This window comes from Paraburkholderia sp. RL17-368-BIF-A, assembly GCF_046054045.1.
In the GTDB taxonomy this organism is placed as follows: Bacteria; Pseudomonadota; Gammaproteobacteria; order Burkholderiales; family Burkholderiaceae; genus Paraburkholderia; species Paraburkholderia graminis.
The window spans coordinates 173,015-230,685 of sequence record NZ_JARESN010000009.1; the positions used below are offsets into that span (position 1 = coordinate 173,015).

The 57,671-nt window shown below is 64.5% G+C and carries 46 protein-coding genes (2 of these 46 running past the window's edge); 35 read left to right on the forward strand and 11 right to left on the reverse strand.

Annotation, left to right across the window (positions count from 1 at the left end; all coding sequences use genetic code 11):
- On the reverse strand, positions 1-589 hold the 5' portion of the coding sequence (locus P0D87_RS17725) for a LysR substrate-binding domain-containing protein (RefSeq protein ID WP_006049804.1). The gene continues 377 nt to the left of window position 1, outside the view; 589 of the gene's 966 nt are visible here — the first part of the coding sequence; the start codon lies at positions 587-589; its stop codon lies beyond the left edge, outside the window.
- Positions 590-1,001: 412 nt separating this feature from the next.
- Here P0D87_RS17725 and P0D87_RS17730 point away from each other — a divergent pair, with 412 nt between their 5' ends.
- The 4 genes from P0D87_RS17730 (at position 1,002) to P0D87_RS17745 (ending at position 5,280) form a co-directional block, all read left to right on the forward strand.
- The gene (locus tag P0D87_RS17730; RefSeq protein WP_029970240.1) at positions 1,002-1,439 is read left to right on the forward strand and encodes a PaaI family thioesterase; all 438 of its coding nucleotides are present in this window, start codon (positions 1,002-1,004) and stop codon (positions 1,437-1,439) included.
- Positions 1,440-1,694: 255 nt separating this feature from the next.
- On the forward strand, positions 1,695-3,152 hold the full coding sequence (locus tag P0D87_RS17735; protein ID WP_053860163.1) for a UbiD family decarboxylase: 1,458 nt from the start codon (positions 1,695-1,697) through the stop codon (positions 3,150-3,152).
- A gap of 22 nt (positions 3,153-3,174) precedes the next feature.
- On the forward strand, positions 3,175-3,783 hold the full coding sequence (locus P0D87_RS17740; RefSeq protein WP_053860164.1) for an SRPBCC family protein: 609 nt from the start codon (positions 3,175-3,177) through the stop codon (positions 3,781-3,783).
- 81 nt (positions 3,784-3,864) lie between these two features.
- Positions 3,865-5,280, forward strand: a complete 1,416-nt coding sequence (locus tag P0D87_RS17745; RefSeq protein ID WP_053860165.1) for an MFS transporter — start codon at positions 3,865-3,867, stop codon at positions 5,278-5,280.
- A 27-nt stretch (positions 5,281-5,307) separates the two neighbouring features.
- Here the strand turns inward: P0D87_RS17745 and P0D87_RS17750 are convergent, their stop codons facing one another.
- Positions 5,308-6,180, reverse strand: coding sequence for a MetQ/NlpA family ABC transporter substrate-binding protein (locus tag P0D87_RS17750; RefSeq protein ID WP_053860166.1), 873 nt, complete (start codon positions 6,178-6,180; stop codon positions 5,308-5,310).
- Positions 6,181-6,490: 310 nt separating this feature from the next.
- Between P0D87_RS17750 and P0D87_RS17755 the strand changes: the two genes are divergently transcribed.
- Positions 6,491-7,681, forward strand: a complete 1,191-nt coding sequence (locus tag P0D87_RS17755) for a porin (RefSeq protein ID WP_053860167.1) — start codon at positions 6,491-6,493, stop codon at positions 7,679-7,681.
- Positions 7,682-7,764: 83 nt separating this feature from the next.
- On the opposite strand, the gene P0D87_RS17760 is transcribed toward P0D87_RS17755, so the two are convergent.
- Entirely contained in the window at positions 7,765-8,829 is a 1,065-nt protein-coding gene (locus P0D87_RS17760; RefSeq protein WP_408636975.1) for an LLM class flavin-dependent oxidoreductase, read from the reverse strand.
- Between the two features lie 209 nt (positions 8,830-9,038).
- On the opposite strand from P0D87_RS17760, the gene P0D87_RS17765 reads away from it, so the two are divergent.
- From P0D87_RS17765 to P0D87_RS17795, 7 genes are all read left to right on the forward strand, one after another.
- Entirely contained in the window at positions 9,039-10,064 is a 1,026-nt protein-coding gene (locus P0D87_RS17765) for a succinylglutamate desuccinylase/aspartoacylase family protein (protein ID WP_053860168.1), read from the forward strand.
- Between the two features lie 187 nt (positions 10,065-10,251).
- Positions 10,252-10,803, forward strand: coding sequence for a GNAT family N-acetyltransferase (locus P0D87_RS17770; RefSeq protein WP_053860833.1), 552 nt, complete (start codon positions 10,252-10,254; stop codon positions 10,801-10,803).
- Between the two features lie 32 nt (positions 10,804-10,835).
- Positions 10,836-11,777: an ABC transporter substrate-binding protein gene (locus tag P0D87_RS17775; RefSeq protein WP_053860834.1), complete on the forward strand. Its 942-nt coding sequence runs from the start codon at positions 10,836-10,838 to the stop codon at positions 11,775-11,777.
- A gap of 60 nt (positions 11,778-11,837) precedes the next feature.
- Positions 11,838-13,160 (forward strand): LLM class flavin-dependent oxidoreductase, encoded by a 1,323-nt coding sequence (locus P0D87_RS17780; protein WP_053860169.1) that lies wholly within the window; start codon positions 11,838-11,840, stop codon positions 13,158-13,160.
- Between the two features lie 40 nt (positions 13,161-13,200).
- Positions 13,201-15,018: an amino acid ABC transporter permease/ATP-binding protein gene (locus tag P0D87_RS17785; protein ID WP_082367154.1), complete on the forward strand. Its 1,818-nt coding sequence runs from the start codon at positions 13,201-13,203 to the stop codon at positions 15,016-15,018.
- A 72-nt stretch (positions 15,019-15,090) separates the two neighbouring features.
- Complete coding sequence (locus tag P0D87_RS17790; RefSeq protein ID WP_408636984.1) at positions 15,091-15,972, forward strand: ABC transporter substrate-binding protein; 882 nt, start codon at positions 15,091-15,093, stop codon at positions 15,970-15,972.
- A gap of 85 nt (positions 15,973-16,057) precedes the next feature.
- A complete protein-coding gene (locus P0D87_RS17795) occupies positions 16,058-17,641 on the forward strand; it encodes an ABC transporter substrate-binding protein (RefSeq protein WP_053860836.1) in 1,584 nt (527 codons plus the stop codon).
- A gap of 72 nt (positions 17,642-17,713) precedes the next feature.
- Here P0D87_RS17795 and P0D87_RS17800 read toward each other — a convergent pair whose 3' ends face one another.
- Both P0D87_RS17800 and P0D87_RS17805 read right to left on the reverse strand, forming a co-directional pair.
- Positions 17,714-19,069, reverse strand: coding sequence for an LLM class flavin-dependent oxidoreductase (locus P0D87_RS17800; RefSeq protein WP_053860837.1), 1,356 nt, complete (start codon positions 19,067-19,069; stop codon positions 17,714-17,716).
- Between the two features lie 116 nt (positions 19,070-19,185).
- Positions 19,186-19,770, reverse strand: coding sequence for a uracil-DNA glycosylase family protein (locus tag P0D87_RS17805; protein ID WP_006049787.1), 585 nt, complete (start codon positions 19,768-19,770; stop codon positions 19,186-19,188).
- A gap of 368 nt (positions 19,771-20,138) precedes the next feature.
- On the opposite strand from P0D87_RS17805, the gene P0D87_RS17810 reads away from it, so the two are divergent.
- The 4 genes from P0D87_RS17810 (at position 20,139) to P0D87_RS17825 (ending at position 24,558) form a co-directional block, all read left to right on the forward strand.
- Positions 20,139-21,023, forward strand: a complete 885-nt coding sequence (locus tag P0D87_RS17810) for an oxidoreductase (RefSeq protein WP_006049786.1) — start codon at positions 20,139-20,141, stop codon at positions 21,021-21,023.
- Between the two features lie 60 nt (positions 21,024-21,083).
- A complete protein-coding gene (locus tag P0D87_RS17815) occupies positions 21,084-22,253 on the forward strand; it encodes an MFS transporter (RefSeq protein ID WP_029970258.1) in 1,170 nt (389 codons plus the stop codon).
- 348 nt (positions 22,254-22,601) lie between these two features.
- Positions 22,602-23,060 carry a DUF3331 domain-containing protein gene (locus P0D87_RS17820; protein WP_053860171.1) on the forward strand — a complete coding sequence of 153 codons (459 nt, stop codon included), beginning with the start codon at positions 22,602-22,604 and terminating at the stop codon, positions 23,058-23,060.
- Between the two features lie 61 nt (positions 23,061-23,121).
- Positions 23,122-24,558, forward strand: coding sequence for an amidase family protein (locus P0D87_RS17825; RefSeq protein ID WP_053860172.1), 1,437 nt, complete (start codon positions 23,122-23,124; stop codon positions 24,556-24,558).
- A 68-nt stretch (positions 24,559-24,626) separates the two neighbouring features.
- Here P0D87_RS17825 and P0D87_RS17830 read toward each other — a convergent pair whose 3' ends face one another.
- The 5 genes from P0D87_RS17830 to P0D87_RS17850 form a co-directional block, all read right to left on the reverse strand.
- The gene (locus P0D87_RS17830; protein ID WP_082367158.1) at positions 24,627-25,613 is read right to left on the reverse strand and encodes an anti-sigma factor family protein; all 987 of its coding nucleotides are present in this window, start codon (positions 25,611-25,613) and stop codon (positions 24,627-24,629) included.
- A 24-nt stretch (positions 25,614-25,637) separates the two neighbouring features.
- Entirely contained in the window at positions 25,638-26,168 is a 531-nt protein-coding gene (locus P0D87_RS17835; RefSeq protein ID WP_006049781.1) for an RNA polymerase sigma factor, read from the reverse strand.
- Between the two features lie 350 nt (positions 26,169-26,518).
- Positions 26,519-27,988 (reverse strand): serine/threonine-protein kinase, encoded by a 1,470-nt coding sequence (locus P0D87_RS17840; protein ID WP_053860175.1) that lies wholly within the window; start codon positions 27,986-27,988, stop codon positions 26,519-26,521.
- Positions 27,985-28,905, reverse strand: coding sequence for a Tll0287-like and HAMP domain-containing protein (locus P0D87_RS17845; protein WP_053860176.1), 921 nt, complete (start codon positions 28,903-28,905; stop codon positions 27,985-27,987). The genes P0D87_RS17840 and P0D87_RS17845 overlap by 4 nt, the downstream gene beginning before the upstream one ends.
- Positions 28,902-29,846, reverse strand: coding sequence for a hypothetical protein (locus P0D87_RS17850; RefSeq protein WP_053860177.1), 945 nt, complete (start codon positions 29,844-29,846; stop codon positions 28,902-28,904). Before P0D87_RS17850 ends, P0D87_RS17845 begins: the two co-directional genes overlap by 4 nt.
- 399 nt (positions 29,847-30,245) lie before the next feature.
- Between P0D87_RS17850 and tssB the strand changes: the two genes are divergently transcribed.
- From tssB to P0D87_RS17945, 19 genes are all read left to right on the forward strand, one after another.
- Positions 30,246-30,767 carry a type VI secretion system contractile sheath small subunit gene (gene tssB / locus P0D87_RS17855; protein WP_006049777.1) on the forward strand — a complete coding sequence of 174 codons (522 nt, stop codon included), beginning with the start codon at positions 30,246-30,248 and terminating at the stop codon, positions 30,765-30,767.
- Positions 30,768-30,775: 8 nt separating this feature from the next.
- On the forward strand, positions 30,776-32,269 hold the full coding sequence (gene tssC, locus P0D87_RS17860; protein WP_408636976.1) for a type VI secretion system contractile sheath large subunit: 1,494 nt from the start codon (positions 30,776-30,778) through the stop codon (positions 32,267-32,269).
- A gap of 110 nt (positions 32,270-32,379) precedes the next feature.
- On the forward strand, positions 32,380-32,883 hold the full coding sequence (locus P0D87_RS17865; protein ID WP_006049774.1) for an Hcp family type VI secretion system effector: 504 nt from the start codon (positions 32,380-32,382) through the stop codon (positions 32,881-32,883).
- Positions 32,884-32,937: 54 nt separating this feature from the next.
- Complete coding sequence (tssE, locus tag P0D87_RS17870; protein WP_029970268.1) at positions 32,938-33,441, forward strand: type VI secretion system baseplate subunit TssE; 504 nt, start codon at positions 32,938-32,940, stop codon at positions 33,439-33,441.
- Between the two features lie 5 nt (positions 33,442-33,446).
- Positions 33,447-35,372 carry a type VI secretion system baseplate subunit TssF gene (gene tssF / locus P0D87_RS17875; protein ID WP_053860178.1) on the forward strand — a complete coding sequence of 642 codons (1,926 nt, stop codon included), beginning with the start codon at positions 33,447-33,449 and terminating at the stop codon, positions 35,370-35,372.
- Entirely contained in the window at positions 35,336-36,367 is a 1,032-nt protein-coding gene (tssG, locus tag P0D87_RS17880; protein WP_053860179.1) for a type VI secretion system baseplate subunit TssG, read from the forward strand. Before tssF ends, tssG begins: the two co-directional genes overlap by 37 nt.
- A 91-nt stretch (positions 36,368-36,458) precedes the next feature.
- Positions 36,459-39,245, forward strand: a complete 2,787-nt coding sequence (tssH, locus tag P0D87_RS17885) for a type VI secretion system ATPase TssH (RefSeq protein ID WP_053860180.1) — start codon at positions 36,459-36,461, stop codon at positions 39,243-39,245.
- 3 nt (positions 39,246-39,248) lie between these two features.
- Complete coding sequence (locus P0D87_RS17890) at positions 39,249-40,259, forward strand: TcdA/TcdB catalytic glycosyltransferase domain-containing protein (protein WP_171800024.1); 1,011 nt, start codon at positions 39,249-39,251, stop codon at positions 40,257-40,259.
- A gap of 144 nt (positions 40,260-40,403) precedes the next feature.
- Positions 40,404-41,084, forward strand: a complete 681-nt coding sequence (locus P0D87_RS17895) for a hypothetical protein (protein WP_006049768.1) — start codon at positions 40,404-40,406, stop codon at positions 41,082-41,084.
- Between the two features lie 82 nt (positions 41,085-41,166).
- On the forward strand, positions 41,167-43,056 hold the full coding sequence (gene tssI / locus P0D87_RS17900) for a type VI secretion system tip protein TssI/VgrG (protein WP_053860182.1): 1,890 nt from the start codon (positions 41,167-41,169) through the stop codon (positions 43,054-43,056).
- Positions 43,053-43,601, forward strand: a complete 549-nt coding sequence (locus P0D87_RS17905; RefSeq protein WP_029970274.1) for a DUF6931 family protein — start codon at positions 43,053-43,055, stop codon at positions 43,599-43,601. The genes tssI and P0D87_RS17905 overlap by 4 nt, the downstream gene beginning before the upstream one ends.
- A complete protein-coding gene (gene tagH, locus P0D87_RS17910; RefSeq protein ID WP_053860183.1) occupies positions 43,598-45,253 on the forward strand; it encodes a type VI secretion system-associated FHA domain protein TagH in 1,656 nt (551 codons plus the stop codon). The genes P0D87_RS17905 and tagH overlap by 4 nt, the downstream gene beginning before the upstream one ends.
- 74 nt (positions 45,254-45,327) lie before the next feature.
- Complete coding sequence (gene tssK / locus P0D87_RS17915; RefSeq protein WP_029970276.1) at positions 45,328-46,668, forward strand: type VI secretion system baseplate subunit TssK; 1,341 nt, start codon at positions 45,328-45,330, stop codon at positions 46,666-46,668.
- The gene (icmH, locus tag P0D87_RS17920; RefSeq protein WP_053860839.1) at positions 46,665-48,005 is read left to right on the forward strand and encodes a type IVB secretion system protein IcmH/DotU; all 1,341 of its coding nucleotides are present in this window, start codon (positions 46,665-46,667) and stop codon (positions 48,003-48,005) included. The genes tssK and icmH overlap by 4 nt, the downstream gene beginning before the upstream one ends.
- Before the next feature lie 4 nt (positions 48,006-48,009).
- Positions 48,010-51,585, forward strand: a complete 3,576-nt coding sequence (gene tssM, locus P0D87_RS17925) for a type VI secretion system membrane subunit TssM (protein WP_053860184.1) — start codon at positions 48,010-48,012, stop codon at positions 51,583-51,585.
- A complete protein-coding gene (gene tagF, locus P0D87_RS17930) occupies positions 51,582-53,084 on the forward strand; it encodes a type VI secretion system-associated protein TagF (RefSeq protein WP_053860185.1) in 1,503 nt (500 codons plus the stop codon). Before tssM ends, tagF begins: the two co-directional genes overlap by 4 nt.
- Entirely contained in the window at positions 53,081-53,797 is a 717-nt protein-coding gene (locus P0D87_RS17935) for a PP2C family protein-serine/threonine phosphatase (protein WP_053860186.1), read from the forward strand. Before tagF ends, P0D87_RS17935 begins: the two co-directional genes overlap by 4 nt.
- A gap of 10 nt (positions 53,798-53,807) precedes the next feature.
- Positions 53,808-56,681, forward strand: coding sequence for a serine/threonine-protein kinase (locus tag P0D87_RS17940; protein WP_053860187.1), 2,874 nt, complete (start codon positions 53,808-53,810; stop codon positions 56,679-56,681).
- Positions 56,678-57,109: a hypothetical protein gene (locus P0D87_RS17945; protein WP_310076327.1), complete on the forward strand. Its 432-nt coding sequence runs from the start codon at positions 56,678-56,680 to the stop codon at positions 57,107-57,109. Before P0D87_RS17940 ends, P0D87_RS17945 begins: the two co-directional genes overlap by 4 nt.
- Positions 57,110-57,193: 84 nt before the next feature.
- Here the strand turns inward: P0D87_RS17945 and tssA are convergent, their stop codons facing one another.
- Positions 57,194-57,671 carry the final stretch of a type VI secretion system protein TssA gene (tssA, locus tag P0D87_RS17950; protein ID WP_053860188.1) on the reverse strand. It continues 605 nt past the right edge of the window, so only the last 478 of its 1,083 coding nucleotides appear in the window; its start codon lies off the right edge, out of view; it ends in the stop codon at positions 57,194-57,196.

A 57,671-nucleotide genomic window follows, 5' to 3' on the forward strand; every position in this document is an offset into this window, starting at 1 on the left:
AGTACGTGCGAATCTGCCGCATGCGTGCGAGCACTTCCGCGACCGATCCGAACTTGCCGGCTTCTTCGAGCACCGCGGGCGAGCACACGGGAAAAAATTCCTCGCCATGCAGACGGTCGGAGCGCGCCGACGCCCAGCGCCCGGAGCCGTAACGGATCGCGACGTCGTAGCTGTTGCGATCGAACTCGTTGAACGTCGAACTGGTTGCGACGTGCACGGTGATGTCCGGATGAGCACGCTGGAATTCGGGCAGCGCGGGGATCAGGCATTTGACTGCGTAGGTGGGCAGGCACGTCACCGTGAGCACGGTGCTGGGTTTTTTCTTGCGCGCGTGCGCCGTGGCGATGGACAGCAGATTGATCGCCTCATGCACCGAATCGAGATACTCGCGTGCCGCCGGCGTGAGTGTGAGCACGTTTCGGCGCCGCACGAAAAGCTTGACTTCGAGCCGGTCTTCGAGCGTCTTGATCTGGTGGCTGATGGCCGTCTGCGTCAACTCGAGTTCCTGTGCCGCGCGGGTGAAGCTCAAATGCCGCGAGGCAGCTTCGAATGCGAGCAGGCTCTGAAGCGAAGGGATATAGGGTCTCATCTGTTGTCAGCGCAATGCAGGAACGCCTGGGTAGTGGATCTTAGCGGGTTTCATCGGCGCGCGAGGCGCCTCGCACGGGCGCGGGAATACGTGTCGGCGGCCCTGCGGAAAGCCGCCCTGCGGAGAGCCGCCCCGCGGAAGGCCGCCCCGCGGAAAGCCGCACCGATGCCTGGATGATCGGCTGGTTACGGACCCCGAGGAAATGAAACTTTTTCATGCAGGCATGAGAAAAGTTAGTTTGCGCGCGTGGAAAGCGCTCATGCACTCTTGGTCCGGTCGAGCGAAGCGTCGTCTATCGGCGCACATTAATCAATCGTTACAAACCCGGAACGTCAATGTGCCGGGCCGCGCGCGAAGAACCGAAACGTTGGGCAGTCAGGCCCGTTCACGCGCGGATAGGGAGAGAACAACAGTGGATATCGATGTGCTGGAAAATCCGTTTCTTGCCAGCCTCGGCTTGTCGCGCACGGCCTGGCGCGATGGCTATGCGGAGTTTCGCCTGAACTTGCAGCCCGAATTGCTGAACCGGCAACGCGTGCTGCAAGGCGGCGTGGTGGCGACGCTGCTCGATGCGGCCTGCGGTTATGCGGGGCTTTATAGCGCCGATCCGCTTCGGCCGATACACGCGGTGACGCTGTCGCTGACGCTCAACTTCCTCGATAAGGGAGTGGGCGAGACCTTGATCGGCAAGGGCTTTCTCGAGCGCAAGGGGCGGTCGGTTTATTTCGCGCGCGGCGAGGCGTGGATCGATTCGAAGACGCTGATCGCCACCGCGCAGGGCACCTTCAAATATGCGGGCGGTTACGGCAGGCGCGAGCCGTCGAGCGCCCCGCCTGGCGAACTCGACTGAACTTAACTTTACTTAACTGACCTGCGGCGGGCCGCAGCGCCGCGGTCACTTCGTCACGATCGCATTCGCACGATCGCATTCGCGACCATCGCATGAATCCTTCTCATCCCTGTCATGAAGGATGGTCGTTTGCGTGTGCCGCCGCATTGCCTCATTGTGGCGATCAACAAGTGAAGCGGCGCCACGTGACGACGGCGTTCGCAATCCCGCATACGAATACGAATACAAATTGCCAAACTATCGGAGACACACGACGTGACAGACAGCTCGACTTCCCATCCGCTCGATCTGCGGGCATGGCTCGACGAGGCGCGCGCGCTCGGCGAACTGACCGACGTTTCGGGCGCGCACTGGAATCTGGAACTCGGCGCGATCAGCGAGTTGAACGTGAAGAAGGAGCGGCCCGCCGCGCTGCTTTTCGACGATATCCCCGACTATCCGCAAGGACATCGCGTGCTGACATGCAGCACCGCGAGCCCGGCGCGATTGTCGTCGATCCTGCGCGTCGGACATCAGCCGACGCACCGCGCGCTGGTCGAGACATTGCGCGGCAAGCCGAAGCAATGGCAGGCGCATGCGCACGAATACGACCCGGTCACAGCGGCGAGCGGCCCCGTATTCGACAACGTGCAGACCGGCGGCGACGTCGATCTCTTTTCGTTTCCCGCGCCGCTGTGGCATGAGAAAGACGGCGGCCGTTATATCGGCACCGGCTGCATGGTGGTGACGAAAGATCTCGACTCGGAGTGGATCAATGTCGGCACGTACCGCGTGATGATTCACGACCGCAACCATGTGGGCCTCGACATGATTCCAGGCAAGCACGGCGCGATCCAGTACGACAAGCACATGAAGGCGGGCAAGCCGTTTCCGGTGGCGATCGTAATCGGCTGCGATCCGCTCGGCTACCTGATTTCAGGCATCGAAGTGCCGTTCGGCATGTGCGAGTACAACTATATCGGCGCGATCCTGAAGAAGCCGGTCTCGGTGGTGAAAGGGCAGTTGACGGATCTGCCGTTCCCGAGCGCATCGGAGATCGTGATCGAAGGCTATGCGCATCCGGGCGACGTCAGGATCGAAGGGCCGTTCGGCGAATTCCACGGCTATTACCCCGGCAAGGCGGAGACCGCGCCGGTGGTGACCATCGAGCGCATCTACTATCGCAACAACCCGATCATCATGGGCAGCCCGCCCGCGAAGCCGCCGAACGACTACTCGTATTCGAAGGCCGTGATGCGCTCGGCGTTGCTCGTCGATGCGCTTCAGGCGGCCGGCGTGCCCGATGTCGCCGGCGTGTGGGCGCATGAGATCGGCGGCGCGCGCATGTTCAACGTGGTGTCGATCCGTCAGCGCTATGCGGGACACGCGCGGCAGGCGGGACACATTCTCAGCCAGTGCGGCGTGGGCGCATACATGTCGCGCTATTCGATCGTGGTCGACGAGGACATCGATCCGGCGAATCTTCAGGAGGTGATGTGGGCAGTCGCGACGCGTACCGATCCGGACATCGATATCGACATCGTCAAACGCGGCATGGGGTCGAAGAACGATCCGATGTCGATTGCGAATCCGTACAAGGCGCCGTTCAACTCGAAGGCGATTATCGACGCGTGCCGTCCGTTCGATTTTCTCGCGGAGTTTCCGCAGGTTGCCGAGGCGAGCAAGGAACTGCAGGACAAGACGCGCGCGAAATGGGAACACATTCTCGGCTGACGGACGACAAGGAGAGTTGCACATGGAACTGACAGGCGAACAGATTTTGCCGCTGCCGCGCGAACGCGTATGGGCCGCATTGAACGACCCCGAAATCCTCAAGGCTTCGGTGCCCGGCTGCGAGTCGTTCGAACGCGTCGACGACAACCAGTTTCAGATGGTGATGGCTGCAAGCGTCGGCCCGATCAAGGCGCGCTTCAAAGGCAAGATGGTGCTGACTGATTTACAACCGCCGCAGTCGTATTCGATGACGTTCGAAGGATCGGGCGGCGCGGCGGGCTTCGGCAAGGGCGGCGCGCACGTCGATCTGCTTGCCGACAACGGCGGCACGCGGCTCGTGTACCGCTCGCATGCGCAGGTTGGGGGGCGTCTCGCGCAAGTGGGCGCGAGACTGATCGACGGCGTCGCGCGAAAAATGGCCGAGGACTTTTTTGGGCGCTTCACGGCGGCTGTGATTGGGCCGCAGCAGACGGCGGAAGATGAAGCACGCCCGGCGACCGCTTCTGCCGACCCTCACCCAGGCACGCTCGCCACTTCGCAGACAGCGGCAGGCACGAGCGCAAGAAACTGGACGTGGGCACTGGGCGTGGTGGTCGTCCTTGCGCTCGTCGCGGTGTACGCATTGCATTGATAACAACGACGGGATGCGTGAACGACGTATCGGGCGCCGCAGCCCGAACGCCGCTCGGGTCACCCGCAACAGGAGACGACGATGCAGGATGGCAATACGCTACAGGGCGCAGTCACACGCGACGACACGCAGACGGCGGCCGTCGAAGCGGCTGTCGACGCTGCAAGCGCGGCGCTGATTCGCCGGATAGAGAGCGTGCCGTTTTCGCGCTGGCATACGAAGGCGCGGATCATCGTCGGCAGCGCGACGTTCTTCGATGCGTTCGACGCGCTCTCGATCGCCTTCGTGCTTCCGGTGCTGATCGGTCTGTGGCATATCGAGCCGCTCGAGATCGGCGTGCTGATCGGCGCGAGCTACATCGGTCAATTCATCGGCGCGCTGACGTTCGGCTGGTACGCGGAACGGCGCGGCCGAATTCGCAGCGTGACGATCGCCATTGCGATCATGTCCGTGATGAGCATGGGCTGTGCGCTAAGCGGCAGTTTCGCGGTGCTGCTGGTGTGCAGATTCATTCAGGGAATCGGCGTGGGCGGTGAAATGCCGGTCGCGGCGACGTACATCAGCGAGTTGTCCAACGCTCACGGCCGCGGCAAATATTTTCTGCTATACGAACTGATTTTCCCGGTCGGTTTGATGGCGACCGGACAGATCGGCGCATGGCTCGTGCCGCTCATCGGCTGGAAGATCATGTTCTGGATCGGCGCGGTGCCTGGGCTTCTGATCGCGCTGCTGATCGCGCGCTTGCCCGAATCGCCGCGCTGGCTGATTTCCAAAGGACGATTCGACGAAGCGGAAGCCGTGATCCGCGACATGGAAGCGAGCACGGATCGCCGCATCGAACCCGGCCGGCGCCAGCAGCCGAACAAAGGCGTGATGAATGCGCGCGCGGGCTGGCGCGAACTGCTTTCGCCGTTCTATCGCGGCCGCACGCTCGTCGTGTGGGTGCTGTGGGCGACCGCGTTTTTCATCGCGAACAGTTTGAACAACTGGCTGCCGACCTTGTATCGCTCGGTTTATCACCTGCCGCTGCAAACCGCGCTGCGAGCCGCGTCGATGACCAACGTCGCACAAGTCGCGCTGCTGCTGATCTGCGCGTATGTGATCGATCGCGTTGGCCGCCGCAACTGGACGGTGTCCGCTTTCTGTCTGGCGGCGATTCTGTTCGCATGCCTCGGGCTCTTTGCCGCGCACGACGTATGGAGCGCAATGGTGCTCGGCACGCTGAGTTATGGACTGATCGGTTCGATCGCGGCGGTGCTGTACCTGTACACGCCCGAGGTTTATCCCACCAGAATGCGCGCGACGAGCACCGGGCTCGCCACTTCCTGGCTGCGTCTTGCGTCCGCGGTCGGACCGTCGCTTGCGGGACTGCTGCTGCATAAGCGGGGCATCGGCTCGGTGTTTGTGATGTTCGCCGTGGTGGCGGTGGTCGGCGCGATTTGCGCACTCAGAATGACAGAGACGCGCGAACGAAGCCTCGAGGAAATCGCGCCGTGACAAGGCTGCGGGTTGCGATAAGCGCGCTCACTCATTAGCGAAATACGCTGGCAACCTGAAGCCGTCATAGAAGCGGTTGCCGCGAATCGCCTGCTGAAACTCCACCGACCGATACGCGTCGACGATGTCCTGCGTCGCGCGCGCATTGCGGTTGCCGGCCTTCACGACGACCTGGTTGATATACGGCGGCGTCATCTCTTCCAGCGCGAGCGCATCGGCCAGTTTGTGGCCGCTGAAAATAGCGAAATTGCCCTGAATCGCGGCGTAATCCACATCGTCGAGCGCGCGCGGCGCTTGCGCCGATTCCAGCGGAACAATCTTGATGCCGGCCGGATTGGCGATCACGTCGCGCTCGGTGACGTCGACGGGATTCGGGTTCGGCTTGATCCTGATCCAGCCGATGCGCTGCAGAATCTTCAGCGCGCGTTCGAGATTCACCGGATCGTTCGGCACCGCGACGCGCGCGCCGGGTTTCACTTCAGCCAGCGTTCGGTGCTTCTTCGAATAGAGACCCATCGGCGGCGTCGGCACCTGCACCACGCCGACGAGGTCGGTCCCGTTGCGCTCGTTATACGACTTCAGATAGACCTCGTGCTGCATCACGTCGGCGACAATCTCGCCGCGATATACGGCCTGATTTGCTTCGAGCCCTGTACTGAACTCGACGTACTTGATCGCATAGCCTTTCTTGCGCAGTTGCGGTTCGACACCCGCTTTGAATTCGTCCGCGTAAGGACCAGGCACGAAGCCGACGCGCAATTCCTGCGCGGTGTTCTTGCCATCGGCGGCATGCGCGCTAATGGACGTTAGCGCGGTGAGAGCGCTGAGCGTGGTGGCGAGCAGCAGCGCGCCGGCTGCGCGTTTTTTGAAGGGTGACGGGATAGTGATTGTTCGGAACATGACGATGAAAGTAGTGGCGATCGCACCGGCAACCGTGCAGCGTTGCTAGAGAACTTTGAATTCGAAGCAGTAGATCACGCGCCGTTTCGAACGCCAAACAACTAATTCTGCTTATCAATTGCCAGTTCTCGCTCGCAATGCAAGCCGCGATAAGCGTGCCGGGAAATTGCAATTTAAAGTCTCGCTGAATTTCAAATGCACGGAGCAATCCGTAGCAAACCCGACTTCGATGTTTGTCTCCCGCATTTCGCGATCCTAAGATTGGACCCCTTTCAGCCGATGATGTTAACCACGACAACAAGGGGTAAAGATGAAACGAGTCGCTCTCACCAGCGCCGCCGGTCTGCTTGCAATCACTCCACTCGCCGCTCACGCGGAAAGCTCGGTCACGTTGTACGGGCTCGTGGATGCGGGCATCACCTACACGAACAATCAGAAGGGCGCGAGCAACTTCCAGCAGACGAGCGGCAAGCTCAGCGGCAGCCGATGGGGCCTCAAAGGCAACGAGGATCTGGGCGACGGCTGGAAGGCCGTGTTCACGATCGAGGGCGGCTTCCGTCCCAACGACGGTACGCTGGCTCAGGGCGGCCGCGAGTTCGGACGGCAGGCGTTTGTCGGCGTCCAGAAAACCGGCATCGGCACATTGACGCTTGGACGCCAGTACGAGCCGCTCGCCGATCTCGCTGCGCAATACACGGGCTCCGGTTTCTGGTCGCCGTCGACCCACATCGGCGATAACGACAATCTGAACCAGACTTTCCGCGTCAATAACGCCGTCAAGTTCCGCAGCGACACGATTGCCGGATTCACGGTGGACGGGCTGTATGCGTTCAGCAATCAGGCCAGCGGCGGCAGCGGAACAGGCTTCGGCAACAACCGCGCATGGGGCATCTCGGCGAACTACGTCAATGGACCGTTGTCGATCGGCGGCGGCTACGTAGTGCTGAATCACCCGGATACGACGTCGAATACGAGCGGTGCGGTCGGCGGCGCGTCGACCACGAGCGGCGACGATTACAGCGGCGCGTTCTTCTACGGATTGAACGGCGGCGTGGTGCGCCAGCAGATAGCCGTGGCGGGCACCAACTACGCATTCGGCCGCGCGACGGTCGGCTTTGCATGGAGTCACACGCAGCTCGACTACAACGACGGCTCGTCGCGCAAGTTCAACAACTACGATCTGAATGCACGCTACCTGTTCACGCCTGCGCTGACGCTGATCGGCGTCTACACCTATACCGATGGCCGCGCGACGAATCTGCCGGGAACCAGTGGCGCAAATCTGAAGCCGCGCTGGCATCAGTTCACGCTCGGTGTCGACTATGCATTGTCGAAGCGCACCGACGTGTACCTGTCCGGCGTGTATCAGCTTGCCGTCGGCGATGCATCGACGCGGGTCGGCTCGGGCTACCGCACCATCGCGGCGATTGCCGATGCCGGCACGGCTTCGTCGACGAACCGTCAGGTCGCCGTGCTTTCAGGCTTGCGCGTGAAGTTCTGACCGGAGGCCGCGACGGCATGGCGCATGCATGCCGTCGTGGCTTATACGCGATACGTGATACGTGATTGAGTTGCTGAGTCGTTTCAGCCGCGCGCCGCTTCGGCGGCTTCGCGCGTGTTGCCGTGCTGAAGCCCGCGCGCCAGCAAACGAACCGACGCGATGCGTTGCGCCGCGTCCGTCACCGGATTATCGATGATGAATTCATCCACGCCATAGCGGTCCTGCAGTTCACTGAGCGCATCGTGCACCGCGTCGGACGTGCCATGCACGATGTGGTTCTCGCGTTCGTCGATGCGATGAGCGCCGCCGCCTGCCTGACGAACGAACTCTTCGGCCTGCGCGATGCTGCCCACCGTGACCGGCTGCTGGTCGCCGACCTGTACGCGAAAACGCCGCGTGTCCGATGCGAGCCGCGCTGCTTCGTCGGCGCTTTCTGCTGCTATGACGGAGAGAGCCAGCAATGCCTTGCGTCCGTTCGATGCCGCGCGATAGCGCTCCAACGCGCGCTCGATCTCGTCCGGCGCGCCGTTGATGTGAGCCGCGTACACGAAGTCCCAGCCAAGCCGCGCCGCGAGCGCCGCGCTCTCGACGCTTGCTCCGAGCAGAAAAGGGCGCGCAGGCGAAGGCGGCAGCGGCGTGGCTCGCAGCACGGAACCGAACTGCTCGTCGCCGTCGGCAGCATCGTGTTCGCGATTCGCGGCGAGAGCATCGGCGAGATAGCGGTCCAGTTCCAATGCGAGCGCGGCGAAATCGGGCTTGTGCGCAGGGTCGCGCGCCGATTGCAGCGCGCGCGTGGAAAGCGGCAAACCGCCAGGCGCCTTGCCGATGCCGAGATCGACGCGACCGGGCGCGAGCGAGGCCAGCAGATTGAAATTTTCGGCGACCTTGTAGGGACTGTAATGCTGCAGCATCACGCCGCCCGAACCGACACGTATGCGATTGGTGCGTGCAAGGATATAAGCGATCAGGATTTCCGGCGAAGGGCAGGCGAGCTGACTCGTGTTGTGATGTTCGGCGAACCAATAGCGCCGGTATCCCCATGACTCCGCATGGCGCGCCAGTTCGACCGTGCGCCTGAGCGCCTCGGTCGGCGTTTCGCCTCGTGCGATCGGGCTCTTGTCCAGCAGGCTTAAAGCGTAGGCGGTCATGTGAGGTTCTGGAAGTACGGCATATATCGACCGTGCGCGGCGCGACGAGCCGATCATTAGTACGGCGATGGTATTTCTCCGTGAACGGCGCGGTCAAACAATCTAGAAGAATAAGTAAAGGCAAAAAGATTTGTTCGATGCGAAGACGCCGGCCGATGTTTAATGAGGCCAACGCCTCGAATTGCCGGCACTTTCCTGAGAACTGTCATATGCACCTGAATCCAATCGTCAGCGAGGTCGACTTCGACCTGGCCGGCCGGCACACCGGTTATCTGCGTCTGCCGCACTCCGTGCATCGTTCCGCATACGGCTGGCTGCCGTTCCCCGTCGTGTCGATACGAAACGGCAGCGGGCCTGTCGTGCTCGTGATGGCCGGCAATCACGGCGACGAATACGAAGGACAAATTCTCGCCGCGCAACTCGCGCGCGAGATCGATCCGGCCCATCTAACGGGACAAATCATCGTGTTGCCGGCCGCGAATGCGCCCGCGGTCGAGCAGGGTCTACGGACTTCGCCGATAGACGACGGCAATCTCAATCGCGCGTTTCCCGGCGACCCGCGAGGCTCGCCCACGCAGATCGTCGCGCATTACATCGAGCATGAATTGCTGGCGCGTGCCGACTATCTGATCGATCTGCATTCGGGCGGCAGTTCACTGCTCTATCACGGCGGCAACATGCTCGCGATCGAGCCGCGCGACGAGGCCGGGAAAGCGCGGCTAATCGACTTGCTGAATGCCTTCGGTTTGCCGAACGCATTCATTCATCGCGAGAACCCCGTGCATGCGGCAGCGGCGGCGCGGCGTCAAGGCGCGGTGTCCATCACGACCGAACTCGGCGGTGCGGGCACGGTCAGCTCCGCGCTGATTCGCGAAGCGGGCCAGGGGCTGCTGCATTTCCTCGGGCACGTCGGTTTGCTGCATGGCCCGCTCGTCCCCGAATCGCCGCCTGCAAGCGTGCGTTTCAGACGCGTCGCCGGTGCGCGGCACTACGTTTATGCCTACGACAGCGGCGTTTACGAGCCGCTTGTCGAACTCGGCGACCGGGTAAGTCAGGGGCAACCCGCTGCGCGAATCCATTTCCCCGATACGCCGTGGCGCGAGCCGGTGATTCGCCATTTCGACAGCGACGGAGAAGTCGTTTGCAAGCGCGTGCCCGCGTTGGTCCGAAGAGGCGATTGTCTGTTTCACCTTGCAGAGGACGATCCAACGTTCTTTACGCAGCTCGCGCGCTGACGATGTTCTATTGACGGATACGCTGCGCGAATAACGCAATGCGATGCGCGAGCAATCGAACGGACAACAAAAAACGTTCGCCGCAGCGGCACCATATTCATATACCAATTGCTTGTTTAGCCGTCGAACGACTGCGCGCTATCGTGTGAATTCCACAAGACGAGCCGGCGCGTTCCGGTCGATCATCATGAGCTTTAGCGTTGTCGATACCAGTCCGCTCGATCCGCTTGCCCAACCTCTGCTAAGCGCATTGCAGCGCGAATATACGACGCGTTACGCATCGTTTCACAAGGACAACGGCGAGTCGGCCGCGCAGGAAATCGCGCGTTATCCGGCCGAGGCGTTCGCTCCGCCGGAGGGCGCATTCATTCTGCTGCTGCGGGACGGCGCGGCGATCGGCGGCGGCGCGTTCAAGCGCTACGACGCGCGCACCGCGGAACTCAAACGTGTCTGGACACGCGACGATGTGCGCCGTCAGGGCCTCGCGCGCCGCGTCGTGCAGGAACTAGAACAGCGTGCGCTCGCCCAGGGTTATACGCGCGTTTATCTGACCACCGGGTTTCGGCAGCCCGAAGCCTGGGCGTTGTATGCGAATAGCGGCTACGCCAGCCTGTTCGATACGTCGTTGCCTCCCGAGGTGCATGTTCATCTGCGCTACGGGAAGGACCTGCTCGATCCGGGCCGCATCGATACCCTCGAAGACCTTCGCGCGAAACAAACCGATCTCGCGATCCGCTAAGCCCACCTGACATTCCAACGGAACACATGACGATGAGATTGCGCGCGCATCTTGCAACGCTTCTATTGGCGAGCATGGCCGGCATGACGGCCGGCAGTGCCCCGGCGCTCGCGGCGGCGCCGGGTTTCGATTTGAGCCCGGCGCAACAGAACCGCCTTCGCGGCGCGGAGGACCCGGCCGCCATCAAGGCCATACCTTCGAACTTCGCTTTTGTCGCGAAGAATGCGTTGACGGTGGGCATCGTCGTGGGTCATCCGCCGATCAGCACCTATGCGAGCGACGCGAGAACGGTAGTCGGATTCGACCCGGACCTCGCGCAACTGATTGCGGACAGTCTCGGCAAGCATCTGAATGTCGTGATTCTCGCGTGGCCGGACTGGCCGCTGGCCCTTGCGTCCGGCAAGGTCGACGCGGTGATTTCCAACGTCACGGTGACGGAAGAGCGCAAGGCGAAGTTCGACTTCTCGACCTACCGGCAGGATCAGATCGGCTTCTATGTGAGGACCGATAGTCCGATCAGGCAGATCGCCGAGCCGAAAGATATCGCCGGCCTGCGGATCATCACCGACGCCGGGACCAATCAGGAAAAGATCCTGCTCGAGTGGGACCGGCAGAACGTTGCGCGTGGGCTCAAGCCGGTTTCCGTGCAGTACTACGACGACGATGCGGTGAGGTCCGTGGCGTTGCAGTCGGGGCGCGCGGACGCGATCTTGAGCGTGAATGCCGCGCTTGCCTACGATGCCGCGAGACAAGGCAAGACGCGCCAGGTCGGCACCTTGAGCGGCGGCTGGCCGCGCACGGCGGAGGTCGCGGTGACGTCGCGCAAGGGCAGCGGTCTTGCCGAGCCGCTCACCATCGCGCTGAACAACCTGATCCAGAACGGACAGTATCGCTCGGTGCTCGCGCGCTGGCATCTCGAGTCCGAAGCGATCGCGAAGGCGGCGACCAATCCGCCGGGCTTGCCGAAGTCGTGACGCGGCGGTCGAAAACGCATCACCGGCTTCGATCTTTCCTTCTGTCTGGCGAACGACATCATGAGCAAGAAGCACATCCCATTCGGCATCATGCTGCAAGGTGCCGGCAGCCACATGAACGCGTGGAAGCATCCGGCGGGACCGGCGGATGCCAGCGTCAATCTGGACTTCATGATCCGCACGGCGCAAAAAGCGGAAGCGAACGGCATTGCGTTCGCGTTCGTCGCGGACGGTCTCTACATCAACGAGAAATCGATCCCGCACTTTTTGAATCGCTTCGAGCCCATTTCGATCCTGTCGGCACTCGCCACGGTCACGTCGAAAATCGGTCTCGCGGGTACGGTCTCGACGTCGTATAGCGATCCGTTCACGGTCGCACGGCAGTTCGCGTCGCTGGATCTGATCAGCGGCGGCCGCGCCGGCTGGAACGTCGTCACGACGCCGCTCGAAGGCACCGCGAAGAACTACGGCGGATCGCATCCCGAGCATGCGTTGCGCTACGAAATCGCGGACGAATACCTGAGCGTGACGCAAGGGCTGTGGGATAGTTGGGACGACGATGCATTCGTGCGCGACCGCGAGCGCGGCGTGTTTTTCGATCGCGACAAGTTGCATCCGCTCAATCACGAGGGGAAATTTTTTCAGGTAGCGGGGCCGCTCAATATCCAGCGCTCGCCGCAAGGTCAGCCGGTGATCTTCCAGGCCGGCTCGTCGGATGCGGGCATTGCATTGGCCGGTAAATATGCGGATGCCGTATTCACGCATTCGGTCTCGGTTGAGGAGACGCGGCTTTTCGCGCAGCGCGTGAAGGACAGCGCCGAGGCGCATGGGCGCAGCCGCGACGACGTGAAGATATTCCCCGGTATCGGCCCGATTGTCGGCGCCACGCATGAAGAAGCGGAAGCGAAGTACCGCGCGATTCGCGATCTGCTCAATATCGACGAAGCGCTCGCGTATCTCGGCCGCTTTTTCGATCATCACGACTTTACGCAGTACCCGCTCGATGCCCCGTTCCCCGAACTCGGCGATCTTGGCCGCAACAGCTTCCGCTCGACGACGGACCGCATCAAGGCCAATGCCCGCAGCAACGGACAAACCTTGCGCGAAGTCGCGCTCGAAGTCGCGACGCCGAAGACGCATTTTCTCGGAACGGCCGAACACGTGGTCGATGAATTGATCCGCTGGACAGATGCGGGCGCCGCCGACGGATTCATTCTTGGCTTCGCGGTGCAGGCGCAAGGCCTCGACGATTTCGTCCGCTACGTGATTCCCGAACTGCAGCGGCGCGGCCGTTACGAAACGACGCTCAGCGGCGCAACGCTGCGTGACCACTTAGGTTTGCCGCGCAAGGAAAGCCGCTACGCGCTGACCGAGACTGCATGAACACACGCGAACGGACACCACAACGGACCGAGTACGAACGATGAACGAAGCCGCTAAAGTCGCCGTCCAGGCGCCAGGTTCCGCGCAAGCAGAATCGCAACGGGACCGCAACCGCTATCACGTCGTGCCCGCGAAGCGTCGCGCGCGCACTGCCGGTGCTGCCCTCGCCGCTATCGTGATCGCGCTTGTGCTCGACTCCGTGCTTGGCAATCCGCGCTGGGGCTGGGGCGTATTTGCCGAATGGTTTCTGTCGGAACCGGTGCTCTCGGGGCTTGGGCGAACACTGCTGCTGACGGCGCTCGGTGCGTCGATCGGCTTCGCGCTCGGCATGCTTATCGCGCTCGCAAGGGTCTCGCGTTCTCCGCTTCTGGCAGGCAGCGCCTGGGTGTTCGTGTGGTTGTTCCGCTCGATCCCGCTTATCGTTCTGCTGCTGATCCTGAACAACCTCGGCTATCTATACGAGACGATCAGCGTCGGCATTCCCTTTACCGGCATTGCATTCGGTAACTGGCCGACTACTGAAGTCGTCAGTCCTTTCTGCGCGGCCGTTCTCGGCCTGACGCTTCATCACGCCGCTTTTTCGGCGGAAGTGATTCGCGGCGGCATTCTGTCCGTCGATCAGGGGCAGCTCGAAGCGGCCGCCGCGCTCGGACTGCCGCGGCTTCGCCAGGCGCGGCGCATCGTGCTGCCGCAGGCCATGCGGGCCATCGTGCCGACCGCGTTCAACGATCTCATCTCGCTCGCGAAAGGATCGGCGATGGTTTATGTGCTCGCCATGCCCGAGCTGTTTTACACGGTGCAGATCATCTATCGGCGCAATCTCGAGGTCATTCCGCTGCTGATGGTGGCAACCGTCTGGTATCTGCTCATTCTCTCGGTGCTCTCCGCGATTCAGGTGTACGTGGAGCGCTATTTCTCGCGCGGCGCGACACGCAGCAGAACGTCGTCGCCATTCGAAGAGGCCATCAAAAAGCTTGCTGCATTCGTGCTGCGCCGGCGCGAAACTGCATTTGCCGGCGAGTCGCGGCTTGCCGCCGCCATCGCGCCGAGCGAGTCGAAAATCCCCGGCGCAGCGAATCCGTGGATCGATCAGCGCACAGGCGGCGAGATCGTCATCCAGAAGGTCTCGAAGAGCTTTGGCGCACTCGAGGTGCTCGACAACGTCTCGCTCACCATGCGTCCCGGCAGCGTCACGGTGATCCTCGGTCAATCCGGCTCCGGCAAGTCGACGTTGCTGCGCACGATCAATCATCTTGAACGCGTCGACGACGGTCTGATCGATATCGACGGCGAACTGATCGGCTATCGCCGCGACGGCATGACGCTCTACGAACTGAAGGAGCGCGACGTGCTGCGGCGTCGCGGCGACGTCGGCATGGTGTTTCAGAACTTCAATCTGTTCCCGCATCTGAGCGTGCTGGACAACATTGTCGAGGCTCCTGTCGCGCTTGGCCGCTTGCCGCGCAAGGAAGCGGAGCAGCTCGCGCGGGATCTGCTTGCGCGTGTCGGACTCGCGGACAAGGCGCACGCGTGGCCGCGGCAATTATCGGGCGGACAGCAGCAACGCGTCGCGATTGCGCGCGCGTTGGCGTTGAGGCCAAAGGTTCTGTTGTTCGACGAGCCGACATCCGCTCTCGATCCCGAACTGGTGAATGAAGTGCTCGACGTCATCAAGGAACTGGCGCGCTCCGGCACCACGATGGTCATCGTCACGCACGAGATTGGCTTTGCGCGCGAAGTGGCCGACACCATCGTGTTCATGGATCGCGGCCGGATTATCGAAGCCGGTCCGCCGGCGAGCGTGCTGAATCAACCGCAACATTCCCGCACGCGCGAATTCCTGTCGCGTGTGCTCTGACCACTCCTTCTTCGCAACACGATGATCAACAGGCGCAGATTCGTCATGACGGGCATCGCGGCGGCGTTGGCGATGATCGGCCGCGCACATGGCGCGCAGACCGGCATCGACCTCAGTCCGCAACAGCCCGGACGCATACGTACCGGCAAAAACGAGCAGGCGATTGCGGCAATCGCGAATCGCTACCGCTTCGTGAAGGAAGGGCTTTTCACAGTCGCCATCTCGCCGCATGGTCCGCCGACCGCGACTTATGCGACGGATGCGCGGACCGTCGTCGGTTCGGATGCGGACTACGCGCAACTGATCGCCGACGCGTTGGGACTCAAGCTCGACATCGTGCCGATCACGTGGGCCGACTGGCCCCTGGGTTTGACGTCGGGTAAATACGACGCGGTAATCTCGAACGTCGGCGTGACGGAGCAGCGCAAGGAGAAGTTCGACTTCACCACTTACCGTCGGGGCTTGCACGGCTTCTATGTGCGAACCGCCAGCCCGATACGTCACATCGCGGAGCCGAAAGACATTGCGGGCCTGCGTGTGATTACCGGCTCGGGGACGATTCAGGAAAAGATCATCCTCGAATGGAACCGGCAGAACATCGCGAAAGGACTGAAAGCCGTCGAGCTCCAGTATTTCGACGACGATGCGGCAAGCCGCGTTGCGCTGCTCTCCGGCCGGGCGGACGTCGAGTTCAATCCCAATGCTCCGCTTGCCTACGACGCCGCGCGAAGCGGCGCGATTCGCCAGGTGGGAACCGTGAATGCGGGCTGGCCCGCGAGAGCGGACGTGGCGATTGCAACGCGCAAGGGCAGCGGACTGGTCGACGGACTGACGCTCGCCACCAATGGCGTGATCGCCGACGGCACGTACGCGCGCGCGCTCGCGCGCTGGGGAATTCTGGCCGAAGCGCTGAACCGTTCCGAAAGCAACCCGCCGGGCCTGCCAAAATTCTGATCCAACTCCAATGACCTTCCGTTCCGTTTTTCCCGGCGCGTCGCTGCGGCACGCCCTGTTTCGTGGTTCGCGCCTTGGCGTGTCGATGGTGCTAACCGGCGCGCTGCTGATGAACGGCGCTTCTGTCCACGCCGCGCCCGCCGGCACACTCGTGTTCTGCTCCGAAGGCAGCCCCGCCGGCTTCGATCCGGGCCAGCATACGACCAGCACCGATTTCGACGCGAGCACCAATACCGTCTACAACGGACTCGTGCAGTTCCGCCGCGGCACGCTCGATCTCGAACCCGCGCTGGCGACGAGCTGGGACATTTCAGCGGATCAGCGCACGTACACGTTTCATCTGCGCGGCGGCGTGAAGTTTCATACGACCGCATGGTTTCGACCGACGCGCGACTTCAACGCCGACGACGTGCTGTTCACGTTTAACCGGATGCTGCATGCCGACGATCCGTTCCGCAAAGCATATCCAAGCAGCTTTCCGTATTTCAGCGACTTGGGCTTCGACAGGAACATCGAGAGCATAGAGAAGGTCGATGCTCTGACCGTGCGCTTTCGGCTCAAGGAGCCGGACGTGATTTTCGTGCGCAATCTCGCGATGAGCTTCGCGTCGATTTTGTCGGCGGAATATGCGGAGAAGCTGAGCGCCGCGCATCGCGAGGCGGACATCAATCAGTTGCCGGTCGGAACGGGGCCGTTCGTGTTCCGCTCGTACCAGAAGGACGCGCTGATCCGTTACGACGCCAATCCCGTCTACTGGCGCCCGGACGACGTCAAGCTCGCGCATCTGATCTTTGCGATCACGCCTGATCCGGCGGTACGCATGCAGAAGCTGGCAAGCGGCGAATGTCAGGTGTCCGTGTTTCCACGTCCCGCCGATCTCGAAGTTGTGAAGCGAAACGCCGCGCTTACCGCAGTTTCAGGCGTCGGCTTCAATGTGGGCTTCGTCGCCTACAACACGCAACATGCGCCGCTCAATCGCGTGGAAGTGCGCCGCGCACTCGATATGGCCATCGACAAACCCGCGATCATTCAATCGGTCTTCTCGGGCAATGCAACCATCGCGTCGAATCCGATGCCGCCCGCGCAATGGTCGTACAACAAGCAGTTGAAGGACGCACCTTACGATCCCGCAAAAGCCAAAGCGCTGCTTGCGCAGGCGGGCTTTCCGAACGGCTTCGAGATTTCGCTATGGGCGATGCCGGTGCAGCGTCCCTACAATCCGAATGCGCAATTGATGGCGCAACTGATCCAGCAGGACTGGGCGAAGATCGGCGTGCGCGCGAAGATCGTGAGCTACGAGTGGGGCGAATATAACCGCCGCGCGAAGCAGGGCGGCGAACACGACGCGATGCTCTACGGCTGGTCAGGCGACAACGGCGATCCCGACAACTGGCTCGGCACGTTGCTCGGGTGCGATGCGGTGCACGGCAGTAACGTGTCCAAGTGGTGCGATCCGGCGTTCAACGCGTTGATCGACAAGGCGCGCGCAGCCGCGAACGTCGACGAGCGCACGGCGCTTTATCAGCAGGCGCAGGTCATCTTCAAGCAGCAGGTGCCTTATACGCCGATTGCGCATTCCATCGTCTCTCTGCCTGTGTCGAAGCGTGTGAAGGGGATGGTGTTTTCGCCGCTCGGCAGTCATCGCTTCGAAGGCGTGTGGTTGGAGTGATCGCGTATACGTCGAGGCGACGTGCGGGGCGATGGGGCGATGGCATCGCATCGCCCCGGCGGTCGGCTCGAACTACGCCGTTGCGGCCGCGTCACGCCGCAACAGATGGCGGCTGAACGGACGCGGGAGCGCAAAGTGGTCGCGCAGCGTACGTCCTTCGTAATCGGTGCGGAAAATGCCGCGTTGCTGCAGCAGCGGAACCACGCCGTCGGTGAAGTCTTGAAGCCCGCCCGGCAGAACATCCGGCATCAGATTGAAGCCGTCGGCGGCGCCGCCTTTGAACCAGTGCTCGATGTCGTCGGCGATCTGTTCCGGCGTGCCGACGACGACACGATGCCCGCCGCCGCCCGCCAGTGCGCGAATCAATTGACGCGCCGTGTAGCCATGCGTGCGCGCCTGCGCGAGCGTGGCGTGGAAGAACGTGTGATTACCATTGCCGCCGCCGGGCAATGCGAGATCGTCGGGCAGGCGTTCGTCGAGTTTCAGGCGCTCGACGCCAATGCCCAGTATGCCGGCCAGTCGCGTGAGGCTATAGGTCCACGGAATCAGATCGATCAGTTCATCGCGACGGCGCAAAGCCTCGGCTTCGGTTGCGCCGATGATCGTCGTGAGCCCCGGCAGCACGCGAATCGCATCGCTGCCGCGGCCCCATGCTGCCGCTCGCGATTTCAGTTCGTGCGCGTAGGCGGCGGCTTCGTCGAATGATTGCGATGCGGAGAACACGGCTTCGGCGTGGCGGGCCGCGAGTTCGCGACCGTCGGCCGAGCCGCCGGCCTGGATCAGCACGGGATGACCCTGTTCGCTGCGCGGCAGATTGAACGGCCCGTCGACACTGAAGTATTTGCCGCGATGCTCGATGCGGTGCACCTTCGCCGTATCGATGAAGCGGCCGCTCGCCTTGTCGCCGATAAAGGCGTCGTCTTCCCAGCTATCCCACAGCGCCTTCACGACCTCGGTGAATTCGGCCGCGCGCTCGTAGCGTTGCGCGTGATCGGGCACCTCGTCGCGCCCAAAGTTGCGCGCCGAGCCGAGATCGGCGGTCGTCACGATGTTCCAGCCGGCGCGGCCTGCGCTGAGCTGATCGAGCGTGGCGAAGCGGCGCGCGATGTTGTACGGCTCGTTATAACTCGTCGACGCCGTGCCGATGATGCCGATATGCGTGGTGGTCGCGGCAATGGCGGCGAGCAACACGGTCGGCTCGAGTGCGGTGATCGGGCGGAAGTCGATCTGATCGGCAATCGATGCGTTGTCCGCGAGAAACACCGCATCGAACTTCGCGGCCTCGGCGATCTGCGCGACGCGAACGTAGTGAGCGACATCGACGAACGCGCGCGGATCGGCATCGCGCGTGCGCCATGCGGAAGGGACAAAGCCGGAGTGAAGGATGTTGACGTTCAGATGAAGCTGGCGAGGCGGATCGGTTCTCATGGTCGTGTCGAATGCGGGAGAAGTCAGCAACGAACGTGCTGACCGATTCGATCATTGTCGATGAGCGCGGCGGTCGCGACCACGAAGGAATTGTGGCATCGATATGTATGAGGGGACTAAGCGGGCGACGTCAGCGCCGTTGACACGCGCGCTCGCAACGCGGGCAAAACATCGGCTTCGAACCAGGGATTGCGCTTGAACCATGCGATGTTGCGCGGCGACGGATGCGGCAGCGGCATGACGCGCGGCCCGTATTCCTGCCACCGGGTGAGCGTGTCCGTCAAGGTTGGCCCCCGTGCGTCACCGAGTCCGAATTGTTGCGCGTATTGTCCGACCAGCAGTGTGAGCCTGACCGCACCGAGGTGTTGGAGCAACTCCTGGTGCCACCGGGGCGCGCACTCTGGCCGTGGCGGCAAATCACCGCTGCGGCCGCGGCCTGGATAGCAGAACCCCACGGGAACGATGGCAAATTTGGAATCGTCGTAGAAGGTAGCGTCGTCGACGCCAAGCCATGCGCGCAGGCGCGTGCCGCTCGCATCGCTCCAGGGGATCCCCGACGCATGCACCCGTGCACCGGGCGCCTGACCCACGATCAGAATGCGCGCCTGTGCCGACGCGGCCAGTACCGGCCGCGGTGCATGGGGCAGCTTCGACGCGCAAAGCGTGCAACTGCGAATGTCGCTTAGCAGCTTATCGAGCATGATGATTCCGTAGTTGTTTGCCGGGGGCACGGCGCTGTCGGAACGAACCGACTGGTTCGACGCGGCCGCATAGTCTTATGCCCCCGAAGAGACTGCGCCGTGGGTGGTAACGGCCGGATAGCTTAGCATCTGCTCGCAATCGACTACTGCGATTCCGCCGACGAAGCCTGTCGAACCCGCACCGCTTCACGCCTCGCCCAGGCCGCGATACATTCCGATACCTCGCCGACACACGTGGGATACATAGCGCGCTTCTAATCGCTGCATGGCGCCGGGCGCGAGCGTTGTCAGCTCGCCTGAAGGACATTGAACACGTGTCGTCAGAGTCCCGTCGATAGATCAATTGCAAACGATAAGGAAGCTCGCAAATGACTGGCGACAAAGTGTGGTTTATCACCGGCTGTTCCGCGGGGCTGGGGCGCGAGCTTGCCGAAGCCGTGCTCGCGAGCGGTCATCGGCTCACCGCTACGGCGCGGGACACGGCACGGCTGCGGGCTCTGGCCGACAGATACGGGGATCGCGTTCGCGTGATCGCGCTGGACGTGACCGACCCGGTCGCGGCGCGGGACGCGGTCAGTCTCGCCGTCGAGCAGTTCGGCCGTCTGGACGTGCTTGTGAACAACGCGGGCTACGCCGACCTGGCTTCAATCGAAGACGCGACCGATCAGGCGCTGCGCGAACAGATGGACGTCAACTTCTTCGGTGTTTGCAATCTCAGCCGCGCAGCGTTGCCGGTGATGCGCAAGCAGCGCGCCGGTCACATCATGCAGATTTCGTCTGTCGGCGGACGCGTCGGCGGACCGGGGCTCGCGGCCTATCAGGCGGCGAAGTGGGCGGTAGGCGGCTTCTCGGAAGTGCTCGCCAAAGAGGTCCGCGACTTCGGCATCAAGGTCACGGTGATCGAGCCAGGGTCGATGCGAACGAACTGGGCCGGTTCGTCGATGACCATTCCCGAGATCAGCGAAGCCTACCTGCCGGTCATCGGTCCGGTGGCGGAGCGCCTGCGCCGCAGTGACGGCAATCAGCCGGGCGACCCGGCGCGCATTGCCCAGGTGCTGCTCAATATCGCCGAAGTGCCGGCGCCGCCGTTGCGCCTGCTGGTCGGCAGCGACGCGGTAGCGGTAGCCGCCGATGCCGCGAGGTTTCGCGCCCAGGAGGACGCCGAATGGCGCGCGGTCAGCGAATCCGTTGCATACCCGCCTGCTGACACTGCACACGTCGCGCAAGCCACGCAAGCCGGCGGCGCGGATTGATACGGCCGCGATCCGCGAGACCGCTCACCGTCGTCGTTCATCTCCGATACTGATTTCGCCATGCGCCCATTCAGCGCCTTCTTCGTGCTCATCGGCACCTTGCTCACGGCGAGCGGGTACGGGGCGACGTTTTTCCTGTCGATGCATTTCCGGTCTCTCGGGGGCAACGATCTGGATACCGGACTCGCGCTGGCGGAAGCCACGGTTGGCACACTGGTAGGCGTGCTCGTGGTGGGCCGGTTCGCCCGGCGTATCGGCAGCGCGCGCACCACCGCGCTAGCGGCCCTGTGCATTGGCCTCGGCGTGATCGGCTTTGCTGCGGTCGACCGGATGAGCGCACCTGGCATTCTCCCCGGCTTTCTCGTGGGCTTCGGCTGGGGAGCGTTCTGTCTCGCCGCGCCCATGTCGTTGACGGAACGCACGAGCGACGCCGATCGCGGATTCTGGTTCATGCGCTTCGGTACGATCCAGATGGCGGGCATTGGCGGCTGTCCCGCCGTGGCCGCAATGGCGATCCGTTCGTGGCACTGGCCGCTCACCAGCGTGTTCTACGTGGTCGGCGGCTTATGCGCGGTCGCCGCGCTGATGCTCGAAGCGTTCGGGCGGGTATCGCCGCACCGGGACGAAGCGCCGGTGCAGCAGGACTGGCTGCGCGAGTCGGGTGCTGTCTGGCGAACGCGCGCCGCGTATCCGATCGTGATGATTTCGCTGTGCGCGTGCGTCTTTTCGGGGTCGATGACGTTTCAGATGTCCATCATTCGCGGCACGCATGCGCAAGCCGGCACGTTCTTCAGCCTCTATGCGGTGACGGTCGTCGTTGCGCGATGGCTGCTCACGCGCGTCGTAGTCAGGCTATATCACGGAGTCGCGACCAGGCTTCTGCTGGCGATCATGGTGCTCGGCACCGCGGCCATGTTCGTCGTGCCGTACCAGCCGGCTTTTCATTCGATAAGCGCAGTACTGCTGGGCATCGGCTACGGGCTCGTCTATCCGACCATCCAGGCGCAGGCCGTGAACGACTGCGCGGCGACGCACCGGCAGCCCGCGCTCACATGGTTCGTCGTGGCGTACTTCATCGGCACGTTCGGTTTCCCGGCGGTGGCAAGCTGGGTGCTCGTTCATATAGGCACGCCCGCGTTGATCGCATTGATGGCGGCCTGCGGTGTCGGCGCGCTTGTCCTCGCGGTCATGCGGGACAGGCACGCGATTGCGCCGTTGTCCAATGCGTGACGGAGCTCGGCTTGCTCGTGGTGCGCCGCGACTTCTGCTGTAGCTCATTGGTATGCCGCATGAAGTGGCCGTCGCTGACGATGGCCGCAAGCGTTCGATGGGCCGGATACATTTCGATACGTCGCCGAAACACCGCCGATACATTGCGCAGTTCTAATTGAAACACCCCTGATTCGCAGCGGCGCAACGGCGCAACGGCGCAGCGAAAGGCGTCGCAGTCGCTGCGGCGAAGCAGGTGCGCGGCGTCACGTCGATGAGTAGCAAACCGACGCTGCGCGAGCAAGGCGGCGTTAAGCGCGAGCTTTTGCTCTTCCCACTACGAACATACCGGCTTCTGGAGATCAGTCGATGAGAGTGCTATCCGACGACGACATCGTGGTTCGCACATTGCTGAATGTCCTCGATCCTTCCGCGGAACAACTGGACGCCTGCGCGCGGAAGAAGCCTTTGCCGCTCAAGCGGTGCCGCATAGGCACGCGTTCGCCGATGGCCGACGCATCCCACCATCGCGCGAGCCGGCCGGCCCGGATTGCGGTAGTGGAATGGTTGTCGCCGGCGACCATCAGCGTATCGTGGAGCGACTCGTGCACCGGGCGCTACGCCGAGCAGATATGGTGCAGCGGACTCGCGCGGGTCAGTTCGGTATGCGCGCTGACAGGCCGCGCAGTCAGACGCGGCGACCGGATATTCCGCCCGCGTATCCGGCAGATGCGGGTGCCCGGCAATCGCGATCAGGTGATCCTCGCGGAGGCGATCGGACAGCGCACCGATCTGCCAATAGAAGGCGCTGCCGGCTGGCCGTTTTGAACCGCTACACGTGCGACTGGATGCATGCCTGCATACGGTTGGCATCGACACTGGAGGCTACATGAGTGAACTATGGCAATTGTCCGCAACTGAACTGGCGAGGCGTGTGAGAACGCGTGAAGTGTCCGCTCGCGAAGCGGCGCAGTCCGCGCTGGCGCGTCTGGATGCGGTCAATCCGCTCATCAACGCGGTCGTGGCGCACCGGTCCGACTGGGTGCTGGAGCAGGCAGACAGCGTCGACCGCGCGATTGCTCGCGGTGAAGATCCGGGGCCGCTGGCGGGCGTGCCTGTCACGACCAAGATCAATACCGACCACGCGGGTTTCGCCACCACCAACGGCACGCGTTTGCAGGAAAACCTGGTGGCCGAGGTGAATAGTCCCGCTGTCGATAATCTGCAAAAGGCCGGCGCCGTGCTGCTCGGCCGCAGCAATTCGCCGACTTTCGCTCTGCGCTGGTTCACCTCCAACCAGATTCATGGACGCACGCTCAATCCGCGCGACCCATCGCTCACGCCGGGCGGGTCGTCGGGCGGCGGAGCAGCGGCAGTCACCGCGGGTATCGGGCAGATTGCGCTCGGCACGGATATCGGCGGCTCGATACGCTATCCGGCCTACGCATGCGGCATCCACGGACTCAGGCCGACGTTCGGACGCGTGCCCGCGTTCAACGCGTCGTCGCCCGAACGCCCGATCGGTGCGCAATTGATGTCGGTCACGGGTCCGATGGCGCGCACGGTGGCGGATCTTCGCCTCGGCCTCGTTGCACTGGCCGCGCCCGACTTGCGCGATCCCTGGTATCTGCCGATGCCGCTCGAAGGACGCGCGGTGCCGTTGCGTGCCGCGCTTTGCCTGCGTCCGGGCGGCCTGCAGATCGTCAAGGAAGTCGAGCACGCGTTGCTGGACGCGGCCCAACGCCTTCGCGACGCAGGCTGGCGCGTCGACGAGATCGACGACACACCGTCGATGCGCGAAGCCGCGCAATTGCAGGAACGTCTGTGGCTCGGCGACGGTTTCGAGGCGCTGGCCGACTCGGTGGCGCGCGACGGCGACCCCGGCGCGCAAGCGGTGGTGAACGCGGCTCGCCTGAAAGTGAAAGACCTGCCGGCCGACGTGATCAGCCGTTCGCTGGTGCGCCGCACGACCTTGCTACGTGAATGGCGGCTGTTTCTCGATCAGTATGCGGTCGTGCTGATGCCGGTGTCGGCGGAGCTTCCGTTCCCGGACGATCTCGATCAGCAAGGCGCGGCGGGCTTCGACCGCGTATGGGAAGCGCAACTCACAATGCGTGCGCTGCCTGCGATGGGTCTGCCGGGTCTTGCCGTCACGACGCAACTGGTGAACGGCGTGCCGGTGGGTGTGCAGATCGTGGCCGCGCATTACCGCGAGGACTTGTGTCTGCTCGCGGGTGAAGCGATCGAAGCACGCGGCACACCGCTCTCTCCGGTTATGCCGGTCACTCCGCTTACGTCGCTTACGCCGCTTACGCCGCGCGTCTGAGCCGGCATCGCAGGGCTTGCATGAAGCGCACAGGCGGCGGTTGCCGGCTGTGCGAGCGTATGCGTCGGTTAGCTTACCGGTGCCTGATACGCTGCCAGCGCCTGACCGAGAATCTCGCCGGCCCTGCTTTGTGCAATGTGCCGGCCGATTGCCGCGAGGTCGGTGTCGCCGGAGGTGGCGATCAACGCGTAGCTCTGCTTCGCCTGTCTCCAGGTCACCACCTGCATCGTGTTGACGTCCTGCTGCGCGAGCGCGGCATCCGGCTTGTCATCTGTCATCACGCATAGCGAAACCGGCAAGCCTTTCTCCGGCAGGTAGACGATCTGCACCAACGGCTTGTCGTTAAAGCGCAGCCGTTGCACGCGCTTGAACGTCAGTCCGAGCGAACGCAGGTCCGGCACGTGGATCGACAGTCCGTCGTCGCGGCGAATGTCTTCGACGATGTGCGCAAGGCCGGTAATCGGCAAGTCGGACGCAACGGTTTCCCGCGTATAGAGCCGTTGATAATTGACCGCTGCGATGATCCACGGCGATACGCCTGCCGGCATAGCCTGCTGTGAAAGCGTTTGCCCCACACCGCCGGGCGCGCTGCTTCCCGCGAGGCGCAGCACGACGGCGCCACAGAACGCACCGGTCACGAATGCGAGCGCGGCCAACGGAACCGCGGCGCGAATGCGTGCGCGCACCGGCCGGGCCCACTGAATACCTGTGTCGGAGCCTGAAGCCCCGGACGGCCCGCGCATACGCAAGGACCACGGGCTGCGGCCGCTCGCGCGCGAAGCCCACGCCGCGGCACGATCGTTCCTGCCCACGGCTCTCATGCCAGGAGCCGGCGTTTGCGCTTCTATCAACTGCGCAACGTTGCGCGTGAGGCTTTCCGGAACCGGTGGCAGTTGCTGATGCTGGAACGCCCGCCGATACGGCAACGCCGACGCCCTGAGCAATGCGACGCGTTCGGCGACATCGGCCGAGACGACGATTGTGCGTTCGACTTCCTTGCGCTCGCGCGGCTGCAAATTGCCGTCGACGTACGCCATGAGCAGGATGTCGTCCATAGTCAAGCCCCCTGGTCTCTGCTATTACTCATTACTCGCGCGAGCCACGCTTTTTTGTTTTTCGCTGAACAGGGCCCCGATGGTTTGACGGGCCCGCGAGAGGCGGCTCATGACGGTCCCGATAGGGACTCCCAGGGTTTGAGCCGCTTCCTGATAGCTGAGGCCCTCGACCGCTACCAGCAGCATCACCACGCGTTGCGCGTCGGGTAGCCGCTGCACGGCTTCGACAATCTGTCCGTCCATCGCGTGTTGTTCAGGCGTGCGCGCGGCGGGGTCGGCGACTGTTTCGAGAAATTCGTCGTCCCAATCCATGCCCGAGCGACTGCGCACGCTGCGCGCACGCAACTCGTTTATCCATGTGGACTGCACGATCGAAAACATCCAGCTAAGCGGCGCGGTGTCCGGCTGAAGCTGATGCGCGCGTTCGAGCGCCCGCACGCAGGCGCGCTGCACGAGGTCTTCGGCGTCGTGCCGGTCGCCCGAAATGCGCAGCGCGAATGTCCACAGGCGTGGAAGCATCGACGGAAGCAGGGCGGACAGATCTGCCGCGGTCATCGAATCGGTCCATCGCCGGATACCATGCGGCCGCCGTCCGCCGGCGCAGGCGTACGCGCGGTATGTTCAAGCAGGTACGCGACCTTCGTTCGCACCGCGGGTCGCGGCCGCGCCGTACTGCGTTTCGATTCGTGCGTGCCGCATGCGGCCGGCTGCGATGTCTGGTCTGTTTCCATGGAACGATGCGGATGCGCTGGCTAGTCGACATCACATAAACACGCGTAGCGGGTGATCTATTCCATCGCGGCAAGCGATGCAGGATGACAAGGACTGAACACGCGTGCTCTAGCCGTTTGCGCGCGAACGTGATTTCGAACGCCAATGCCAATGCCAATGCCCACGCCGCCCGTTCACGGCCCGCAAGCGTCAGCAAGCCGCTCGCTCAGCGCACGAAGAAACGCGGTTCTGTCGACGGTGGCGGGAAGTGCATCGGCGAGCCGGTTGTGAAAGGTCGCGGTGTCGACGCCCAGCGCAGCCCGCTGCGCGACGATGCGGGCGACGGGCCCAATATGCGTTGCAAGCTGCCGTGCGGCTGCTTCGATATGCGCGGCATCGGGCACGCGTGCATGAGCCGAAGTGCCGCGTGCCGCAGGTTGAATACTCTCGCTCACCGGCCGCGAAGACGCGCTTCCCTGCCCGGCAGTATGCCGTTGCAACAGCGTGTCGAATTGATGACGTGTCGCTTCGTCGGGAAGATGACGCGCGAGTTGTGCCGCCAGCATGCGCGGGTTCGTTGCGTGTGCCGCCGCCCGCCGCACGAGCAGCGACGCAACCGGCCCAACGTGGTGCGCGAGCCGCTCTTCGAGCTGCGCCAGCAATTCCGGAGGCCAGACGACAGAATCGGCGGATACCGCGTGAGCCGTAGCGGTGGCGGCCCCTGGTGAAAGCGGTGGTGCAAGCGCCTCGCGATTCACCGGCCTCGCGACCACCGTCTCGTCCGGATCGCGTTCTGCCGCGAGCGTATCCAGCAGGCTCAGCAACTCCGCGCGCCAGCTTTGCGCGGACAGGTAGCGTGCCTCGGGCTCCTTTGCAAGCGCCTTGCGCACCATCGCATCGAGCGAGGCGGGAAGGCCAGGCGTTTCGCTCGACGGCGCCGGCGGCATGCCGTTCAACACCTGTTGCATGACAGCCGCCGATGAGCCGGCGAACGGGCACTTGCCGGTCAGCATCTCGTACAGCACGACGCCCGCGGAAAACAGATCGCTGCGTGCGTCGATCGGTGCGCCCGTGTACTGCTCGGGCGACATATACGCAGGCGTGCCGATCATCATGCCTATCTGCGTCAGACGGCACGTGTCCAGTTGCGCGATGCCGAAGTCGGCGATCTTGCATTCGCCACGCGGCGCAATCAGCAGATTGGCGGGCTTGATGTCGCGATGGATCACGCCAGCCTCGTGCGCATACGCCAGCGCGTCCAGCAACTGCGCGAACCACGCGAGCGTGCGCACGAGCGGCAATCTCGTGCCATGCAGGGCCTCTTTCGCGAGCCGTGCGGCGAGCGTTTCTCCGCGCACATATTCGAGTGCGATAAACGGGACGCCGTCGGCCTCGCCATAGTCGAACACACCGACGATATGCGGGTGCACGAGCCGCCCGGCCGCGCGCGCCTCGTTGATAAAGCGCGCGGGCAGTTCCGCGTCGGCTGCGCTGCTCCCTTGCTGCGAGTCGCGCAGCAACTCGGGGTTGATCGTCTTGAGTGCGACTTGCCGCTGGATATGCGGGTCGGTGGCGAGATAAACGGTGCCCATCGCGCCGCGGCCAAGCACGCCATCGACCAGATAACGGCCGATCTGCCGCGGCGCTCCGCTCGTCGCGGTCATGGTTGCAAGCCGTGCGGCACGGTTGCGGCCGCACCGGTCTCGTCGAGTATCTCGAAGGCCGTCACGAGACTGGTGCGCATTCTTCCGAACGACACCGCGAGCGAAGCGATCTCGTCGCTACCGCGTGTGGGTAAGTCCACTTCGCCGAGTTTGCCGAGGCTGACTTCGTCGGCGGCACGCGAGAGAGCCTGCAGGCGCCGCGTGACGAGCACATGCACCATCACGTTCAGGACCACCAGCACGACCGCGAACACGACGCTCAGGGCGGTCATGAAGCTGCGCCACAGCGCCCGGCCGCGCGCGATCGATTCCGACATCGGCACCGACACGAACTCTGCGCCGATCACGTCGTTCATGGCCCAGCCAAAACCGTTCGCCGGCCCGTACTTGTCGAGCATGGTGCGCGGCGCCGCCGACGGCGTGCTGTGACACTGCATGCAGGCGGCGTCCGTGATCCGGCTGGGACGCGCCAGAAACAGCAGATGTTCGCCGCCGGGAGTGCGCCGCTCGCCAGTCACCTCTTTCAGCGCGGGCTTGTCGTGCAGATGCGCAATCACTTCGGTTTCCCAATCGGTTGGGCGATCGCGTAGGTTGGTCGGATTGAGCATCGTCGAACGATACGAGAAGTTCGGGAACGCGCCCTGCAACGTATTCAGCATTTCAATCGCGGAGAACGCGGGCACGGACTCGGGCACGAACGAGTATTGAATCTGTGTCGAGAGTAACGGCGTGATGTGCTGAGCCGTGTAATTCTGCATCGCCTCGGCGGCGCTCATCAGCACATTGGCGTCGTGCCGGGTTTCGTCGAGCGACTGCTGCTGCAGCACATGATTTGCGACGATGCCCGCCGCGCTCAGTCCAATCGCGAAGATTGCGATGAACACGAGATTGAACTTGATGGCGAGTGACAGCTTCATGGTCGAGCCCGTGCGGATGAGTAGGACGAGTAGGCAGAAACGGGAGCGGCTGTGCCGGCCCGCCACGCAGGTCGCGGATGTGGCTGCAGGAGCGGCCGCCAGTCCGGCAGATCGTGCAGGTGTTGGCGGATGTCGCGGCGGAACGCCGGATCTGACAGGCGTGCGCCGAAGCGTTGAGTAAAGCGCGTGGCCGGGTCTGTTCGCACCGCAAGCGCGCTGCCGAGCCAGTCGGACACGTCCGCGTAGGTCACGGGGCGCGAGCCGGCTGCCGATGGGCTCGCCGGGCGCGGCGCGGCCGACGCGCCCGGCTCGGGTCGCAGCGGCAGCGGGCGCAGCGCGTCGCGGAACGCGAGCGGCATCGCGGCCACGAATGCGGGGTCAAGGCGTGCCGAAACGATAACGCGTGCGTTGGCTTTCGAAAGCTGCGCGAACTGATGAGTTGATATCGCCGTCCGCGCGGGCTCGCCATGCGGCTTGCCGAGCGTGACCAGTTGTGCGGACCCGCTTTCGCAGAACACAGCGTTCGCGTCGTCGCCGGCATAAGCCGGCGTGGACGCGGCAATCACGAGCGCGCTGCGTTCGGCCGGCGTGACACGCATACGCTCAGTCTCAACGACAGGCACCGCGCAATTGGCCGCGGCGCAAACATGCTGCACCTTCAGCCAGCCGCGTAGCAGCGCGACATGGCCATCGCGCGCGAGCAACACCCGAGTGTCACTTCCCATCGCAAGCACATTGCCCGTTTCGTCCTGCATCTGAACGATGCCATTGGAATCGGGCGGAGTTTCGACGATATCGTCTGGCGCGAGCCGTTGGCCTGAGCCGGCCCGATACACAGTGCTTTCGTGGATCGTCGTCACCGGTGCGCCGGTTTGCACGATCGTCCAGCCGGCGTGCGCATACGGTGCGAGCGCGAGCAGGCAGAGGGGTAAGAGCCGCATCGGTGCAATCGCAATTGGGCGCAAGCGTGTGGGATCTTCGGATGATGTCATTGCGTGCCGTGTACTGAAGCCACTGTTCGATAACCACTGTTGCTGACTGAACAGCCGGCTGCCCCGATTTATTCCGGCACGTCACGACGAATGTCGCGGCGTCGCGCGCTCGCGTGGGTTCCCGCGAATTTTCAAAGCAATCATTCGAGCGACGGAATATTCACGCCGGCCCAGATGTTCTGGTTGCGGAATGCGGTTGCGTCGATGGACGAAAGCTCTAGCAGATCGATTCACAAATCACGGAATAGATCGCGAGTCTGCGCTGTTGTGTGAGCGTGGACGACGGCCGGGCACCAGCACCCGGCTCATTCGAATCCCGAACCTGAATGCATCCAGAGGAACGAGCGTATGGCAACGAGACAGAGCAGTCAGAAATTCATTGCGCGAAATCGTGCGCCGCGCGTACAGATCGAATATGACGTCGAGCTGTACGGTGCGCAGAAGAAAGTGCAGATACCGTTTGTGATGGGCGTGATGTCGGACCTCTCCGGCGCGAACAGCGGCGATCTTCCGCCGATAGAAGAGCGCAAGGCATTGGAGGTGGATGTCGATAACTTCGACAACCGCATGCAGTCGATGAAGCCGCGAGTGAACTTCAACGTTCCGAATACGCTGACTGGCGAAGGCAATCTCGAAGTGGACATGACGTTCGAAAGCATGGACGACTTTTCGCCCGCGGCAGTCGCGCGCAAGGTCGATGCGCTCGCCAAGCTGCTGCAGGCACGCACGCAACTGGCGAACCTGGGCACTTATCTCGACGGCAAGGCCGGCGCGGAAAAACTGATTGCCGAGGCGCTCAAGGACCCGGCGCTGCTGCAATCGCTAAGCGCCGCTCCGAAGCCCGTTGACACCGAACCCGGACAGGAGTGAGCGCGATCATGGAAAGTCAGAAGCAGTTGGACACAGCCGCGCAAGGCACCCTGAGCGAAACCAGCGACTTCGCCGCGCTGCTCAACAAGGAGTTTCGCCCGAAGAACGAACGCGCGAGAGAGGAAGTCGAGGCGGCAGTGCGCACGCTCGCCGAGCAGGTGCTGCAGGATTCGAACATCGTCTCCGACGACGTCACGCAAACCATCAATGCGTATGTTGCGGAGATCGACCGCAAGCTCAGCGAGCAGTTGAACCGCATCATGCATCACGAGGAATTCCAGAAGCTGGAAGGCGCGTGGCGTGGCCTGCATCATCTGGTCACGAACTCGGAGACCGATCCGATGCTCAAGATCCGCGTGCTGAATGTGTCGAAGAAGGAGTTGGGCAAGAACCTCAAGCGCTTTAAAGGCGTTGCATGGGATCAGAGCCCCGTGTTCAAGCGCGTTTACGAAGAAGAGTATGGTCAGCTTGGCGGCGAACCGTACGGCTGCCTGATCGGTGATTACTACTTCGATCACAGTCCGCAGGATATCGAGCTGTTGCGCGGCATCTCACAGGTGGCCGCCGCGGCCCACGCACCGTTTATCTCCGCCGCCGGTTCCACCTTGCTCGGCATGGAGAACTGGAGTGAGCTCGCCAACCCGCGCGATCTGTCGATGATCTTCACGACGCCGGACTACGCTGGCTGGCGCTCGCTGCGCGAAATGGACGACGCGCGCTACCTGGCGCTGACGATGCCCCGCACGCTTGCGCGGCTGCCTTACGGCGCAAAGACCGACCCTGTCGACGAGTTCGATTTCGAAGAAGACACGGAAGGCACCGATTCGTCGAAATACACATGGCAGAACGCGGCCTATTCGATGGCGGTGAATATCAACCGCTCATTCAAGCTATATGGCTGGTGCACGCGCATTCGTGGCGTGGAGTCGGGCGGTGCGGTCGAGAATCTGCCGGTTCACACTTTCCCGAGCGACGACGGCGGCGTGGATATGAAGTGCCCGACTGAAATTGCGATCACCGACAGGCGCTCGGCCGAACTCGACAAGATGGGGCTGATGCCGCTCGTGCATCGCAAGAACTCGGATGTCGCCGCGTTCATCGGCGCACAGTCGGTGGCGAAGCCGGAAGAGTACGACGATCCGTCGGCGACCGCGAATTCCAATCTCTCGGCGCGGCTGCCGTACATGTTCGCGTGCTGCCGCTTTGCGCACTACCTGAAGTGCATCGTGCGCGACAAGATCGGTTCGTTCAGCACGCGTGAGCAGATGGAGAGCTGGTTGTCGAACTGGGTGATGAATTACGTCGACGGCGACCCGGTGAATTCGAGCGAAGAAACCAAAGCACGCAAGCCGCTCGCCGCCGCGCAGGTCGTGGTGGAGGAAGTGGAGGGTAATCCCGGCTACTACACGTCGAAGTTCTTCCTCAAGCCGCATTATCAGTTGGAAGGCCTGACCGTGTCGCTGCGGCTCGTGTCCCGCCTGCCGTCCGCGCTCGCAGCGTAGGCGTCCCGCACCACGTCACCATGCAGAAAACCCGTCCGCGGCGCAAACGCCACGGGCTCCACGTTCGCCGCACCGGCGAGCACACTCATTAGCAACGGGAAGAGGTCAATATGGCATTCGATATGCACCTGAAATTCGGCGCTGGTTCGGTCACGATCCAGGGCGCGTCCAACCATTCGAAGCACAAGAACGAGGTGCCGATCATCGCGTGGTCCTGGGGCGTCAGCAACACCGGCAACCTTCACACTGGCGCGGGCTACGCGTCCGGCGGCAAGGCGAACATTCAGGACATCACCATCACCAAATACGTCGACAGCTGTTCGAACGCGATTCTCAACGCCTGCTGCACGGGCGCGCGCCTCGACACTGCCTATCTGTACGTGACCAATGCGACCGGTCAGCAAACGGACTTCCTGACAATCGAATTGAGCGAAGGCGTGCTGATTACGTCGGTGGCGACCGGCGGCAGCGGCGGCGATGAGCGTCTGACCGAAAACATCACGCTGCACTTCGGCAAGTTCAAGTATTCGTTCCAGCCACAGGACGACGAAGGCAAGGCAAGCGGCGGCACGAAGGACTTCACGTTCGACATCCAGCAGGTCGCCAAACAGTAAGCAAGCTGAGGTGCGCGACGACAAGGTGATTCGCACGATAAGGATACCGAACGGATGGCGGAGCTAACCCCTCAGGAGCGCTTGCAGCCCTCGTTGCTCGACCGGCTCACCGACATGGCGCCGGACGAGCCCGACGAGAGCCGCGAGCAGCGCGTGATCACGGCGGCGCGCCTGCGCGAGTATGTGACGCGTGACATTGCCGCGCTGCTGAACTGCACGCGGCAGTGGGACAGCGACGGTCTTCCGGGACTCGATCACGTCGCTAACTCCGTGCTGAACTTCGGTATTCCGGATCTGGCGGGCGCACCGTTGTCCGGCATCGACGCAGGCATGTTGCAGGAGCGTATCCGCACAGCGCTCATCGACTTCGAGCCGCGCCTGATTGCGGACACGGTGCAAGTGGCCGTGAATATCGACGACGCGGTAATGAACGCACGCTCGCTGAGTTTTCGGATCGAGTCGCAGATGTGGGCGCAACCCATGCCGCTTGCGCTCTATCTGCATACCGACGTCGATCTCGAGACCGGTGAATTCCGGGTCTCGCAACATTTCGGTTGACTATCATGGACCCACGTCTTCTCGGCTACTACAACCGCGAACTGCAGCATGTTCGCGAGATGGGCGCGGAATTCGCGAGCGCCTATCCGAAGATCGCGGGGCGCCTCGGCATGGAGGGCTTCGAATGCGCCGATCCCTACGTGGAGCGGCTGCTGGAAGGCTTCGCGTTTCTCGCCGCACGCGTGCAATTGAAGCTCGACGCGCAATACCCGGTGTTCACCCAGCATCTGCTGGAAATGATTTATCCGCACTATCTGCTGCCGATTCCGTCGATGGCGGTGGTGCAGATGCATCCGGACGCGACGCAAGATCTGCCCGCTGGCGGCCACACGGTCGCGCGCCACACGGTGATGCGCAGCCTGAAGGGTTTCGGCGACCGTACCGCGTGTGAGTACCGGAGCGCGCACGAGGTCACGCTGTGGCCGCTCGAACTCGCCGAGGCGCGCTATTTCGACACGCCGGCCGCGCTTGCCGCCGCCGGTCTCGTGCCGCCGCCAGGGCGCGAGGTCCGGGCGGGGTTGCGGCTGCGCTTCTCCACCCTCTCCGGGGTGCAGGCGAACATGCTGGCGCTCGACAGCCTTCCGATCCACTTGGCGGGAGCGGACGAACTGCCCAACGTCGTGTACGAGCAGATGCTCGCAAACGGTGCGGGCTACACGATCAGGGCGCGAGGCGCGCAGGAAGGCCAATTCGTCAGCGAGCATCACGACGCGGCGGCGCTGCGCGCAATCGGCTTCGGCGAACACGAGGCGATGCTGCCGTACGGCGACCGTTCGTTTAGCGGCTACAGACTGCTACAGGAATATTTCGCGTGCCCGGAGCGCTTTCGCTTCGTCGAATTCACAGGACTGCGCTCCGTGCTCGCACGGGCTCAGGGCAATGAGTTCGAGATCGTGGTGTGGCTCGACCGCGGTGCTGCCAGGCTGCATAACGCGCTCGACGCCGGCAACTTCAGGCTGTTCTGCACGCCCGCGGTCAACCTGTTCGAGCAGCGGGCCGACCGGATTCATCTTCAGCAAGGCAAGACCGAGTATCACGTGATCGGCGATCGCACCCGTCCGATGGATTTCGAGGTGCATAGTGTGCTCGACGTGCAAGGCTACGGCGACAGTCAGGAACCGCAGCAAAGCTTTTTGCCGTTCTATGGCGGCACGTCGCGCACCTGGCATCACGCCCAGTCGGCGTTCTATACGTTGCGCCGCGAGCCGCGTCTTCTTTCGGGGCGGCAATTGCAGAACGGCGCGCGCTCCAGCTATGTGGGCAGCGAGACGTTCATTGCGCTCGTCGACGCAAACGACGCGCCGTACCCGACCACGCTGCGTCAACTCGGCTTGCGGGTGTTATGCACCAATCGCGATCTGCCGTTGCATATGCCGGTCGGCAAGTCGTACACCGATTTCACACTGGACACCGACGCGCCGGTCGCATCGATTCGCTGCATCGCCGGTCCGACCCGGCCGCGCGCGCCGACCGCTACCGGCGAGACCGCGTGGCGGCTCATCAGTCATCTGCAATTGAATTACCTGTCGCTGTTCAACGAGAGCCGCGACGACAATGGCAGCAAGGATGGCAACGACGAAGGCGAGCAGAACGCCGCCGCATTGCGCGAGATGCTCGGCCTCTATCGCGACGAGTTCGACGCGGCGGCGCGGCGGAGGATCGAGGGCATCAAGCGGGTCGTCGCGAGAGCCGCCACGCGCCGCGTGCCGGTGCCCGGACCGATCACCTACGGGCGCGGGCTCGAAATCACACTGACGTGCAGCGACGCAGCCTTCGAAGGCAGCAGCGCGTTTTTGCTCGCGTCGGTTCTCCAGCATTTTTTCGCGCGCTACGTCTCGCTGAATTCGTTCACGGAGACCGTCTTGCGCACCTTCGAACGTAACGAGGTAGCCCGATGGCCCGCCACACCCGGCAAGCGTCCGATCCTCTAGCGCCCGATCCTCTGGCACTGGAAGCCGCGCTCAGCGAGCGGCCGTTCGACTTCGAGTTTTTCGAGGCAATGCGCCGGCTCGAATGCGCGTATCCGGACCGTCCGCGGCTCGGACATTCGACGAAGCCGGCCGACGATCCCGTGCGGCTCGCGCATGCGGCGACGCTCGAGTTTGCGCCGCGCGGCATCGAGCGCTTCGAGCGCGGAGCGGCGGGTTCGCCTGGCAAGCTATACGGGCTGTTTCTCGGCCTGTTCGGACCGAACGGTCCGTTGCCATTGCATCTGACCGAGCATGCGGTCGAGCGTCAGCGCAACGCGAAGGACACGTCCCTGGTGGCGTTCGCCGACATCTTTCATCACCGGATGCTGAGCCTTTTTTACCGCGCGTGGGCCGATGCACAGCCCACGGTTCAACTCGATCGTCCCGACGAAGACCGCTTTCGCACGTATGTCGGCGCGTTGATTGGAATGGCCGCGCCGCAACTGGAAGGACGCGATGCGCTGCCGGATCGGTACAAGCGCTTTTTTGCCGGCCGGCTGGTGCCGCAGGCGCGCAATGCCGAGGGGCTCAGGGGCTTTCTCGCGCATTACTTCGGCGTGCCGGTGGCGGTGCTCGAGTTCATGACCGGCTGGATGCAGTTGCCGCGCGACGCCCATCTGCGAATGGGCATTGCGGTGGCGTCATTGGGCCGCGACGCGACGCTCGGTGCGCACGTGCGCGGCGCGCAGCAGCGCTTTCGCTTGCGAATCGGGCCGTTGCCGCTTGGCGAGTTCAAGCGTTTTTTGCCGGGCGGCGATGCGCTCGCCGAACTGGTCGCCGCGGTCAAGCTCTACGTGGGCGGAGAAAAACGCTGGGACGTGCAGATCGTGCTCATGAAAGAAGAAGTGCCGGCGACGCATCTCGGCCAGATGGGTCGCATGGGTTTCAGTACATGGATGGGTCACTACACGAAGCCCGTCGATGCCGACGACGTCGTGCTGACGCCAGTCGACTGAGGCCATGCGAATGCATTGCACCGACGCGCTCGCGTCCTGACTTCCAACCGGCGGCATCACGCCGATCACCCCATTTCAAAGGATCGCCATCATGGCCGAGATCAGTCGCGGCGCGCTGTTCGGCAAGCTAAATTCGCTTGCCTACCGGAGCATCGAAAGCGCTACCGTGTTTTGCAAACTGCGCGGCAACCCGTACGTCGAAATCGCGCATTGGGTGCATCAGATCCTGCAATTGCAGGACTCCGATCTGCACCGGATCGTCAGGCGCTTCGGCGTCAACCCGTCGAGTCTCGCTCGCGATCTCACCGCAGCGCTCGAGCGTCTGCCGCCCGGCAATACGACGATCAGCGATCTGTCGGCCGACGTCGAGGAAATGGTCGAGCGCGCCTGGGTCTTTGCCACGCTGATGTTCGGCGAGGCCCAGGTTCGCACGGGGTATCTGCTCGTCGGCGCGCTGCGCACGCGCCATCTGCGTAACGCGTTGCTCGCGTTGTCGGCTGAGTTTGCGAAAGTGAAGGCGGAGGCGCTTGCCGACGCGTTCGGTGAGATCGTCGCGGGATCGCCGGAAGACCGCCTGGAGGCGACCGACGGCTTCCGTTTGGGCGCGGCGCCCGCGCCTGGCGAAAGCAGCGGCTCCATTGCGCCGGCGCAGATGGGAAGACAGCAGGCGTTGCAGCAATTCACGGTCGATCTGACGGCGCAGGCTCGCGACGGCAGTCTCGATCCTATCGTTGGCCGCGACGGCGAGATTCGCCAGGTCGTCGACATACTCATGCGCCGCCGGCAGAACAATCCGATGCTGGTCGGCGAGGCGGGCGTCGGCAAGACCGCCGTCGTCGAGGGCTTTGCGCTGCGGATCGCGCGCGGCGATGTGCCTCCGGCGCTGAAGGACGTGGTGGTGCGCACGCTGGATGTCGGTCTGCTGCAGGCCGGCGCCAGCATGAAAGGCGAATTCGAGAACCGGCTGCGCCAGGTGATCGACGAAGTGCAGGCGTCGCCCAGGCCGGTGATTCTCTTTATCGACGAGGCCCACACACTGGTTGGCGCGGGCGGCGCGGCCGGCACCGGAGACGCCGCAAACCTGCTCAAGCCGGCGCTCGCGCGAGGCACGCTGCGCACGATCGGCGCGACGACGTGGGCCGAATATCGCAAGCACATCGAAAAGGACCCGGCATTGACGCGGCGGTTCCAGACGGTGCCCGTCGACGAGCCGGATGAAGAAAAGGCCATTCTGATGATGCGCGGTGTCGCCAGCGTGATGGAGCAGCATCACCGCGTGCAGATTCTCGACGAGGCGCTCGAAGCGGCCGTCAGGCTGTCGCATCGTTATATCCCTGCGCGCCAGTTGCCGGACAAGTCGGTGAGCCTGCTCGACACCGCTTGCGCGCGGGTGGCGATCAGCCAGCATGCGACGCCCGCCGAAATCGACGACATGTCGAAGCGGATCGAGGCGCTGGAGACCGAACGGAACATCATCGAGCGCGAAAAGAGCGTGGGCATCGACGTGACGGCCCGCGAAGCGCGCGTCGCTGTTTCGCTCGACACGGAGCGCGCGCGCCGCTCGCAACGCGAGTCGGAGTGGGCGAGAGAGAAAGCGCTGGTTGAGCGGATTCTGACGCTGCGTGCGCAACTGCGCGGCGATAGCGCGGTGGTCGATGGGACAAGTGACGACGTCGCGCAGCCGGCAGAGGCCGAGCCGGATCGGATAACGCAAACGGGCGTGGCCTCTGCGCCCGACCCTTCCGCGCGCGCGGAAATGCTTGGGCGTCTCAGGCGCCTGCAAGCCGAACTCGCCGAACTCCAGGGCGAGGCTCCGTTGATCCTGCCGAGCGTCGACTACCAGGCGGTCGCGTCGGTCGTCTCCGACTGGACGGGCATTCCCGTAGGGCGGATGGTGCGCAGCGAACTGAAGACCGTGATGAATCTGGCGACTGTGCTGGGCGAGCGCGTGATCGGCCAGGACCATGCGATGGAAGCGATCGCGAAGCGGATTCAAACATCGCGCGCGGGCCTCGACAATCCCGATCGTCCGGTTGGCGTGTTCATGCTCGCGGGCACCTCGGGCGTCGGCAAGACCGAGACCGCGCTGGCACTCGCCGAGGCGCTGTACGGCGGCGAGCAGAACCTCATCACGATCAACATGAGCGAGTTCCAGGAGGCGCATACGGTGTCCACGCTCAAGGGCGCGCCGCCGGGCTATGTCGGCTATGGCGAGGGCGGCGTGCTGACAGAAGCGGTGCGTCGCAAGCCGTATTCGGTCGTGCTGCTCGACGAGATCGAGAAGGCGCATCCCGACGTGCACGAAGTGTTCTTTCAGGTTTTCGACAAGGGCGTGATGGAAGACGGCGAGGGCCGCTCGATCAATTTCCGCAACACGCTGATTCTGCTGACGACCAACATCGGCACCGAACTGATAGCGCAACTCTGCAGCCGCCCGGCCGCCATGCCGGATGCCGACGGGCTCGCGAAGGCGCTGCGCGAGCCGTTACTGGACGTGTTTCCCCCCGCGCTGCTCGGCCGGCTCGTGGCCATTCCGTACTTCCCGCTCAGCGCGGACATGCTGGCGCGAATCGTCACGCTGCAGTTGAACCGCATCAAGCGGCGCGTGGAGGAGCGCTACCGCGTGCCGTTCGACTATGACGACGCGGTCGTTCGCCTGATCGTCGGACGCTGTACCGAGAGCGAATCCGGCGGCCGGATGATCGACGCAATTCTCACCAACACGATGCTGCCCGCAATCAGCCGCGAGTTCCTTGCGCGCTTGATCGACGGCGGCGAGGTGCGGCAGGTTCGCGTGAGCGTGGAGCAGGGCGATTTTGCGTATTGGTTCGACTCCGCTGCGTGCCTCGATCAACCTGGTCTCTATGAGGAGGTTTGAAAGTTGAGAGCCATTCCAAAGGTCATTCATATCATCTGGATCGGCGGCGATATCCCGCAACGGAATCGCGATTGCATCGTCACGTTTCCGAGGATGAATCCCGACTGGGAAGTCAATCTCTGGATCGACGCCAACCAGTTGCTGACCGGCGAACGCCGCCGGCAGATCAGCGACCAGAACGGAGCGCAAGGCCTTGGGCGCGTTTCCGCGGCGCAATGGCAGGAAGTCGCACAGGTGCTGGGAAAAAAAGGAGGCGATGCAGCCACGATCCGCTATCTGGAAGAGTATCTGAATCAGCGCGGCGAGACCCTCCGAGGCATGCGCGCGACGCAGGTCAACTCGATCATCAACTTTTGCGAGGAGAACGGGATCAAGCTTCGCGAAGTGCAGCGCGACCTGAAAATGGGCAAGAACGCAGCGATTTATCGCAGGGAACTCGTCAATCGCGGCGCCAACTTCGGTTCGGCCAGCGACATTCTGCGCATCGAGATTCTTCTTCAGTACGGCGGCATTTATGCGGATACGGACGTCAGTTGCGTGAGTCCGCTCGGCGACATCGTCTGCCATCAGTCTTATCCGCGGTTTTCCGCCGTGAATCCCGTGTGGCACAACGGCGTAAGCGAAAACGACTGGACCAGCGCGGACTGGTGGCAAGCGAATATTCGCGGAGATCAACCGCCTCCCATCAGCAACTCGATCATTGCAAGCCACGCCGGCAGCAATGGCCTGAAGTCGTATAAAGCGCTGATATATAGCAGGTTCCGTTCGCTGAAAACCAACGACGAGCTGCGCACCGAGTACATGGAGGACGTGCGCCGCAGCACGATCAGGATGACCGGCCCCACGGCCGCGGCCGAGAGTTCGGGCTTCACGAAGCTGCGCGACCGGATGTTTGAGGACCAGGCCCGCTCGCAGCTTCCAGAGCAGAGTCTGGAGAACAAGATGTTCATGCGCGACAACTGGTATTTCCCCATGTACAAGGTCAGAGACAGCTACTTCCACGACTGGCTTTGACGCTCGAGTTGCAAGTCGCCCACATACAACCAGCGTCCCCCGCCGCGCGCGCCGATTTTTTTACTTCACGAGGAAGGAATAGATCGCGAGACCCGGCTGTTGTGTTCTTCGAGAGACGAACCAACCGCGTCGGGAGATAAGGCGATGCCAGCAGCAAAGAGCAACGATGGATTCGCGGAACTGTCGACACTGAGCGACAAGAATGTGGTGCAGTTCGTGACGAGGCTGATCCAGAACTTCGAGCACGGATCGAATCCCCGCTTCACATACAGGAACGTGCTGGCCGACGACGCGAAAGACAACAAGTCGAAGTCCGTGAACCTGATTTCGAACGCCGTCGTGATTCCGTGGACAGTGAGCGAAGAAGACGGTGCGCAGGACGTTCTGTTTCTGTCCGCGCATGTGAACGCCACGCTGAAAATCGGTCAGCTGAAAAAGACCTCGCCGCTCAAGATCAATGTCAGCAAGTTTCATCTGACGGTGCGGCGCAAGCGTGTGCAGGACACCATCGAGGACAGCGGCGTGACGGTCGATGTCGGACCCGAGTCGATCCACATCGGCGGTGCGAGTGACGGCGGCTGGGACAAGCGTAGCGACAACCTGGAAACGCTGCGCAAAAAGCTGATAGAGGATTCGGCGCTGCCCGCAAAAGAAACCTTGATCACAAAGGAAGCACTCAAAGAGATGCTTGACGGCTGGGTCTCGGTGTCGCGTTTCAAAAGCGAGATTCGCGAGAACTTCAGAACTTCGCTCGAAACACAGGTCGAGAAAAACGTGAAGTCCGCGGCGAACCTGCCGAGGTTCAGCGTGGACGTCGTCCTCTAGCACGCATGGACGCACGCACCATCGCGCAGCTTCGCGCGCCGCACTGACCGGCTCAGCACACAACCCCGCTTTCGTCAATCACATGGCTCACGCAATCACGCTCGCCTCGAACCTCGGCACCAGTCTGCTGTTCTCGAACATGACCGCGACAGAATCGCTCGGCCGTCTGTTTTCATACCGGATCGAGGCGATCAGCAAGAACCCGCAGGTCGATCTGCGCGCACTGCTCGGCACGCCGATGACCGTCAAGCTCGTCACCCCGCAGGGCTATACGCGGTACTTCAACGGCATGGTCAACGAGTGCGAGCAGGGCGGCTTCGTGAACATCGACAACGTGCGTTACGCCGTCTACACCTTCGGAGTCGTGCCGAAGGCGTGGTTGGCGACGCGCCGGCGCGACTGTCGCATCTATCGAAGCATGAGCGTCCCGCAGATCGTCAAATCGGTGCTCGCCGATGCCGGCTATGCGGACGTAAAACTGAGTTTGAGCGGCACTTACGCGCCGCGCGATTACTGCGTGCAATACCGCGAGAGCAGCTTCGATTTCATCAGCCGCCTGATGGAGCAGGAGGGCATCTACTACTTCTTCACGCATGCGGACGGTGTCCACACGATGGTGCTTGCCGACGCGCTCGGCGCGCATTCGCCTGTGTCCGGTTTCGAGCAGATTCCCTATGCGCCGCCGACCGGGCGCGGCAAACGCATGAAGGCGTCGATCAGCGACTGGACCACCGCGCGCGCGATGAATGCAACGCGTGTGCAACTGGACGACTACGACTATCTGAAACCGAAGGCGTCGCTGCTCGCCACCGAGGATGTCACCGATAAGGACGATGCCCACAGCGTGAGCGGTCTCGACATCTGCGACTACGCGTACGACTACGTCGGCCACGACCAGCGTCTGCAGGACGGTCAGCGCTACGCGCAGGTGCGCGCCGATGCGCTCAACGTGCCGATGCTGACGAGCGCCGGGCACACCGACGCATGCGGTGTCACCACGGGTGCGTTATTCAGGCTGAAGGACTTTCCGCTTGCGGACGCCAACCAGGAATATCTCGTGATCGAAACCGAGATGCGGCTCGTCGAGCCGGACTACGTGACGGGCGGCGGCGCGGACGAAGGCGAGGAACCGTTTCGCTGCGCGTTCAGCGCGATTCGCAGCCGTCAGCCGTTTCGCACGATGCCGCTCACGCCGCGCCCTGTGATTGCCGGCCTGCAGACCGCGGTGGTCGAAGGCAACACGCCGGAGGACATCGCAGTCGACAAGTACGGCCGTGTGCAGGTCACGTTCTTCTGGAACCGCCCGGCCAAACCAAACGCGCAGAGTTCTTGCCCGGTGCGCGTCGCGCAGATGTGGGCGGGCAAGCGCTGGGGCGCGCAGTTTATTCCGCGCGTCGGACAGGAGGTGGTAGTCAGCTTTCTCGACGGCAATCCGGACCGGCCGCTGATTATCGGCGGCGTCTATAACGCGGACAACATGCCGCCGTACAGCCTGCCCGAAAACCGCACGCAGAGCGGCGTCAAAAGCCGCAGCCACACCGGCTCCACCGAGGACTACAACGAAATCCGCTTCGAGGACAAAAAGGGCAGCGAAGAGGTGCTGATCCATGCGCAGAAGAATTTGCGCGAGGAATCGGAGCATGACCACGACGTGCAGGTGGCGCGCAATTACACGGTGACGGCCGGCAAGCAGATCAGGCTGGTGACCGGACTCGCGAGCATCACGTTGAACAGCACGGGTGAGATCGCGATCGAGGGCACCAACGTTACGGTGAATGGCGAACTGAACGTGGCGATGACGTCGGGGCTCGCGATGGAACTCAATTCCAAGGCGAATCTGAACATCAGTTCGATTGCCGCGATGGAGATTCTCTCCGAGGCCGACTGCCTCGTGCAGTCCACCAACCTGCAACTGATCGGCACGGCCACCGCGATACTCGGCGGCGCGGCGCCGATGATCCTGCCGCTATGACTACGCTTTTCGACGCTGCCCGGCAGATGCGGCTTTCCGCGCCGGCGAACGCCCGCCTGGAACCAGGCATGACGCCGCGCGCCGCCGTACAGACGCTGCTCGACGACGGACTCGCCGCCGACGCGCTGAGCCTGCTCGCGCGCCTCTTGCCGCGTCGCTACACGGTCGCGTGGGTATGTCAGTGCGCGAGCCGCCAGCCCCTCGGCGCGCACGACCGCGAAGGTGTCGCGCTTGCCGAAGCGTGGGTGCGCGATCCGGGCGAAGCGCAGCGCGCCGCCGCGGCGTCGTTTGCCAACGAGCACCGCTACCGGACGATCGGCGCATGGGCCTGTGCCTCCGCCGGCTGGACCGGCGGCAACCTGAATCCACGATACGGGCAGCCGACGCCGCCGCCCGAGCACCTGAGCGCGATTGCCGCCACGGCGGCCGTCAGCTACATGGCCGCGCTGGTCCCGGCGCAGATCGACGCGCGCCGCACCGCGTTCGTGCGCGACGCGCTGAGCCTGCTCGGCATCCCTAACGATATGGACGGAGCGACGCAATGAGCACCGCGCACAATCTGATTCTCTCGGTGCAGGGCGAACGGGCCGAGCGTCTCGGCGGCCGGCGCGAGTACGTGTTCGACTGTCGCGACGGCAGCATCGGGCGCTCGGAAGACTGCGACTGGGTGCTCGGCACCGAGGGTGTGTCGCGGCTGCACGCTCTGGTGCGCTATCTGAACGGCCTCTATTTCGTCGAGGACCGCAGCACCAACGGCATGCTGCTCAATGGTGCCGCTCTGCAAAGGGGCGATCCGGCGGCGCTGAAAAACGGCGACCGGCTGCAGATCGATACATTCGAAATCACGGTGCGTCTTTCCGGCGCGACGGCCGGGCAGGACGATACCTCGCGCGACGTTTCGCGCAACGTTTCAACAGATGCCCGCAAAGCGGCGGCGCCCGCGCCGTTGCCGCCAGCGTCGGCACCGCCGTTGCCGGCATCTCACGTGGGAGCGGGTCGCGTGCAGAACGCCGAGCCGCTCGATCTGGGTCTGCTGCTGCCGTCCGCGCGTGCCGGCGCATCTGGCGGCGCGGGGTTTGCGGAAGGGCTGATTCCCGGTGCGGCCGATGCCGCAGCGGCGGGCGCGAGTCTCGATCCGCTCGCGCTATTCGACGCGCCGCCTTCTTATTCCGACGAGGCTGCGCCCGCAGGTCCGCCTGCGCCGGACTGGAACCACATGCCGGCGGTCGCGGACCGCTTCCGCCCGCCGCAAGTCGAACTGCCGCGAACAAGCGGCCCGCTGCTGCCGGACGACTGGGACGCAACTGGGAGCCGCGTCGAACCGCGTTCCGGGCCGCAACGGGAGCCGGTCGATGTCGAGCCCGTCGCCGGGACGTCGGCGGATGTAGCGCAGGCGACGGACTCACGGCGGTCGGCGGATTGGCAGCATGCGTCGCCGGCTATGATGGATTCTCCGGCTCCGGCCGCCGCGCCGGTCTCATCGATTCCGACGGGCGCAGCGGCTCCGTCAGTCGATCCGGCGGCAGCGGCTCCGCTCACCGATTCGTCACCCACGCCGGCAACGTCGCCATCGACATCAGCATCAGCCACGCCACCGACGCCACCCACGACCCCCGACCCAACCCCCGCCACAACCAGCGCGTCCCCGCCAGCATCCGCCGATGCCGATGCCGAGGCGCAAGCGCAACAATTGACCGACATGCTCCACATCGCGGTCGACGCGATGATGGACGTGCTGCGCGCCCGCGCCGAGTTGAAGAACCGCTTCCGGCTGCCTGCAACGCTGATCCAGCGTTCGGAGAACAATCCGCTCAAGTTCGCGCCGACCGCGCAGGAAGCGGTCAGGCGGCTGTTCGCGCCGCCGGACGGCGGCTTCCTGTCCGGCAACGCGGCGCTCAACGATGCCGCCGCCGACATCCGCAATCACCAGATGGCCATGCTTGCCGGCGTGCGCTCGGCATTCCAGTCGATGCTGGCCCAGTTCGATCCCGCGCGCATCGAGGAGTCCGAAGGCCGCGCGCGACGCTTGCCGCTCGGCGGCCGGCCGCGCCACTGGGAGCGCTACAAGGAGCAGTTCGACGCGCTAACCCGAGACCCCGACGAATGCTTTCGGCGCCTGTTCGGCGACGAATTCGCGCGGGCCTACGAGCAGCAGCTCGCGCACCTCAAAGCCCGCGCGGCCGACGACCCGCAATAGTGACCCCAGCCACCGCGTCAGCGCACCGCCCGCAGCCGGGCGGCGCACACAGAACTCTTGACCGAACCGACGACATGACCCACCGCAACAAAGTCATATGGAGCGAAGGCCTGTTTCTGAGGCCGCAGCACATGCAGCAGCAGGAACGCTACTTCGAGCGCTACGTGGAACTGCGCGCGGGCGGGCTGCGCCCGCATGCGTGGGGCTTCCAGGAGCTCGAACTCGAACCCGACCTGCTCGCGATAGGCAAGCTCGGCATCAAGCGCGCGCGGGGCGTGTTTCCCGACGGCACGCCGTTTTCGATGCCGGGCGACGATCCATTGCCGGCGCCGCTCGACATCGATTCGAACTGGCGCGATCAGGTCGTTCACCTGAGCTTGCCGCTGCGCTCGTCCACGCGGGCAGACAGCGGATGGACCGGCGCGGGCGCCGCCGACCAGCTATTGCGCTATCGGGTTCGCGAGACGGAAGTGCACGATGCGTCCGGCAGCATGGAAGGGCTTACCGTGCTCGAAGTCGCGGGCATGAGCACGCGGCTCATGCCGGAGTCGCAGCCCGCCGAGGGACTGATGCAGATTCCGCTCGCCCGCGTGATCGAGTGCCGGGCCGACCGGCGCGTGACGCTCGACGACGGCTTCATGCCGAGCGCGTTGCAGACTCAGGCTGCCGAGCGTCTGGTGACGTTTCTGTCGGAACTGCTCGGCCTGCTTCACCAGCGCGGCGAAGCGCTCGCGAGCCGCGTCACGCAAACGGATCGGGGCGGCGCTGCGGAGATCGCCGACTTCCTGATGCTGCAGGTCATCAACCGTTACCAGCCGCTCGTTGCGCATCTGGCCGAAGCGCCGCTGCTGCATCCCGAAGCGCTGTACCGGCTGCTGCTCGAACTGGCCGGCGAACTGGCCACCTTCACCGCGCCGGCCAAGCGCGCGCAGAGCTTTCCGGCGTACCGGCACGAACTGCTGCGGGAGAGCTTCGAGCCGGTGATCGCCGCATTGCGGATCGCGCTGAGCGCCGTGCTCGAACAGAGCGCGGTGCCGATTCCGCTGCAGCAACGCAAGTACGGCGTGTGGGTCGGCGTCGTGCCGGATTCGACGCTCCTCGACACGGCAACCTTCGTGCTCGCCGCGCGAGCCGATATGAAAGCCGAGGACATGCGCCGGCAGTTGCCCACGCAATCGAAAATCGGGCCCGTGGAGAAAATCCGCGACCTCGTGAATCTGCAACTGCCGGGCATCGGCGTGTCGTCGATGGCGGTCGCGCCGCGCCAGTTGCCTTATACGTCCGGCTTCGTGTATTTCGAGTGCGACCGCGGTTCGGCGATGTGGCGAATGTTGAAGACATCCGGTGGCATCGCGATGCATTTCGGCAGCGGCTTTGCCGGCCTCGATCTTCAACTGTGGGCGGTTCGCGCATGAACACCGCCAATCGCAACGATGAGCCGGGCGGGCGCTTCGACGCCACCGTGATCCGTCCGCAGCCGCAAGCCGGCGCCGGCGACGCAACGCGCATCATGCCGCGGCATGCGCCTTCGCGCGGCCACGAGCAGGCCGCTTCTGCCGCGCCGCGTATCGAACTGCGCGAATTGATGAGCGGCGTCGTCAATCCGCTCGTGCGCGCGGCCAATCCGCTGCTGCTCCTCAGCGTGCAGTTGCGGCACAGCGTGGCGGCGCCCGCCGATGTCGCGCGGCTGCGCGAACAGGCCGTCGCGCACGTGCACAGCTTCGAGCGTCACGCGCAGGATGCCGGTGTCAACACGCAAACCGTGATGGCCGCGCGCTACGTGCTGTGCACCATGCTCGACGAAGCCGTGAACAACGCGCCGTGGGGCGACCTCAGCGGATGGGCGCAAAAGACGCTGCTCGTGACGTTTCACGGCGAGACCTACGGCGGCGCCAAGTTCTTCCAGATTCTCGACCGGCTGAGCGTGGACTTCTCGCGTCATCTGGATCTGATCGAGATGATGTACATCTGCCTCGCGCTCGGTTTCGGCGGACGCTATCTGGTGGAGCCGGGCGGCCTCGGCCGTCTGGCCGACATTCAGGACGATCTGTACCGCCGGATTCGCGGCTTGCGCGAAGCGCCCGCTGCCGAACTGGCGCCGCACTGGCGCGGCGTCGATGACCGCCGCAATCCGGTCATGCGTCATGTGCCGCTGTGGATCGCGGCTGCCGCGTCGGCGCTCATTGTGATCGGTGCGTTCCTGTACTTCTTCACGCGGCTGAATGCGCTCGCCGAACCCGTCGGCGCGCAGCTTGCCGCGATCGGCACAGGCAGCGCGCCGCCGCCCGCCGGGGCCCCTGCGCCCAGGCCCGCTCGCCCCAGCCTGAAGGCGCTGCTTGCGCCGCTCGAGCAATCCGGCGCGCTCGCCGTGGACGAGCAGGCCGACGGCCGCGACACGATACGCCTTGCGGCAGGCGCGCTGTTTCCTTCGGGCGGAGCGGATCTTTTACCCGACGAGATTCCGCTGCTGCGCCGCGTGGCCTCGGCGCTGAACCAGGTGCGCGGGCGCGTGATCGTGGTGGGCCATACCGACGATCAACCGGTGCACTCGCTCCGATTCAAGGACAACTTCGCGCTGTCGACGGCGCGCGCGCAGAACACGCTGGCGGTCCTTGCACAAGGACTCGACGATCCGCGCAGGCTGGAGGCAAACGGTGCCGGTTCGTCGCAGCCGATCGCGACGCCGGCCGATCTGCCGGCGAACCGGGCGCGCAACCGTCGCGTGGAAATTCTGTTTATCCCGGAGAACTGAACCCATGAACACGCTGAAAACCTGGGTCAAGTCCCGGTGGTTCACGCACGCGCTCGGCCTGCTGCTGATCGCGGCACTGATCTGGCTCGGCGGCCCTTACGTGGGCATTGGCGAGCGCGAACCGCTCGCGAGCGCGGCGGCGCGGGTCGCATTGATTCTCGCCGTGGTGCTCGCATGGGTGATCGCCTTGCAGGTCCTGCAATGGAGAGCGCAGCGCAAGACTGCACGGCTTTCCGGCGACCTCGCGGGCCAGGAAACGCAGCTCGCCGCCGCGGAGCCCGGCAGCGAGGAGCGTGCGCAACTGCTGCAGCGCTTTCGCGAAGCAATCCACACGCTGCGCAAGACACGCCGCAACGGCAACAACCTGTACGCGCTGCCGTGGTATGTCGTGATCGGGCCGCCCGGCTCGGGCAAGAGCACGCTGCTGCAAAACTCCGGTCTCGACTTTCCGTTGTCCGAGCGCTTCGGCAAGGACGCGTTGCGCGGTATCGGCGGCACACGCAACTGCGACTGGTGGTTCACCGACGAGGCCGTGTTTCTCGACACCGCGGGCCGCTACACGACGCAGGATTCCGACGCGCAAGCCGATGCAAGCGCATGGCAGTCGTTTCTCGCGCTGCTGCGCCGCTATCGCAGGCGCCGGCCGCTGAACGGCGTCATCGTGACGATGAGCGTGTCCGATCTGCTCGGCTTCGACGACGCCGCGCGCGAACAGCATGCGCGCGCCGTGCGCCGGCGCCTGGACGAACTCGCGCAGCATCTGAAGGTCGCCGTGCCCGTGTATCTCGTGTTCACCAAATGCGACCTGGTAGCGGGCTTCGGCGAGTTCTTCGACGACCTGGGCGCTCAGTTGCGCAGCCAGGTGTGGGGCGTCACCTTCCCGCTGGGCGCGAGCCTCGACGGCAGTGCGTCCAGCCGTTTCGCCGATGAATACGATCTGCTGCTCAACCGCCTCAACACGCGCCTGATCGAGCGCCTGCACGGCGAGCGCGACCGCGGCCGGCGTGCGTCGGTGCTGAGCTTTCCGCAGCAACTGGGCGCGTTTCGCGAGATCGCCCGGCAGTTCGTCGAGGCCGCGTTCGGGCGTCACCAGTACGGCACGCCACCGATGCTGCGTGGCGCTTACCTGAGTTCGGGCACCCAGGAGGGCGCGCCGATCGACCGGATACTGGGAGCGGTCGCGCGCACCTTCGGCGTCGACGCCGCGCGAGTGCAGGCCGGCGCCGGGCAGCGGCACACCTACTTCGTCGAGCGCCTGCTGAAGGATGTGCTGTTTCGCGAGTCCGGTCTCGCGGGCACGAATCCGCGCTTCGAGCGGCAAAAGCTCTTCATGCAGGCCGCCGCCTATGCGGGCCTCGCCGTCGTGACCCTCGTGCTGGTCGCGGGATTCGCGACCAGCTATGCGCGCAACCGCGCGTTCGTCGCGGAAGTTCAGGGCGCGCTGAAGGACTTGCCGGACGCCGCTACGCTTGCCGGCGCGCCTGACCTCAAGTCGTATTTTGCGCGGGCGCTCGCGCGGCTCGAGGTGATCTCCGCGACGCAGGACGCCGCGGGTCAGTACCGCGCGCATGTGCCGTGGTCGATGCGCTTCGGGCTGTATCAGGGCAACGCGCTCTTCGCGCAGGCGCACAGCGCATATCTGCGCGAGCTCGACGGCACCTTGCTGCCGGGCGTCGACCTGCGGTTTCGCGAAGGTCTCGTCGAGAACGCCAGCAATCCGCAAGCGCTCTACGACGATCTGAAGGGCTACCTGATGCTCGGCGAGCCGCAGCATCTCGACGCGGACGAACTGGCCGCGCTTGCGCGCGTCGAGTGGCAGCGGCTGTTCCCGCAGGACCCGGCGATTCGCACTGCGCTCGACAAGCACTTCTCCGCCCGGCTCGGCGACGCGCAGAAGCCGCGCGCACTGCCGCTCGACAACGCACTGATCGCTCAGGCGCGCTCGACGCTGAAGACAGCGGACGTCGCCACGCTGATCTACGGCAGCGTGCAACTGGACGCGGGCCGCTCCGGCGCGTCGCCGGTGCGGCTCGACCAGTCGCTCGGGTTGCTGGGCAACGTGTTCCGCCGCAAGAGCGGTGCGCCGCTGTCCGAGCCTTTGCCGGTTCTTTTCACGCGGCCGTATTTCCAGTCCGAGGTGAGCGGCGGGCTGGATCAGTCCGTCGATCGTTTCGTGAAGGACTACTGGGTGTTCGACAGCGGGCGCGTCGATCCGCTAGCCCGCTCGCGCTACGAGCAACAGGTGCTGACGCTCTATGAGCAGGACTACATCCGGAACTGGGATGCCTTGCTCGCCGATCTGCAATTGCAGCCGGTCACGAGCATTCAGGACGCGAGCGCGATGGCCGCGAAACTGTCCGGACCGAGTTCGCCGCTAAAGGCGCTGCTCAACCTGGTTCGCGACAATACGAGCGACATGTTGCGCGCGCCGGCAAGCGGCGCCGCGGCGGGCGCCGATTCGCTGGCTTCGCAGGCGCGGCTTGCGGGTGAAAACATCGCGGCGAAGCGCGCGCTGAATACGCGCCTCGCGGGCGAACTGCGCAACGCAGGCGCGCCGCTGCCCGTCGGCGTCACGCTCAAGGCGGGCGATGCGAATCCGGCCGGCTCGCGGCAGCCGGGCGCGGCCATCGAAGAACATTTCGCGCAGATCGATCAACTGGGCACGGGCACGGGCGCGGGCACGAGCGGCGCGACGCCGCTCGACCATACGTTGGCCGTCCTCGATCAGCTTGGCAAAACCCTGCTGACCATGAACGACCTGAGCGACCCTGCCGCGCAGAACAGTCCGGCGCTGCTTGCCGCGCGCCAGGAAGCGGGGCAACTGCCGCCGCAGGTGGCCGGGCTGATTCAGGGGCTCACCGGCAAGAGCGCCGATCTGGTTGCGAGCGGCAGCAGCGCGGCGCTTGCCGATCAGTTTCGCGCGGCGGCGGGCAGCGACTGCGCAAACTTCGTCGATGGACGCTATCCGTTTGCGGCAAGCGGCGGCTCGGATATCCCGTTGCAGAATTTCGCCGAACTGTTTGGCAACGGCGGCAGATTCGACAGTTTTTTCAAATCGACGCTTGCGCAGAGAGTCGATACGGGCGGCCGTGCATGGCGCTGGAAACCGGGCGCGCCGCCGGGACCGCAATCGGTACTGGCCGGCGCGCAGGCCGCCGACGACATCCGTCAGATGTTCTTTCGCAGCGGCGCTCAGGTGCAGGTCGGCTTCACGCTACTCGCGCCGCAGTTCGAGGCGCCCATCGCGCGGGCCGTGATCGAGATCGACGGGCAGAAGTACGACTATTCGGCTAACGGGGCGTCGAGCGTGGCAATGGCATGGCCGGGCCCGCAGCCGGGCCACGTGTCGGTCAGCGCTTTCGATGTGGCCGGCCGTCCGCTCGGCACGCCGCTGCGCTTCGACGGCGAATGGGCGTTCTTCCACGCGCTCGACGCCGCTCGCCTGCAAAAGCAGGGCGATCTTCGCTATCTGGCGACGTTCGATTTCGACGGCCATGCTCTGAAGCTGCCGATCCAGCCGGCGAGTCTGCGCAATCCGTTCGACAGCAATGAAGTGCGGCGCTTCAGGTGTCCGCGATGAGCGGCGCCGTCGGCTTCTACGGCAAGCTGCCCGGCGCAGGCGACTTTGTGCGGCGCCGGCTGCCGCCGGACTTCGTCGATGCATGGGATCGCCACTTCCAGCGCGCGGTCGAGATCGGGCGGCGCGAGACCGGCGAGCGATGGGCGTCCGCCTGGCAGCACGCCGCGGCATGGCGGTTCGTGCTTCCGTCACAGGTATGCGGCAATGGCTCGTGGTGCGGTGTCGCCGGTCCGGCCGTGGACCGTGTCGGCCGTGCATTCCCGACCGTGCTGGCGGCGCGCTGTTCCGGCGAAGTCGCGGAGCTGTTCGGCAATCCCGGCTGGTTCGACGCGCTCGAGCGGGTGTACCGCGGCGCTCAAGGCGAGGCAGTCAGCGTCGAGACCTTCGACGCGCGCGTCGTGACGCTGCCCCGGCCATTCAGCGACGCGCGCGATTTGTCGGCGCTTTGGCGCGAGTTGCCGTGGGACAGCGGGCAATGGGAATTCGGCATAGCGGACAGCACGTGCGCCGGCCTGATTCTGAGCGAGGCATGGCGCCAGCTTTGCATGAAGCCGGGTCCGTGGTGCCTGTGGTGGACCGCGGGCGCGGCGCGATTGCTGGCGACGCGCGGGTTGCCGCGCAGTTATGCGGCGCTGCTTGCGCCTTCACGCCTGCCGGCTCAGGACGGACTGCATGGAGGGTATCGACAGTATCAACCGTACGAGCAACCCTTGCGCGCTGACGATACTTTTAGCTCGTCGGATATCGATGCAGGCGACGCCGCGTCGGCAACGGCAGCCTCCGCCTCCGCAAGCGAGCCTTTGATCGCGACCTCGAGCAGTCCCGACCTCGTCCCTCGCACCGCGCCGATCGGCAGCACGACGATGTGGCTGGACAACGGCCGCACTTTGCTCGTGAGCGCCGACGACGGTCCGCCTGAGCCACGCCGCGTGGCCGCGCGCGGCATCCGCGAGACGGTGCTGCTGAACGCGCCCGACGCCCGGATGCTGAGGGCCGGGCTGATGTCGCTCCATGCGCGGCTGCGTGATTCAAACAGTGAAGCAAGCCGTGAAGCAAGCCGTGAAGCAAGCGGGGCGGCTGCCGAAAACGGCGCGGCTGTCGTCGTGTGTTTCGAGGGCGCGTCCGCCCGCGTGATGCGCGTCGGCGCCGCGGCGCTGTGGCACTGGCGATCCGGCCAGTTGCTCGCGCCGTTCGTCGAGCGCGCAGCGGGCACGGGCGGCGAGCTGGACGATCTGCTGTTCGGCGACGCATGGCTCGACATGCCCGGCATCGGCGCCCACGGCGATCCGAACTGCGAGGAAGCGGCGCTTTCGCTCGAACGCGGCGACCGTCTGCTTCTGCTCGCCACACGCGAACTCACGCGGCTTTCGCGCGACTGTCTCGCCACGGCGCTGGCGCTGCCGACCTGCGACGACGCGCGCGCCTATCTGGCGAATGCGGCCGGGCTTCGTGCGCCGTCCGCAGAATGGCCGCTCGCGGTCGTGGAGATAGACGCATGACGACGGTCTGCCGCTCAGCCGGCCACACGGAAACGGGTAACGTGCGCCGCCGTAACGAGGACGCGATCCTGGTGCGCGACGACCTCGGACTGTGGGTCGTCGCCGATGGACTCGGCGGCCACGCGGCCGGCGACTACGCCAGCACGCTGATCGTCGAGCGGCTGGGTGCGCTGACTCGCGACGCCGACGTGAACGACTTCATTGCGGCCATCGAAGATACGTTGCAGCAGGTCAACACCGAGTTGCGCGCGGCAGCCGCGGCGCGGCAGGTCGACGTGATCGGCTCGACGCTCGCGCTGCTGGTCCACGCCCCGGCATTCGTGCTGTGCGGCTGGGTTGGCGACAGCCGCGTCTATGTGCACGAAAACGGCGCGCTGGTTCAGCTCACGCGCGATCACGTGCACGGTCAGCCAGCCGACATCACACAGTTCGGCACGCGCGCGCCGGCAGCGGGGGCGGGGGTGCTGACACGCGCAATCGGCGTCGAGGACACGCTGTTCGTCGACTGGGCGGTGGCGGGCAGCCGCCCAGGCATGCTGTTCCTGCTGTGTTCGGACGGGATCAACAAGGAACTCAGCGACGGCGAACTGGCCGACGCATGCCGCGATCCGCACACCCCGCAGCAGCTTGTGGACCGCCTGTTCGCGCTGTCGCTTGCGCGCCGCGCCCGCGACAACCTTTCCGCCGTGATCGTGCGGCTTGAAGCAGCCTGATAGACCTTCGATGAACGACATCTACTCACGCCTCGGCGCCGGCGGCGCGCGCGCACGGCAACTGTTCCTTCTGATCGAGGCCCGCGCACGGCGGTTGTTCGCGCGGCGCGCCGAGCCGGTTTCGTCTTCTTCCGTGTACCGCCGCGAGCAAGTGGCGCTCGATGCGAGGCCCGTTGACGCCGGCGACGGCCTCACTGTCGTGCAACCCGCAGTGGGGGTTTCATCGCGCGCATCGTGGGACGACGCGACCGTCGTCAAACCCGCGAGCCGTTCCGTCAGCCACGCGGGATCGGAAGAAGTCCGAAGCAACGATGTGAACGACAGCGATGTGAACGGCAGCGATGTGAACGGCAGCAGCGCCAGCGATAGCAAGTCCAGCGACAGCAGCCTTAACCGCGATAGCTGGCAGCGTGTAGCTCAGGCGCGAAGCGGCGATCATGCATCGGTGGGCAAGCTGCTCAAAGGACGTTTTCTGCTCGAGCGCGAACTGGGGCGCGGCGGCATGGGCGTCGTCTATCTGGCGCGCGACGAGCGCAAGGTCGAGGCCCGCGACCGCGATCCCTACGTGGCCGTGAAGGTGCTCAACGACGAGTTCCGCCGCCACCCGGATTCGCTGATTGCCTTGCAACGCGAAGCGCGCCGCGCGCAACGGCTTGCTCACGACAACATCGTGCACGTCTACGATTTCGACAAGGACGGCACGATCGTTTTCATGACGATGGAGTACATCGACGGCACGGATCTGCGCACGCTGATTCGCGAGCGTCCTTCGGGAATGCCGTTTCGCGAGGCGTGGCCGCTGATCGACGCGATGGCGCGCGCGTTGCAGCGGGCGCATGCGAGCGGCATCGTGCACTCGGACTTCAAGCCGGGCAATGTCATGGTGACGCGCGACGGCGTGCCGAAGGTGTTCGACTTCGGCATCGCGCGCGCGGGGCTCGCTGCCGCGGGCGCGGCCGGTGAGCAGACCGTGTTCGATGCCGGCACGCTCGGCGCGATGACACCGGCCTATGCGAGCCTCGACATGATCGAGGGCGCGGCGCCGTCGGTGCGCGACGACGTGTACGCGCTCGGCTGTGTGGTTTTCGAGTTGCTAACCGGCCGCCATCCGTTCGATCGGCACAGCGCCGACGTCGCATTGCGCGAGAGTGCGGTGACGCCGCCCGTGCCGGGTCTCGGGCGGCGTCAATACCGGGCGCTGTGCCAGGCGGTGGCTTTTCGCGGCGGCGAGCGGTTGCAGACGGTGGGCGCGCTCGTCGAAGGGCTGCGGCCGAGGAAAATGCGCGAACGCCTGTTGCCATATTGCGCGGGCGCGCTCGCCGTGGCGGTGCTCGCCGCAGGCGCTTCCGCATGGCATAGCCAGCATCGCCATCGGCAACTGGAGGCGACAATCGCGCGCTTTGCCGATAGCGATCCACGGCACTACGCGAACGAAGACCAGGCCGTCGCGGCGCTCGCCTTGCTTGGCGTGGACGAGCGCGAACGCCTCGTGCTGAACCAGAACGATCTGATCCAGCGCTTTCTCGCAAGCCGGCTCGACGCGTACTGGAGCCCGCCGCTCGGGCGGATCGATTATGCGGCCGCCCAGCACGTGTTTGAGATCCGCGACCAGTTGAAGCTGTTTTCGCCGGAATTCGACGTGCGGCGCAAGCAGATCGACGATGAGCGCGCCGACATGCTCGCGAAGCTTGCAAGCAGCCTCGACGAAGCGCTCGATCGCGACGCGTTGTTCGACGACCAGCCGGGCAGCGCGGCGGACATCCTGCAGCGGATTCGCATGCTCGACCCGGGCAGCGCGTTGCTGAAGAGTCCGCAGATCGAATCGCGCTACGACGCCGCGATCGGGCAATCGCTCGACTCGGCCAGGTTCGACGAAGCGCGGGCGCGGATCGCGCTGGCCCTGCAACTGTTTCCGGACTCCTCGCGCTTGCAGCGGCGGCGCGGACAACTGGCGGCCGCAGCGGCATCGGCGACACAAAATCATGGGACGCCTGCCGCCGCGATGAGCGTGCCCGATGCGCGCCGCTCGCTCGTGGAACTGGCGGCTAATCCGTCAGCCAGTGCATCGTGGCTCGACGGCGTGAGCCGGGCGATGAGCGCGCTGCAAAACGACGCTTCGTCGGAAACCGGCACCGCAATAGACGCGCTCGCCGACGGCATCGTCGCCGCGGCGTCTCGCGTGACCGATCCGCTGCTGGCGCATCGGACGCTGGACGTCATCGAGGTCGGCTTGCGTTATGCGCCGCATTCGCCGGGTCTTTCCGCTCAGCGTGACCGGATGCTGCAGTTGTTGCAGCAGCAACGCATCGACCAGTTGACGGCGAGCGGCGACGCGGCTGCGCAAATGGACGCGCTGCGGCTCGCCGCTGCCGCCAACGACGGAGCGCGTGCTCTCGCGGCACTCAACCGGATGCGCGCGTTGGAACCCGGCAACGCGTTCCTCACGAGCGGCGCGCCGCAGCTCGTTGCCAACGCGTATCTCGGCAATGCTCGCGCGCTTGGCCGCGCGGGCCATCTGCAAGACGCCGCTCGCGTCGCCTCGCAGGGTGCCGACGCGCTTTCCGGCGATCAGAAACTCGGCGACGCGGCGCAACGCTATCTGCTCGCGGCGGCAATCCTGGCCGCGCGCGATCAGCCGATGGCCGACCCGGATCTGCAGGCGCTGCAGGCACGCTTCGATACCGCGCAGGCAGCCGACCCGGAAGCCATGAAGCAGATGGAGCGCGACATCGGCGCGAGCATCGCGTTGCCGCCAGGCGGCTTGAGCGCGCTGCTGGAGCAGATCAAGGCGCGGGTCGAAAGCGGCGATGCGGCGAGCGCGGCGGCGTCGGTTTCAATGACGCTGCCCGCGCGCAGCGACCGGCACAGCCAGGCGAACGCATGACGGGCAGCGAAATGCGGCGGGCCGGACAGCGCAGACGGGCGGCGCGGCGCGGCACTCAGGCGGAGCTTGCAGCGACGACACAGGAGGAGCCGGGCATGCGCGAGCAGCAGGTCAACGACGCGTTGCGGGTGCTCGATGAAATGCATCGGCTTGGCCGCATCGAACGCGATGCATATCGGCAGCGGCGGCGACGCTTGCTTGATTCGCTCGTCGGCGAAGCGCCCTCCGATGGGCGCGATACGGTGCGTCGAAGCGTCCCTGCGGGTGCCGCACGGCGCCAGCCCGTGCCGATTCGGCGGCGCGATGCCGGCAGCGCGCAGATGCCTGTGAAGCGAGGCCGCTCGTCCGCGCTATGGATGCTGCTGATGCTGCTGTTGGTCGCGGTGGCCGGCGCGCTTGCCGCCGGCTGGTTGATGCTGGCGTCATGACGGCCGCGATGCGGTCTGCTGAACGCGCCTCCGCGGCCGCACTTCGCCGGCCACGCCTGGCCGGCCGCGCCTCGCCGGCCGCGCTTATTCGCTCTCGGAACCCGACAATGTCTGAAGCTCCGACAGCCCGCCTGGCGCGATGTCCCTGAGCACCTCGGCGAAACTCTTGCCGACGAGGCGCCGCGCGCGTTTGAGCAGAATCGGTAGCGGGCTCGAAGGTTCGACGCGCTCGTAGTAGTCGCAAATCTCGTCGAGCCGCCGGATCACATCGGCCTGGCCGGAGATTCTCGCGTTGGCCGGCTCATGCGTAGCGCCCTCGTGCGGCGACACAGGCGAAGACGAAGACAAGTCCAGAAGCGAGCCCGACAGCGAGGCCGGCGACGCGCCGACGCCCGCTTCCGGTCGTCCAGGAAACCGGCGCTGCACTTGCGCATCGACGAATTTTTTCAGATCCGCGATATCGCCGCACAACAGCGCCAGGTCGGGGCTCGCCGTGCCGAGTTTTTCCCGCGCCAGCGCAACGATGGCTTGCGCATGTTCCTGTGCTTCTGCGAGCGTTGCG

What these genes read in the sequence shown, in the direction of transcription:
- P0D87_RS17740 (WP_053860164.1), top strand. Translation starts at nt 3,175, where the DNA reads ATGGAACTGACAGGCGAACAGATTTTGCCGCTGCCGCGCGAACGCGTA.
- P0D87_RS17745 (WP_053860165.1), top strand. Translation starts at nt 3,865, where the DNA reads ATGCAGGATGGCAATACGCTACAGGGCGCAGTCACACGCGACGACACG.
- P0D87_RS17750 (WP_053860166.1), bottom strand. Translation starts at nt 6,180, where the DNA reads ATGTTCCGAACAATCACTATCCCGTCACCCTTCAAAAAACGCGCAGCC.
- P0D87_RS17755 (WP_053860167.1), top strand. Translation starts at nt 6,491, where the DNA reads ATGAAACGAGTCGCTCTCACCAGCGCCGCCGGTCTGCTTGCAATCACT.
- P0D87_RS17760 (WP_408636975.1), bottom strand. Translation starts at nt 8,829, where the DNA reads ATGACCGCCTACGCTTTAAGCCTGCTGGACAAGAGCCCGATCGCACGA.
- P0D87_RS17765 (WP_053860168.1), top strand. Translation starts at nt 9,039, where the DNA reads ATGCACCTGAATCCAATCGTCAGCGAGGTCGACTTCGACCTGGCCGGC.
- P0D87_RS17770 (WP_053860833.1), top strand. Translation starts at nt 10,252, where the DNA reads ATGAGCTTTAGCGTTGTCGATACCAGTCCGCTCGATCCGCTTGCCCAA.
- P0D87_RS17775 (WP_053860834.1), top strand. Translation starts at nt 10,836, where the DNA reads ATGAGATTGCGCGCGCATCTTGCAACGCTTCTATTGGCGAGCATGGCC.
- P0D87_RS17780 (WP_053860169.1), top strand. Translation starts at nt 11,838, where the DNA reads ATGAGCAAGAAGCACATCCCATTCGGCATCATGCTGCAAGGTGCCGGC.
- P0D87_RS17785 (WP_082367154.1), top strand. Translation starts at nt 13,201, where the DNA reads ATGAACGAAGCCGCTAAAGTCGCCGTCCAGGCGCCAGGTTCCGCGCAA.
- P0D87_RS17790 (WP_408636984.1), top strand. Translation starts at nt 15,091, where the DNA reads ATGATCGGCCGCGCACATGGCGCGCAGACCGGCATCGACCTCAGTCCG.
- P0D87_RS17795 (WP_053860836.1), top strand. Translation starts at nt 16,058, where the DNA reads ATGGTGCTAACCGGCGCGCTGCTGATGAACGGCGCTTCTGTCCACGCC.
- P0D87_RS17800 (WP_053860837.1), bottom strand. Translation starts at nt 19,069, where the DNA reads ATGAGAACCGATCCGCCTCGCCAGCTTCATCTGAACGTCAACATCCTT.
- P0D87_RS17805 (WP_006049787.1), bottom strand. Translation starts at nt 19,770, where the DNA reads ATGCTCGATAAGCTGCTAAGCGACATTCGCAGTTGCACGCTTTGCGCG.
- P0D87_RS17810 (WP_006049786.1), top strand. Translation starts at nt 20,139, where the DNA reads ATGACTGGCGACAAAGTGTGGTTTATCACCGGCTGTTCCGCGGGGCTG.
- P0D87_RS17815 (WP_029970258.1), top strand. Translation starts at nt 21,084, where the DNA reads ATGCGCCCATTCAGCGCCTTCTTCGTGCTCATCGGCACCTTGCTCACG.
- P0D87_RS17820 (WP_053860171.1), top strand. Translation starts at nt 22,602, where the DNA reads ATGAGAGTGCTATCCGACGACGACATCGTGGTTCGCACATTGCTGAAT.
- P0D87_RS17825 (WP_053860172.1), top strand. Translation starts at nt 23,122, where the DNA reads ATGAGTGAACTATGGCAATTGTCCGCAACTGAACTGGCGAGGCGTGTG.
- P0D87_RS17830 (WP_082367158.1), bottom strand. Translation starts at nt 25,613, where the DNA reads ATGGACGACATCCTGCTCATGGCGTACGTCGACGGCAATTTGCAGCCG.
- P0D87_RS17835 (WP_006049781.1), bottom strand. Translation starts at nt 26,168, where the DNA reads ATGACCGCGGCAGATCTGTCCGCCCTGCTTCCGTCGATGCTTCCACGC.
- P0D87_RS17840 (WP_053860175.1), bottom strand. Translation starts at nt 27,988, where the DNA reads ATGACCGCGACGAGCGGAGCGCCGCGGCAGATCGGCCGTTATCTGGTC.
- P0D87_RS17845 (WP_053860176.1), bottom strand. Translation starts at nt 28,905, where the DNA reads ATGAAGCTGTCACTCGCCATCAAGTTCAATCTCGTGTTCATCGCAATC.
- P0D87_RS17850 (WP_053860177.1), bottom strand. Translation starts at nt 29,846, where the DNA reads ATGCGGCTCTTACCCCTCTGCCTGCTCGCGCTCGCACCGTATGCGCAC.
- tssB (WP_006049777.1), top strand. Translation starts at nt 30,246, where the DNA reads ATGGCAACGAGACAGAGCAGTCAGAAATTCATTGCGCGAAATCGTGCG.
- tssC (WP_408636976.1), top strand. Translation starts at nt 30,776, where the DNA reads ATGGAAAGTCAGAAGCAGTTGGACACAGCCGCGCAAGGCACCCTGAGC.
- P0D87_RS17865 (WP_006049774.1), top strand. Translation starts at nt 32,380, where the DNA reads ATGGCATTCGATATGCACCTGAAATTCGGCGCTGGTTCGGTCACGATC.
- tssE (WP_029970268.1), top strand. Translation starts at nt 32,938, where the DNA reads ATGGCGGAGCTAACCCCTCAGGAGCGCTTGCAGCCCTCGTTGCTCGAC.
- tssF (WP_053860178.1), top strand. Translation starts at nt 33,447, where the DNA reads ATGGACCCACGTCTTCTCGGCTACTACAACCGCGAACTGCAGCATGTT.
- tssG (WP_053860179.1), top strand. Translation starts at nt 35,336, where the DNA reads ATGGCCCGCCACACCCGGCAAGCGTCCGATCCTCTAGCGCCCGATCCT.
- tssH (WP_053860180.1), top strand. Translation starts at nt 36,459, where the DNA reads ATGGCCGAGATCAGTCGCGGCGCGCTGTTCGGCAAGCTAAATTCGCTT.
- P0D87_RS17895 (WP_006049768.1), top strand. Translation starts at nt 40,404, where the DNA reads ATGCCAGCAGCAAAGAGCAACGATGGATTCGCGGAACTGTCGACACTG.
- tssI (WP_053860182.1), top strand. Translation starts at nt 41,167, where the DNA reads ATGGCTCACGCAATCACGCTCGCCTCGAACCTCGGCACCAGTCTGCTG.
- P0D87_RS17905 (WP_029970274.1), top strand. Translation starts at nt 43,053, where the DNA reads ATGACTACGCTTTTCGACGCTGCCCGGCAGATGCGGCTTTCCGCGCCG.
- tagH (WP_053860183.1), top strand. Translation starts at nt 43,598, where the DNA reads ATGAGCACCGCGCACAATCTGATTCTCTCGGTGCAGGGCGAACGGGCC.
- tssK (WP_029970276.1), top strand. Translation starts at nt 45,328, where the DNA reads ATGACCCACCGCAACAAAGTCATATGGAGCGAAGGCCTGTTTCTGAGG.
- icmH (WP_053860839.1), top strand. Translation starts at nt 46,665, where the DNA reads ATGAACACCGCCAATCGCAACGATGAGCCGGGCGGGCGCTTCGACGCC.
- tssM (WP_053860184.1), top strand. Translation starts at nt 48,010, where the DNA reads ATGAACACGCTGAAAACCTGGGTCAAGTCCCGGTGGTTCACGCACGCG.
- tagF (WP_053860185.1), top strand. Translation starts at nt 51,582, where the DNA reads ATGAGCGGCGCCGTCGGCTTCTACGGCAAGCTGCCCGGCGCAGGCGAC.
- P0D87_RS17935 (WP_053860186.1), top strand. Translation starts at nt 53,081, where the DNA reads ATGACGACGGTCTGCCGCTCAGCCGGCCACACGGAAACGGGTAACGTG.
- P0D87_RS17940 (WP_053860187.1), top strand. Translation starts at nt 53,808, where the DNA reads ATGAACGACATCTACTCACGCCTCGGCGCCGGCGGCGCGCGCGCACGG.
- P0D87_RS17945 (WP_310076327.1), top strand. Translation starts at nt 56,678, where the DNA reads ATGACGGGCAGCGAAATGCGGCGGGCCGGACAGCGCAGACGGGCGGCG.